Raw genomic sequence first — 46,499 nt, forward strand, 5'->3', positions numbered from 1 at the left:
GGGTGGGACCGAGCGTGGGCGAGGTGCCCCCCTGCGGCACGGGCGAACACCTCGATACGAGCGGGAGACACGCGCGCGGGGAGCCAATGTGCGCCCGCGAGGGGCCAACTCGGCGACGGGAGGGGCCAACATGCCCGCGGGAGGGGCAAAAACGCCGCGTGGACGCGGCCAGGCCGGTTAGCTCCACTCCTTGAGCACGTCGTCCGCGAGCCACCGCACCACGTGCTCCGGGTAGGGCGGCGTCAGGCCGAGGATCACGTGCGGGAAGCCGGCGTCGAGGGCTTCGGCGATCGCGTCCCGCGTGGAGCCGGGCCGGTCATAGGAGACCGGCAGGAAGATCGAGCGGGTGATCTCCGCCGGGTCGCGGCCGATCTCCGCGCAGAACCCGTCCAGCATCGCGCTCCGGCTGATCGCGTCCGCGATGTCGCCGCCAGGGATGTTCCACACGTCGGCGTGCTCGGCGACCACGCGCAGCGTCGCCTTCGCGCGGCCGCCGATCACCACCGGCGGATACGGCCGCTGCACCGGCTTCGGATTCCCGAACGCCCCGGCCAGCTTCACGAATTCGCCGTCGAAGTCGAACGGCTCGTCCTCCGTCCACAAGCGACGGATGACCGTCAGCGCCTCGGCCAGGCTCGCGACGGCATCTCCCGCGCCGTCGTAACGCAAACCGTGCGCGTCGTACTCGCGCCGGGCCATCGGCAGGCTCGGCCGCGAACCCGCGCCGATGCCGAACTCCAGCCGTCCGCCCGAAACCACGTCGACGGTCGCCGCGATCTTGGCGAGCATCGCGGGCGGCCGGAAGCGGTTGCTGGTCACCAGCAGGCCGAGCCGCAGCCGCCCGGTCTGGGCCGCGAGCGCCGAAAGCAGTGTCCAGCCCTCGAAAATCGGCCCGTCCAGGCTGCCGGCGATGGGCAGCAGGTGGTCGAACAGCCAGGCGTGCCCGATCTGCGGGATCTGGTCGGCTTCCCGCCACACTCGCAGGACCTCGTCGTAGCCGGCCTGCATCGGCGCCGTCATGATCCCGAACGACGGTTTCCCGTTCATACCAACGGATCCTCTCTCTAGCGGCGACGCAGGGACGCGTCGAGCAGCGCGGGCGGGGTGTCGATCTTCTCCTCCGGGGCGAGGTCCAGGCCGGGGGCGACGATCTCGTCGACGGCGTCCAGCACGTCGGAGGACAGCACGGTGTCCGCTGCCGCCAGCTGCGAGTGCAGGTGGTCCAGCGTGCGGGGGCCGATGAGCGCGCTCGTGACGGCCGGGTGCGCGGTGACGAACCCGAGCGCGAGCTGGATCATCGTCAGCCCGGCGTCGTCGGCGACCTTGGCCAGCAGCTCGACGGCGTCCATCCGCGCGCGGTTGGCCGGGAACGACAGGTCGAAGCGCTGGGGGAGCAGCGTGGAACGGTGCGTGGAGATCTCGCGGTCCGCGCGCACGGCGCCGGACAGCCAGCCCGAAGCCAGCGGGCTCCACGCCAGCACGCCGAGCCCGTACTCCGCGGTCACCGGCAGCACGTCCTTCTCGATCCCGCGCTGCAGGATCGAGTAGCTGGGCTGCTCGGTGACGTACCGGCTCAGCCCGTGTTCGCGCGCGGCCCACTGGCCTTGCACGATCCGGTAGGCGGGGAAGGTGGACGAGCCGAAGTAGCGGATCTTCCCGGCGCGCTGGAGATCGGTCAGCGCGGACAGGGTCTCCTCGTCGCTGGTCGCCGGGTCCCACCGGTGGATCTGGTAGAGGTCGACGTGGTCGGCGCCGAGGCGGCGCAGGCTGTTGTCCAGTTCGGTGACCAGCCAGCGGCGCGAGGCGCCCTGGCGGTTGCCGCCTTCGCCCATCGGCAGGCCGGCCTTCGTGGCCAGCACGACTTCGTCCCTGCGGCCGGCGATTGCCTTGCCCACCAGGGTTTCCGACTCGCCGGCGCTGTAGAAGTCGGCGGTGTCGATCAGGTTGACGCCGGCTCCGAGCGCGGCGTCCACGATGGCGGTGGCGTCGTCCTGCGTGGTGCGGCCGTTCGCGCCGAAGTTCATCGCGCCGAGCGCGAGGGTGCTCACCTGGACGCCGGTGCGCCCGAGGGTGCGGTACTGCATGAGGGGTCTCCTCCGGACGGGATGAAAGGATCACGGGCGGTGGTGCCCGGCAGGGTGGCCTGGCATCATGGGTAACCGGAACCGTGCTCCACCTAATATACGGAGCAGTGTTCCGCTTGGCAAGTGCTAGGAGGACGGCGCATGGCGGACGGGAAAGAGGAACGCGCCCCGCGCAAGCGGGCCGACGCGCGGCGCAACGAGCAGAACCTGCTCGACGCGGCCGCCGCCGTGTTCGTCGAGTCCGGCGTGGACGCGCCGGTCCGCGAGATCGCCAAGAAGGCCGGCGTCGGGATGGGCACGATCTACCGCCATTTCCCGACCCGCTCGGACCTCGTGATCGCGGTGTTCCGGCATCAGGTCGACGCCTGCGCGGAGGCGGGCCCGGTGCTGCTGGCGGAATGCGCCACGCCGTACGAGGCGCTGGTGCGCTGGGTCGACAAGTTCGTCGACTTCCTGATCACCAAGCACGGGCTGGCCGGGGCGATGCAGTCGGGCGACGCCCGGTTCGGGCCGCTGCACGCCTACTTCCTGGAGAACCTCGAACCGGTGTGCGCGAAACTGCTCGAAGCCGCCGCGGACGCCGGTGAGGTGCCGCGGGACCTGGCGCCTTTCGCGCTCCTGTACGCCATCGGGAACCTGTGCGCCGGGGACGGCAACGACCCGCGCTACGACACCCGCCGTCTCGTCGGGTTCTTCGTCGCCGGCCTCCGCGAGCGCTGACTCAGGTCCAGGGCTTGCCCGCGAGCAGGGCGAGATGCAGTGACACCAGCGTGTCTTCGAGGTCCGGCAACGCCGGGTGTCCATTGTGGACGGCCGCGCGGACCAGTTCGGTGGTGGCGCCGACGGCGGCGTGGAACGCCTCCGGCGGCACGGCGGGCACGCTCGGGTCGAGACGCCGGGCGCGCCGGTGCCAGCTCTCGTTCAGCAGCGCGTACGCGTGCTGCGCTTCGACCGAACGGCCGATCGCCATCGGGCCCGCCCCGGGCAGTTCGAGGTAGAACACGCGCGCGAACTCGGGCTCGTCGGTGAGGAACTCCAGGAACGCCCGGCAGGACACGCGCAGCACTTCCTCGGGCGGCGTTTCCGGGGGCAGCGCGTGGGTTCTCGCCCGGATGTGGCCGATCAGCAGCTGCCGTCCGTGCAGCGCGGCCTCCAGCAGGCAGCCGGCCTTGTCCGTGAAATGCGCGTAGAACGCGGCCCTGGACACCTTCGCCCGGCTGACCACTTCCGCGATCGTCAGGTTGGGGTAGCCGTTCTCCGCGGCCGCGGAGATGATCGCGCGGATGAGCCGCTCGCGCTGGGCGGCGCGCACCGCGTCGGCGGGCAGGCTCGCCCGTCCCCGCGGCAGGCCCGGACTGCGCTCGTGCGTCCGTGCCAGTGATCCCTCTTGCTTCATCAGGCCCCTCGCTTCTAAAGTACCCGTTCGTACCTCTGAAGACCGGCAAGTGACGGGACAAACGGACAGGCCGAGCGTAACCGCAGTTCGCGCGGGCGACGGCCCGGCCGTGGACGCACCCGGGGTTCTCGACGAAGCGAGCCGAAGGAGGCGGTCGTCATGGCCGCAGGCGTCACGGACACCGAAATCCGGCCGGAAGGCGGCGGGGGTCTTTCCCGCCTGCTCTGGCACCGGCAGCTCGATCACTATCCCGGCACCGCGCGGCGCTTCACGTGCCTCGCGATCGCGGTGCTGGCGACGATCGTGCTCTACTACGAGCTCTACGTCCCGGGCGCGGTGTCTCCCGCGATCATGGCGCATTTCGGGATGTCCTTCTCCACCTACGTCTACATCACCGCGCTGGGCAACTTGATCGGCGCGTTCGCGTCACTCGTGGCCGGGCTCGCCGACCGGTGGGGCCGCGCGAACCTCGTCGTCTACGGGCTCGCGGTCACCGGGCTGCTGGTGCTGTTCGGGCTGCCCAACGCGCCCAACGGCGCGGTCTTCGCGGTGCTGTTCGTGTTCGTGGCGTTCGTCGAAGGCATCATCCTCGTCGCCACGCCCGCGCTCGTGCGCGACTTTTCCCCGCAGCTGGGCCGCGCCTCGGCGATGGGGTTCTGGACGCTCGGCCCGGTCGTCGGCAGCCTCGTGCTCGCCGAGGTCTCCAGCCACACCGTCGACGCGCTTCCCGCGTGGCAGAGCCAGTTCGTCATCTGCGGGATCGTCGGGCTGGTCATGTTCGTGATCGCGCTGTTCGGGCTGAAGGAGCTCTCGCCGCGGCTGCGCGACCAGCTCATGGTCAGCATGCGCGACCGCGCTCTGGTCGAGTCCCGCGCCAGGGGCATCGACGTCGAGGAGGGCCTGCGGCACCCGTGGCGGCAGATGCTGCACCTGGACATCATCGGCTCGGCGTTCGCCATCGCGGTGTTCCTGATCATCTACTACACCGCGGTCGGGTTCTTCACCGTCTACTTCACGACGATCTTCGGCTTCTCGCTCGCCGACGCGAACGGGCTCGGGAACTGGTTCTGGGCCTTCGACGCGGTCGCGCTGATCGCCGTCGGCATCGCGTCCGACGCGCTGCGGGTGCGGAAACCGTTCATGGTCGTCGGCGGGGCAGGCGCGATCGTGATGACGCTGATCTTCGCGTCGCGCACGTCCCATCCGGATACCGGGTACTACACCTTCGTCTGGATCATCAGCCTGCTCGCGGTGTTCATGGGCATCGCGTACGCGCCGTGGATGGCGAGCTTCACCGAGACCGTCGAGCGGCGCAACCCCGCGCTCACCGCGACCGGGCTCGCCGTGTGGGGCTGGATCGTGCGGATCGTGGTGGCGGTTTCGGTTGCCGTGCTGCCGTTCGTGGTCAGCTCGATGTCGCCGCTGGTGGAGCACGGCACGAAAGTCTCGGAGCTGAGCGCCGAGTACGCCCCGCAGCTGCGTACGCTCGCCGCCGTCGACCCCGCGACGCAGGCCGCGCTGAGCGCGAACCCGGCCGACCCGGTCGCGGGAGCGCGCGCCGTCGGCGAGATCGCGGCGGCGGAGAAGATCACCCCGGCCGAGGCGACCGCCCGGCTGCGGGCCGTGGCCGCGATCCCGGCGGAGGATCTGGCCTACCTCTCCGAACACGGGCAGTCCGTCAAGGACGCCGCCGCGGCGACGCCGGGCCAGTGGCAGAACTGGTGGTGGGTCTGCGTGGGCGGTGAGGTCGTGTTCCTGCCCCTGATCCTCGTGATGGCAGGCCGGTGGAGCCCGCGCCGCGCCAAGGAGGACCTCGAACGGCACGAAGCCCAGGTGCAGCGCGAACTCGAAGCGCTGCGAGAAGGAGGAAAGTGAGTTTCAACCTTGCCACTATGCTGACCGAATCCCGGTCGGGCAGCCCGGACAAACCGTTGTGTCACTTCGGCGATCTCACGTTCAGCTACGCGCAGGTCGACGAAATCTCGGGGCGGGTGGCGGCGAGCTTACGCGGGCTCGGCCTGGCGCGCGGCGACAAGGTCGCCGTGCACCTGCCGAACCTGCCGCAGTTCCTGTTCAGCTACTTCGGGATCCTCAAGGCCGGACTGGTGATGGTGCCGCTGAACCCGTTGCTGCGGGCCGCGGAGATCGCCTACCACCTCGAGGACTCCGGCGCGAAGGTGCTGGTGACTTATCAGTCCTTCGCCGCCGAGGCGGTGAAGGCGGCGTCCGAAGTGGACGGTGTGACGACGTTCGTGGTGACGCTGCCGGGTTCGGATCAGCCGCTCGACGGCACCCGCCATTACGACGAGCTGTACGCGGCGGAGAACACCGGGGACGTCGAGCCCGCCAACGCCGACGACACGGCGGTGCTGATCTACACCAGCGGCACGACGGGGCACCCGAAGGGCGCCGAACTCACGCATTTCCAGCTGTACATGAACTGCACGGTCAGCGGTGAGCTGTTCGGGTTCCAAGACGATGACATCGGGGTGGCGGTGCTGCCGCTCTTCCACGTCTTCGGCCTGTCCAGCGTGCTGAACGTCTGCGTGCGCTTCGGCGGGACGATCGTGCTCATTCCCCGGTTCGAGGCCGGGACGGTGCTGGACGCGATCGAACGCCACCGCTGCACGGTTTTCGCCGGGGTACCGACGATGTACTACGCGCTGGCGCACGAGGATCTGACCGGGCGCGACGTGTCCAGCCTGCGTGTCGGTTCGTCCGGCGGGGCGGCGATCCCGGGCGAGACCATCCGGCTGTTCGAGGAGAAGTTCGCCGGCGTCGTGATCCTGGAAGGCTACGGGCTTTCCGAGACCGCGAGCACCACCACCTTCAACATCAGCGCCGAGCAGCGGAAGGTCCTCTCCATCGGCAAGCCCATCTGGGGCGTGCAGGTGCGTGTCGTCGACGAGGACGGCACCCCGCTGCCGCCGGGGCCGGACAACGTCGGCGAGATCGTGATCCGCGGGCACAACGTGATGAAGGGCTACCACAACCGTCCCCAGGAGACGGCCGAGGCGTTCCGGGGCGGCTGGTTCCACACCGGGGACCTCGCCTACGCCGACGAGGACGGCTACCTGTTCGTCGTGGACCGCAAGAAGGACCTGATCATCCGCGGTGGGTACAACGTCTACCCGCGCGAGATCGAGGAGGTGCTCTACACGCACCCGGCGATCGGCGAGGCGGCGGTGATCGGGCGTGCCGACGACAAGCTCGGCGAGGAGGTGGTCGCGATCGTCAGTCCCGCCTCGGACGCCCCGGTGGACACCGCCGCGGTGATCGAGTACTGCCGTGAGCGGCTCGCGTCCTACAAGTACCCGAGGGAGGTGCGTGTCGTCGCGGAGCTTCCCAAGGGCCCGACCGGGAAGATCCTCAAGAAGGAGCTTCGCTGAGTCCTTGGTACGCAAGGGAAAGCGGGGCCGTCCTGCCGGGCGGCCCCACCGTCCACTGTGCTCAGCTGGCCAGGAAGGTCCGGACCGCGTTGAGCACGCTCGTGTCGGTCAGGTACCCGATGTGGGTCTGGCACACCACGTAGTTGTTGGCCGCGCCGTTGAGCGTCGTGCTGGTGTAGGGGATGATCACGCCGTCGCAGGGGGAGTACCAGGTCGCGTACTTCGTCGCCCCGGGCGTCTCGTCGCCGGACGTGACCGTGGTGATGAAGGACGAACCGGGGTACATCTCCTGGCAGGACGTGTAGATCAGGCAAGCCGAGGCGTAGGTCGTGCCGTGGTTGGCGCCCGCGATCGAGGCCAGGTGCCCGACGTTGGCCGTGCCGCCCAGCTCGTGCAGGTACCAGTCGCTGACCAGCCCGCCCATCGAATGGTTCACGATGTCCACTTTGGACGCGCCGGTCTTCTGCTTGACCTGGTTGATGTAGCTCGCCAGGCCCTGCGCGCTGGTCTTGTTGGACTGGGACCAGTTGTACTCGTAGGCGTAGAGTTCGTTGCTGCTGTAGCCGTTCGCGAGGAACAGGGACTCCGCGGTGGCCCAGTTGGACGCGCTGCCGGTGTACCCGTGCACGAACACGACCGGGTTGTGCGTGGCGGCATGGGCCGGCGCGGCGCCGAGGCCGAGGACGAGCAGCGGGAGCGCGAGCAGCGCGCCGATGAAGCGACGCATGGAACCTCCTCGTTGAGGGACAGGGGTTTTCCAGTGTCGCGGCGGGAAGTCACGGGGACATCGGTGAAATGGCCAGTCGGGCACCGGTGCCCCTTCCGTGCGGAGAGCGGAATCGGCACCATGAAAGCATGTTCGGCGAAAAGGTGCTGGGCCGCGACCGGGAGCTGACGCGGCTGCGGGAGGCACTGGAGCTGGCGCGCGGCGGCCAGGGCACGGCGATCGCGATCGTCGGCGGCACCGGGCTGGGCAAGACCACCCTGCTGTCCGCGCTCGTGCCCGGCGACCTTCCGGTGTGGCGGACCTGTGGTGAGACAACGGAAACCTCGCTCCCGCTGGCCGGGCTGCACCGTCTGAACCGGACCCTGACCCCGGCGCTGCCCGGGGGCCGGTTCGCCCGGTGCGTCGCGGTGCACGAGAAGATCGCCGCCGCCGGGCCGTTGCTGTGCCTGATCGACAACGCCGATCTGCTCGACGAAGCCTCACGCGAAGTGCTGACGTTCGCCGCGCGCCGGCTTTCCGGGCTGCCGGTGCTGATGGTGTTCACCGCCCGCGAAAGCCTCGGCGGGATCACCGAAATCCGGCTCGGGCCGCTGGAACCCGAGACCAGCGCCCGGTTGCTGCCGAACGAACCGGAGCTCGTGGAGCTGGCTTCGGGTAACCCGCTCGCGCTCGCCGAGTTCGGCCGCCGCGCCACGCTGCCGCGGCACAGCAGGCTGCGCGTGGCGATCCGCGCCCAGCTGCGTGATCTTCCCGATGCCGCAAGGACATTCGTGCTGATGGCGGCGCTGGACGACCGGCTGGAGGTCGACACGCTGGTGCGCGCGGCGGCCGAGGCGGATCTGGACCTGCGCGCGGTGGAGGCGGCCAGGGAAGCGGGCCTGCTGACCGTGGACGGGGACGCGGTCACGCTGGCCGACGAGCTCGTCCGGTATCTGGTGCGCGCGGAAATGGCGCTGGTGGACCGAAGAGCGACGCACCGGCTCCTCGCGAGCGTGCTCGATCCCGAGCGGCACAAGCTGCGGCGCATCTGGCACCGGCTGGCGCTCGCGGGCGGCACGGAAACGGCGGAGCTGACGGAAGCCGCGGCCTCGGCCGCCGAGGCGGGGGAGCATCTGGCTGCCGCGGACGCGTACGAGCGCGCGGCAGAGCTGACGCCGCAGCGAAGCCTGAAGGCGCGGCACCTGCTCGCCGCGGCCGACGACTGCATCCTCGCGGGACGGCCGCACCGGGCACGGGTGTTGCTGCGCCGGAGCCGTCCGCTGCTCGACACCGCCGAGCTGCGGGGCCGCACGGATCTGTTGCACGGGCAGATCGAGCTGCACACCGGAATGCCCGCGGTGGCGGCACAAACCTTGGTCACGGCGGCGGACCTGCTCGCCTGCCCCGACCGCGAGGCCGCCGTCCGCGCGCTGATGCTGGCGGGCGAAGCGAGTTGCGTGGCCGGGGATTCGGAGCGGTACTTCGCGATCGCCGCGCACGCGGCGGGGATGCGTCAGCCCGACGACCCGCCCGCGATCCGTTTGGTGCTGGACCATTTCGCCGGGATGTCCGCGTCGTTCGCCGGCTCGCATTCACGGGCGGCGGGGCCGTTGCGCCGCGTCGTGGGCCTGGCCGAGGTGGTGGGGGACCCGGCCGCGAAGATCTGGGCGAGCCAAGCCGCGTACACCCTCGGGGACGCCGCGAAGGCGCATGAACTCGCCGTCGCCGCCGTGACCGGCGGGCACGCCGCGCTCGTGCCGTGGGCGCTGGTGTACGTCTCGATCACGGAACTGTTGCAGGACAGGCTTTCCTCGGCGCTGGCCAGTTCCGAGGAAGGCGTGCGGCTCGCGAAGTCGCAGGGACAGCCCAATGCCGCGATCGACCACCTGACCTTGCTGGCGCTGGAAGCCGCGCTGCGCGGCGACGGCGAGACGACGCGATTGCGGCTCGACGCGGCCGCACGCGATGTGGCGCAACGGGGTTTGGGCAGGCCGGGCGCGTGCAGCTCGTGGGCGTCGGCGTGCGTGGACCTGGCGGACGACCGGCCGGAGGACGCGCTCGACCGGTTCCGGCTGATGGCGGCGGGAGCCGGGCCGGTGCATCCCGGCATCCGGGCGATGGCCACCCCGCATTTCGTCGAGGCCGCCGCGCGCTGTGGCCAGCGGGCGAAGGCGCGCGCGGCGCTGAAACCGTTCGAGGACTGGGCGCGTAGCACGGGAAGCGCGGCGCGGCTGGCGTTGGCGCACCGCTGCCACGCGCTCCTGGCAGGCGACGATCCCGAGGCGGACGAGCACTTCCGGGCCGCGATCGAGTTGCACCGCACCAGTCACACGGCGTTGGAGCTGGCGAAAACCGAGCTGTTCTACGGGTACCGCCTGCGCCGCAACCGGAAGAACCGCGCGGCGCGGGAACTTCTGCGTGACGCGTGGAAGATCTTCCGGCACTACGACGCCCCGCGCTGGGCGGACCGCGCGCAGGCGGAACTGCGGGCGGCGGGGGAGTCGGTGCCCCAGCCGGACCAGGACGCGCAGGCGAGCCCGGCCGAGCTGACGCCGCAGCAGCTGCAGATCGCGCGCCTCGTCGCGGAAGGCGCGACGAACCGGGAGGTGGCGGCGCAGCTGTATCTGAGCCCCCGCACGGTGGACCACCACCTGCGGAACATCTTCGCGCGGCTCGGGGTTCGGTCGCGGGTGGAGTTGACGGGGATGCTCAAGTAACCCCTTGAGCGACAAGGAAAAGCCCGCCCCCGCACGGGGGACGGGCCGGTCGCACCTCCTTTACCGGGTCACGAGGTCTTCGGGGTCAGGGTGACGTCGATCGTGTTGCCGTCGCCGGTGGCGAGCGCGCTGATCAGGTCGTTCAGCGCCCCGCAGCCCTTGAGCTTCGCGATCGAGTACGTGCCGGTGAGCGCGCCGCCCGCGAGCGGGTCGAATCCCGCGCCGGACTTCAGCGCGATGTCCGAGGGGCTGGAGGTCTGGCAGTTCGGCGTCTTGCTGATCGGGAAGCCGAACACCTTCACCACGGGCAGCTTGATCGTGGTCTTGCTGTCCGAGCTGAGCACACCGCCCGCGAGCGTTCCGGTGGTCTGCCCCTCCTGCGCGAACCGGGCGTTGGCGGTGATCGGGATGAACTTGAACAGCGAGGCCTTGATCGTCGCCGGGTCGAGCGTCAGGTCCGCGGTGAACGCGCCGGTGGCGAGGTCGAGGTTCGCGTCGATGCCGCCGGTGAGCGGGACCGTCGCGCCCAGGCTCTTCAGTTTCGTCGAGCCCTTCAGCGCGTAGCCGTAGGCGATCCCGCCGCCACCGGGCTCCGAGGTGGTGGGCTCGGTCGTCGTGGGCTCGGTGGTCGTCGGCTCCGTCGTGGTGGGTTCGGTCGTGGTCGGCTCGGTGGTCGTCGGTTCCGTGGTGGTCGGTTCCGTCGTCGTGGTGCCGCCCTGGATGTCGATCGTGGCGAGCGTGTTGTTCTGGCCGGCGACCTGGGTGCACGCCGAGTCGAAGGTGCCGAGCCCGGTGTCGGTGCCGTCGGCCTTCTTCGGGTGCAGGGTCAGGTTGATGTCCCCGACCGTGATGGTCGCCGTGCCGGCCTGGGTGAAGGTCAGCGAAGGCGCGGAACCGGTGGCCGTCACGTCGAAGGTGCCCGAGGCGGGAACCGGGGTGACCGGGATCGTCGCGGGCACGGTCACGGGGATGGTGGCTTCCGGCGCGGTCACGGTGGAACCGGCCTGAGCGCTGCCTTCCACGGTCGCGGCACCGACGAGGGCGAGGCCCTGGGTCGCGGTGGCCGGCACCGTCGAGACAGTGGTGACGTCGAACGCCGGGGTCGGTTCACCGACGGTCGCCGTCGCCGGGACGTCCGCGCTGATCTTGACCGACAGCTGCTGCGTCCCGATCAACGGAAACGGGCAGCTGTAGTTCAGCGTCAGCGAAACCGGGGCGGCGGAACCCGTGCCCGCGCCCAGCAGGACGGCGGTGACCGCGGTTCCGGCCACCACAAGGCCGGAAGTGGCCGCGGCGGCCCATTTCTTCGTTCTTCTTCGATTGCTCACACTGCTCCTCCGGGGTATCTGCGGTGATACTCGGACCAATTGAGGAATGGGTGCTCCGGCTGAGCTACCGGTGAGTAAGCTAAGCCCGGGAAAAGCGATTCGCAAGGCGCGGGAAAAAGCGCGGAACGAAGTTGTCACCGCGCCCAGCGCCCGCCCGGCCGGGACTGGCATCCGGCCGCTAACCCGGCGGGCCCGGCGGCCGCGGGCACTCACCGGCGCGGCGAGAAGCTCACCGGTTCCCGGCCCCGGCCCGGGAAAAACCGCCCGATTCGTTGACCATCCGCCAGAAGTCTCCGTAGGTTCGGCAGAATGCCTGACTGCGTGACCTTCGAGGAGGACCTCGGCCACCCCAGGACCGACGTCTGGAAGATGATCGCCGCGCCTGAGCTGTACCCGCGGTTCTTCCGCGGCGTCGGGGCCTGCGACCGGCTCAGCGGCTCCGGCCGCGGGGCCCGGTACCGCCTGCGTGCCAACATCTGCGGCGAGGCCGTCGAGCACGAGCTCCGTGTCCTGCTCAGCCGCCGCGACGAGCAGTTCGTGCTGGACAGCGACCCGGACACGGCGGGCTGCATCTCGGTGCAACTCGTCGACGCGGGCCCGGGCCGCACCACCGTGAAATGCATCTTCTTCCGCCCCGCCGGCGGTTCCCGGCTGACCGCGAACGAGTTCCGGCACTGGGTGCGCGACGGACTGGCCAGGATGGGCCGTTATCTCGCGGGCGATCCGGAGCCGCTGCCCGCCGCCCGCCCGGCCGGTGCCCTGCAGGTGGCGAACACCTTGGTACAGGCCGGGATCCTGCTCCCGTCGAGGCCGGACAAGGTGATCCGCCAGATGCGCGCGCTCGCGCGCTGGGGCGCGACGCTCGCCGGGGGCTACACGGCCGCGGCCGCCCGGGAACCCAAGGGCGTCGCGGTGATCGACGAGGACGGCGAGGAGCGCACGTTCGCGGAGCTGTCCCGGCGGGCGGACAGGCTCGCGTCGGTATTGGAAAAGATGGGGGTGGGCGACGAGCGCAAAGTGGCGCTGCTGGCCCGCAACCACGCCGCGTTCGTGCACGTCCTGCTGGCCTGCGGGAAACTCGGCGTGGACGTGCTGCTGCTGAACACCGGCCTCGCCGAGCCGCAGGTCACCGATGCCGTGCGGCGTCAGGGCGTGCGGGTGCTGATCGCCGACGACGAGTTCACGCCACTGCTGGTCAACCTGCCCGAATCCGCCGCCTGGCTCAGTTCCGGCACGCTCGACGCGCTCATCGACCAGGCTGAGGACGCGACCTTCGAGCCGCCCGAGAAGCCGGGCAGGCTGGTGGTGCTCACTTCGGGTACCACGGGCACGCCGAAGGGCGCGCGCCGCCCGACGCCCAAGGGGCTCGGCGCCGCCGTGGCGCTGCTGTCGCGGATCCCGCTGCGCGTCGGGGAGCGGATGCTGATCTCGACGCCGCTGTTCCACACCTGGGGGCTTTCCGCGCTGCAGGTCGGCATGCCGCTGCGGGCCTGCCTCGTGCTGCAGCGCCGGTTCGACGCCGAGGAATGCCTGCGCGCGATCGAAGAACACCGGGTGACCACGATGTTCGCGGTGCCGGTGATGCTGCAGCGGATGCTCGCGCTGCCACCGGAGGTGCGCGAGGAGTACGACACCTCGAGCCTGCGGATCGTGGTCAGCAGCGGCTCGGCCCTGCCCGCGGCGCTGGTCACCGGGTTCATGGACGCGTTCGGCGACGTGCTCTACAACTTCTATGGCTCCACCGAGGTTTCGGCCGCCGCCGTCGCGACCCCGGAAGACCTGCGCACCGCGCCGGCGACGGCAGGGTACCCGCCGCTGGGCTCCCGCCTCGCGGTGCTCGGCCCGAGCGGGGAACCGTTGCCACCAGGGGAAATCGGCTGGATCTACGTCGGCAACGACCTGCTCTTCGACGGCTACACCGACGGTTCGCGCCGCGAGATCCGGCACGGGCTGATGGACACCGGCGATCGCGGTTACCTCGACGCGGACGGGCGGCTGTTCGTCTCCGGCCGCAACGACGACATGATCGTCTCCGGCGGCGAGAACGTGTTCCCGCGCCCGGTGGAGGAGGCGCTGGCGACCCTCCCCGGGGTGCTCGACGCGGCGGTGATCGGTGTGCCCGACGACGAGTACGGGCAGCGCCTTGTCGCGTTCGTCGTCGCGCATCCGGCGGCCCGCCTCGACGAGGACGTGGTGCGCGACTACCTCCGTCATCGCGTCGCGCGCTTCGCGATGCCGCGTGAGGTGATCTTCATCGACGAGCTGCCGCGCACGCAGACCGGGAAGGTGCTCAAGCGCGTGCTGTTCGAGGACGGCTGGCTGGCGGGCAACAGCCGCTTCGGGTAGGCCCCTGGCCCGCGGCGGAGGGTGCGGACCGCGCCCTCCTGGCAAACCCGCCCGCGGCTGACAGAAAACGCTTACCCGGCCGCTGACGAAACTGTCAAAAACACCGGCGACCACGATTCCCGTGACAACACCGGAAACGCCGGCACGCAGTTTCGTGACAAGAATCCCGGCTATTTCCGGAACTGCCGGAACGATCATTGTGGGCGGGAACTACGCGCCGGTAACGTCGCCCGGGTCCAGCATTTTCTCGTTCCCGGGATTCCGTTGATGCGTTTCGTTTCCGCGCCCCGCGCCGTCGTCGCCGTGGCGGGCCTGGCCGCCGTGGCGGCGGCCCTGCTGCCCGCGGTGCCCGCTGCCGCCGGGCCCGCGTCGAGGGCGGGCACCAGCGCGTGCGGGAGCACCTCGGTGCCGGCGTCGTTCAGCGCCACTTTCCCCGACTCGGTCGCCGCTGGTACCCAGGTGGTGGCCTCGGGCCCCGCGGTGACGCTCGTGATCCCCGCCGACGCGGTGACGGCGCTCCGAACGGCGGGCGGCACCACGGTCGACGCCTCCGCCGCGGTGAGCCTCACCGTGTCGCGGAACGGGGCCGGTACGGCGCTCCAGGTGTCCGGACTGTCCACAACGGACATCGCGCTGCCGGAGTCCGGGGACCTGCGGATCACCCTCACCGGCGCGGTGCCCGCGTTCGCGGTGAGCGCGCAGGCCACCGTCGCGCTGGCCTCGCTTACGCCGAAGATCGTGGTACACCAAGGGGAAACGACCCAGGACCTGGGCTGCGCGGCCGATCCCGCCGCAGCCGGGGACCTCGCCACGATCGCCGTGACGAGTACCGCCACCGCCGCGCCCGCCATCCCGGCAATCCAGGCCGCCGCCGAGGACGCGGCACCGCTGCTGACCGCGCATTTCCGGGTGGACACCACCTCGCGGATCGCCAAACTCGGCTCGGATCTGGTGGCGGGCAACGGAACCTTCGACGCCGGGCTCTACACCGGCCAGGTCGCCAACACCGTCGACATCCTCGGCGACCTCTCCCTGCCGCGCGCTTCGGGCTACTTCATCGCGTTCCGCTTCATGCCGGTCACCAGCGACATCGAGCTGCCCCAGGCGGAGCGGGCTGCGGGCAGCGCGGACATCACCAACGGCGTGTTCACGCCCACGATCGACGTCACCGCGAAGGTGGACCTGGTGCTCACGAACGTCAAGGAGGACGGCGTGCCCCTCGAAGTCGGCAGCCACTGCCGGACCGGCTCGCCGCTGGTCTTCCGGCTGCGGGGCCGGTCCGATCTCACCCCCGGCGCCCGGAGCACGATCCAGACCACCTTCGACATCCCGCCGTTCACCGGCTGCGGGGTGAAGGAGGACCTCGATCCCCTGCTGACGGGCCTGATTTCCGGACCGGGCAACACGCTCACGACCGTGCTCACCTCGACGGGGATCGGCTGATGGCGACCCCGGTCACCGCCGCCCGCGGCGCCGTCGGGCAGTTCGGCCAGCTGTTCGCGCTGGGCGCCGACGTGCTCGTCGCGATGTTCCGCCGTCCCTTCGCGCTGCGCGAGTTCGTGCAGCAGTTCTGGTTCGTGGCCAGTGTTTCCCTCCTCCCGGCGGCGCTGGTGTCGATCCCCTTCGGCGCGGTGATCACGTTGCAGCTGGGGTCGTTGACCACGCAGCTCGGCGCGGAGGCGTTCGACGGCGCGGCCAGCGTGCTCGCGGTGATCCAGCAGGCGAGCCCGATCGTCACCACGCTCGTCGTCGCGGGCGCGGGCGGTTCGGCGATCTGCGCGGAACTGGGCTCGCGCACCATCCGCGAGGAGATCGACGCGATGGAGGTCATGGGCGTCTCACCGGTGCAACGGCTGGTCGTGCCGAGGGTGCTCGCGGCGACCGCGGTCGCGGTGCTGCTCAACGGGATGGTCAGTTTCGTCGGGGTGGCCGGGGGCTACGTGTTCAACGTGCTCGTGCAGGGCGGCACCCCGGGCGCGTTCCTGTCGAGTTTCTCCGCGCTGGCGCAGCTTCCGGACCTGTGGGTGGGGGAGATCAAGGCGGTCGCGTTCGGCTTCCTCGCCGGGCTCGTCGCCGCCTACCGCGGACTGAACCCCAAGGGCGGCGCCAAAGGCGTCGGGGACGTGGTGAACCAGTCCGTGGTGATCACGTTCCTGCTGCTGTTCTTCGTGAACTTCGTGATCAGCGTGCTCTACCTGCGGCTCGTGCCGGCGAAGGGAGCCTGACGTGACGACTCTCGGCGGAAAGCACCGGCTGCTCGACCCGCAGCGCCCGATGAACGCCTTGGCGCGCCTGGGCGATCAGCTCATCTTCTCCCTGCGCGCGCTCGCGTGGGTGCCGAGGACGCTGACGCACTACTTCCGGGAAGTGGTCCGGCTCCTGGCCGAGGTCGCGTTCGGCAGCGGGGCGCTCGCGGTGATCGGCGGGACGATCGGCGTGATGGTGGGCATGTGCGTGTTCACCGGGACCGTGGTGGGGCTGCAGGGTTTCTCGGCGCTGAACCAGATCGGCACGTCCGCTTTCGCCGGGTTCCTCTCCGCCTTCTTCAACACCCGCGAGATCGCGCCGCTGGTGGCCGCGCTCGCGCTCTCGTCCACCGTCGGCTCCGGGTTCACCGCGCAGCTCGGCGCGATGCGGATCGCCGAGGAGATCGACGCGCTCGAGGTGATGGCGATCCGCAGTATGCCCTACCTCGTCACCACCCGGATCATCGCCGGGTTCGTCGCCATCATTCCCTTGTACATCATCGGGTTGCTCACCTCGTACCTCGCCGCGCGCACCACCACGGTGTTCGTCTACGGCCAGTCCGCGGGCACCTACGACCACTACTTCAGCCTGTTCCTGCCGCCGGGCGACGTGCTGTGGTCGTTCGCGAAGGTGCTCGTGTTCAGCATCGCGATCATCCTGACGCACTGCTTCTACGGCTACCGCTGCGGCGGCGGCCCGGCCGGGGTCGGCGTCGCGGTGGGGCGTTCGGTGCGCACCTCGATCGTCGTGGTGAGCATCCTCGACCTGTTCCTGAGCTTGGCGATCTGGGGCTCGACCATCACCGTGACGGTGGCCGGATGACCAGTGGGCGCGCCAACTTCGCGTACCAGGCGCTGGGCCTGGTGTTCCTCGCCGTGCTCGCCGGGATGGGCTGGCTCGCGGTGAAGATCTACGACAAGTCGTTCTCGGACTACGTTCCCGTGACGCTGCGGGCCGACCGCGCCGGCACGCAGCTGAAGGAGAACGCCGACGTGAAGGTGCGCGGGATCGTCGTCGGCTCGGTCCGCGGGGTCACGATCCGGCCGGGTGGCGTCGACGTGGACCTCGCGCTGGATCCGGGCAAGGTGGCCCGGATCCCGCGCGACGTGTCGGCCCGGCTGTTGCCCAAGACGCTGTTCGGGCAGCGCTACGTCGCCCTGGTGCTGCCCGGACAGCCCGCCACGTCGGCGAAACTGACCGCCGGGGACGTGATCCAGGAGGACCACAGCGAGTCCGCGATCGAGCTCGAACAGGCGCTGCGCGACCTGCTGCCGGTGCTGCAGGCCGTGCAGCCGCAGAAGCTTGCGAGCACGCTCGGCGCGGTTTCCCAGGCGCTGGAAGGAAGAGGCGGCACGCTCGGGCAGACCCTGGTGACGCTCAAGGACTATCTGGGCAGGCTGAATCCGGAGCTGCCGCAGCTGCAGTCGGTCATCACGAAGTTCGCCGACACCGTGAGCACCTACCAGACCGCGGCCCCGGACCTCGTCGACGCGCTCGGCGATCTGCGCTCGACAGCCACCACGCTGAGCCGGCAGCGCACCGACCTGCAGGCGTTGTTCGCGGACGTCACCGACGCGTCGGACGACACGCGCAAGTTCCTTGATACCAACAGTTCCACGGTCATCGGGCTGACCGCGACGAGCGAACCGGTGCTGCGGCTGCTGGAAAAGTACGCCCCGGAGTTCCCCTGCCTCACCGACGCGGCCGTGCAGCTGACGCCGAAGCTGGACAAGGCCCTCGGCGTCGGCACGGACGAGCCCGGGCTGCACGTGGAGCTGAAAGTGCGGCCCGCGCCCGCGAACCGCCAGGCGGTCACCACGACCGGCGGCCCGAAGTGCTACTCCAGCGGCTCGCCCGCACCCATGAACACCCCGGCCGAACAACAGCTGATCGACGAGCTGCTGGCCATGGCCGAAGGCACGACTCCGGACGAGATCCCGGGCTGGAGCGGCCTGCTGATGGGCCCGCTGCTGCGCGGCGCGGAGGTGACGCTGAAATGAGGGGACTCGCCTCGCCACTGGTGAAAGGGCTGCTGTTCCTGGTGATCACCGTGCTGGCCACCGGGTTGCTCGCCGCCACCATCGCGAACCAGAGCGGGGGCGCCGCGGTCAGCTACCGCGCGCGGTTCACCGACGTCACCTCGCTCAACACCGGGGACGACATCCGGATGGCGGGGGTACGGATCGGCCAGGTCGAGGCGATCAAGCTCGTCGACCGGCGTTTCGCCGAAGTCACGTTTTCCGTCGAGGCCGGCCGGAAACTGGCCGGCACGGTGGAGGCGTCGGTCAAGTACCGCAACCTCATCGGCCAGCGCTACATCGCGCTCGACCAGGGCACCGGGGACCTCCGCGTGCCCCTGTCCGCGGGCGGGCTGATCCCGGTCGAGCGCACCCGGCCCGCGCTCGATCTCACCGCGGTGTTCAACGGGTTCAAGCCCCTGTTCCAGGCGCTCTCGCCGGACGACGTCAACCAGCTCGCCCAGGAGATAGTCCAAGTGCTGCAAGGAGAAGGCGGCACGGTTTCGGACCTGCTCAAGCACACCGCGTCGCTGACGTCAAGCCTCGCCGACCAGGACCAGGTGATCGGCCAGGTGATCACGAATCTCAACGCCGTGCTCGACCGCGTCAACGCGCACGACGCGCAGCTGCGGCAGGTCCTCGACGCGACCCAGCAGCTGGTGTCCGGTCTCGCCGCGAACGCGAAACCGATCGGCGCGGCGATCGAGGGCATCGGCGAGCTGGCCGCCAGCACCGCCGGGTTGCTGCAGGACGGGCGCCAGCCGTTGCACGACGACGTGGACGCGCTCGGCCGGCTCTCGAAGACGTTGGGGGACAACACTCCCGAGTTCGAGAAGTTCCTGGACAACCTGCCGCGAAAGTACGAAGCGCTCGGCCGCACCGCCTCCTACGGCGCCTGGCTGAACTTCTACCTGTGCGAAGTCAGCTCCGACGCGACCCCCGCGCCCGGGGGAGGCGCGGTCGGCGTGCCCGTCACGGAGGCGAGGTGCCGCTCGTGAAGTCCTTCCGCTCGCGCAACCCCGTTCGCGTCGGTGTGGCGGGTGGCGTGCTGCTGCTCGTGCTCGGCCTGCTCACGCTGTTCTGGGAGGACCTGCCTGGGATCGGCGGCGGGCACACCTACACCGCGGAGTTCGGGGAAGCCGCCGGGCTGAAGTCCGGTGACGAGGTCCGGATCGCCGGCACGAAGGTCGGCGAGGTGACGTCGGTGTGGCTGGACGGCGACCACGTGAAGGTCGGGTTCAAGGTGTCCGGCGCGTGGGTGGGTGACCAGAGCGTGGTCGCGATCCGGATCAAAACGCTGCTGGGCGCCAAGAACCTGGCCGTCGACCCGCGCGGCGACCACGACCAGGACCCGGGGAAGCCCATCCCGCGCGGCCGCACCGTGACCCCGTACGACGTCACCGACGCGTTCGGCGACCTCGCGACCACGGCGGGCCGGCTCGACACCGACCAGCTCGCGGACAGTTTCCGCACCCTGTCCCAGACGTTCTCCGCCGCCACCCCGGACGACGTCAGGTCCGCTTTGGACGGTCTCTCCTCGTTGTCGCGCACCATTTCCTCTCGGGACACCGAGCTGAAGCAGCTGCTGGCGAACACCGCGGCGCTCAGCGGCACCGTCGCGCAGCGAACCGATCAGCTGGCCAGGCTGATCGCCGACGGGAACGTGCTGCTGGCCGAGTTCCAGCGCCGCCGCGACTCGATCACCTCGCTGCTGCGGGGAACCCAGGACCTGGCGCGGCAGGTGCGTGGCCTGATCCAGGACAACGAGGCGCAGCTCGGCCCCGCGCTCGCCCAGCTCGACCGCGTCACCGATGTGCTGCAACAGAACCAGGGCAACCTCGACCGCAGCCTCAGCCTGGCGGGTTCGTTCTACCGGCTCGTCGGCGACGCCATCGGCAACGGGGACTGGATAGACACCTATATCTGCGGTCTCGTCAGCGGCGGCGGGAGCTGCCGGCCGCCGAAGCCGGGAGGGGGCGGCTGATGGCCATCCGACGCTGGGCGCGGGTCACCGCCGGGATCGTGATTCTCGCGACGATGGCCGCCGCGATCGTGGTCCTGGTCCGCGACAACACCCGCGGCCGGACGCTCACCGCCTACTTCAGCGCGGCGGTAGGCATCTACGCGGGCTCCGAGGTGCGCATCCTCGGCGTCCCGGTCGGCACCGTGGATTCCGTCGTCCCGCAAGGAAAACAGGTCCGGGTCGGAATGACCGTCGACGGCGACGTCGCGGTCCCCGCGAACGCCACCGCGGCCGTGGTCACCCCGAGCCTGGTGAGCGACCGTTACGTGCAGCTGTCCCCGGTGTACAAGAGCGGGGCGCGGCTCGCCGACGGCGCGGTGATCCCGGCGGACCGCACCGCGGTGCCGGTCGAGATCGACCAGCTTTTCGAGAGCCTCGACAGGCTCACCACCGCGCTCGGGCCCGACGGGTCCAATAAGGACGGTGCGCTCAGCGACCTGCTCAGCAGCGCGTCACGGGACCTCGACGGCAACGGTGCCCAGCTCGGCGACATGATCCGCCAGCTGGGCCAGGCCGCGACGACCCTCTCGGAATCGCGGGACGACGTGTTCGCCACCGTGGACAACCTGCAGAAGTTCACCGCCATGCTGGCCGGCAGCGACGAGCAGGTCGGCCGCTTCGCCGACCTGCTCTCCCAGGTTTCCGGGTACCTGGCCGGGGAACGGGACGCCTTCAGCGGCGCGCTCGACCAGCTGGCCGGGGCGCTGGGGGACATCCAGCGGTTCATCCAGGACAACCGCGGCCGCGTCAAGTCCAATGTGGACAAGCTGGCCGGCACGACGCAGCTGCTGGTGAACCAGCGGAACTCGCTGTCCGAGGCGCTCACCGCGGCACCCCAGGCGCTGGACAACCTGCTCGCGGCGTACGACCCGGGCAGCGCCACCGTGTACACGCGGGCCGATCTCAACGAGTACAGCATGGGCGACCCCGCGCTGCCGCTGGGGAGTGGGAACTGATGGCGCGCAAGGCGATCCTGCCCGGGGTGGTGCTCGTGCTGGCCACCGTCACCGGCTGTTCCTTCGGCGGCCTCTACGACACGCCCCTGCCCGGCGGCGCCGACCTCGGCGACCACCCATACCACGTCACGGTCGCCTTCGCCGACGTGCTGGACCTCGTGCCGCAGTCGGCGGTGCAGGTGGACGACGTGCCGGTCGGGCGGGTGGAGCGGATCGGTCTGTCCGCAGACGGGCGCACCGCGGAGGTCACCCTCGCCATGAACGGCACCGTGCACCTGCCCGCGAACGCGACGGCGGCACTGCGCCAGTCGAGCCTGCTGGGGGAGAAGTTCGTCGAACTCGCACGCCCCACCGACGAGCAGCCCGAGGGCACCCTGGCCGACGGGGCGAACATCCCGGTCACCCGCACCAACCGCAACCCGCAGATCGAGGAGGTGCTGGGCGCGCTGTCGATGCTGCTCAACGGCGGTGGCGTGGGCCAGCTGCAGCAGATCACGCAGGAGCTGAACAAGGCGCTCTCCGGGCGTGAGCCCGATGTGCGGGAACTGCTCACCAACCTCGACACGTTCGTTACCGGGCTCGACGCCCGCCGCGGCGACCTCGACCGCGCGCTGTCCAATGTGGACCAGCTGGCCGGTTCGCTGGCCGGGCGCGCGGACGAGATCAGCGGGGTGCTCACCGACCTCGGCCCCGGCATCGACGCGCTCGCCCAGCAACGCGACCAGCTGGTGACCATGCTCGGCTCGCTGCACGACCTGTCCGGCGTCGCGGTCGACACGATCGAGCGCGGCAAGGACGACCTGCTGGCCGATCTGCGCGCGCTGGAACCGACGCTGCGGCAGCTCAACCAGGCGGGGCAACAGCTTCCGCAGGCGATGGAGCTGCTGCTGACGTTCCCGTTTCCGGATTCGGCCCTGAACGCGGTCAAGGGCGATTACCTCAACCTCTTCCTCGACTACCACGCCCGGACCGGGCCGCCGCTGCCGCTGGGAGGCGACTAGATGCTGACGCGCAGGATCCGGCTGCAGGTGATCGTGTTCGTGCTGCTCGCGCTCGCCGGGGTCGCCTACGTCGGTGCCCGCTACGTCGGCCTCGACCGGCTCCTCGGCGGCGGCGGGTACGTGGTGAAGGCCGAATTCGCCGAAGGGGGCGGGGTTTTCACCAACGGCGAGGTGACCTACAACGGCGTGCCGATCGGCCGGGTCGGCGAGCTGCGGCTCACCGCCACGGGCATCGAGGCGGAGCTGCGGATCGACTCCGGGACCCCGCCCGTGCCCTCGGACGTCGAGGCCGTGGTGACCAACCGGTCGGCGGTGGGGGAGCAGTACGTCGACCTCCGCCCGAAACGCGGTGGCGCGCCTTATCTTTCCGGCGGCGCGACGATCCCGCAGGCCGACACCGCGTTGCCGCTGCCCAATTCGCGGCTGGTGGTGGACCTGGACAAACTGGTTTCCTCGGTGCCGCGGGACGAGCTGCGCACCGTCGTCGACGAGGTGTACCTGGCCACCGAGAACACCGGGCCCAGCCTGCAGGCCCTGCTGGACTCCGGGTCCGCGTTCGTCCAGGACGCCTCGGCGCATCTGCCGCAGACGCTCGACCTGATCGAGGACGCGAACACCGTGCTGTCCACCCAGATCGCCAGCTCCGACGCCATCAAGTCGTTCGGTACCAACGCGAAACAGGTGGCCGCCACCCTGCGCGACGCCAACGGTGACGTGCGCACCGTGCTGACCCAGGCGCCCGCCGCGGCCCAGCAGGTCAGCGCGCTGCTGCAGGAGACCGGGCCGGGGCTGACGACGTTGCTGGCGAACCTGCTGACCACGTCCCAGGTGCTGCTGACCCACGAGGGCGGGGTCGAGCGCCTGCTCGAAGCGGCGCCGCAGGCGGTCGACGTCGGCGGCAAGGTGCTCACCGGGGACGGCGCGAGTTTCGGCCTGGTGACCACGTTCTTCTCCCCGCTGCCGTGCACCGCGGGCTACGGGGGCACCCAGTACCGCGACGGCCTGGACACGTCTCCGGCGCCGTTGAACACCGCCGCCGGCTGCCGGCGCTGAAGGGAGAAACCCGATGAGACAACGCTTTCTCGCCGGTGCGCTGGCGCTGGCGTTCCTGGTCGCGGGCTGTGGCGGCCAGGCGAAGAATGCCCAGGAGGAGAACGGCCCGGCGATCACGTGGTCGGATCACGTGTGCGAGGTGGTCCGCGCGGGCGGGGTGAGCCTCTCGCAGCTGCCCGCCGTCGACCCGTCGGCCCCCGCGAAGGCGAAGGACAGCCTGGTCGTCTACCTCGGTTCGCTGTCGGACGCGCTGACCCGGCTTTCCGCCGGGATCACGAAGGAAGGCGCGCCGCCGGTGAACGACGGACAGGCCACTTTGGACCGCGCGATGACCACCCTGAACGCCACGAAGTCCAGTGTGGACACCGCGAAAACGAAACTGGCCACGGCGGCGGTCACCGACCAGGCCACCTTCGAAGCCGCCGTGAGCGACGCCAGCACCGCCTTCGCGAAGCTGGGCAGCACGGAGGGCCCGACGAAGGACCTCAAGGACAACCCGGAACTCGCCAAGGCCTTCGGCAAAGCCCCCAACTGCCGGAACCTCGACGGCGCCTGACCCCTCACCCCGGCGCCCCGCGCGGCGGCGCGCTCGGCGCGCGCGTGTTGGCCCTCCCCGCTGGCGTGTTGGCCGCCCGCGTTGATGTGTTGGCCGCTTGCGTTGGCAAGTTTGCCCGCCCCGCGCGTGTTTGCCGCGCACGGCGACGAGTTGGCCCCCCGCGTTGGCGTGGTGGCCCTCGGCGGTGGCCAACTCGCGTGCGGGAGCAGCCAACATGCCCGCGGGAGCAGCCAACATGCCCGCGGGAGCAGCCAACACGCCAGCGGGAGGGGCCAACACGCGGGATCAGGGGTTGAGCAGCTGTTGCGCGCGTAGGGCGATCTCGAGGTTCGACCGGCTCTCCGGGTCGTTGAGGCGGTCGCCGAAGAGTTGCTCCAGCTGGCGCATCCGGTACCGCACCGTCTGCGGGTGCACGCCGAGGCGTTCGGCCATGTCCGGGGCCGTGCCGCTGGACTGCAGCCACGCCAGCAGCGTCAGGCTCAGGCGCGTGCGCTGCTTCTCGGTCAGCCCGCGCAGCGGGGCGAGGCAGCGGCGGATCAGTTCCCGGATCAGGAACTCGTCCGAGAGCAGCCACAACGTGGCGAGGTGGTCGGTCGCGCTGGTGACCGGGCCGGCGTCGATGACCGAACGGGTGGCCAATTCGATCGTGCGGCGCGCCCAGCGCAGCGACAGCGCGGCGTCGTTGAGCGGGACCGTGGGGCCGATCGCCGCGCGCCAGCCGAGCAGCGCGCTCTCCAGCTCCGCAGGCGGCAGCAGTTCGGGGGCGGCGAGCAGGCAGGGTTGCGGGCCTTCGAGGTCCACCAGGATTTCGTGGTCGAGCGTAGGGGGCTCCAGCTGATGCTGGTCCGGGCGCGGCTCCAGCGCCACGGCGACGACCCGCTCGGGCAGCTTCCACCCCGCGGTCACGGCGAGCGCCGCGATCGCCTTGGGGGAGGCGGGCGGATCCACCAGGATCAGCTCCAGGAGCTGGCGTCTCTGCCTCGCCCTGGTACCGGCCGCGCGGGCCTGCGCCGCCGCGTACCCCTGCAGCGACAGCGCGGAAATCTCGTCCACGTAAGAAAAAATCGCCTCCGCGCCGACGCACAGGAACTCCGTCGACAGGCCCAGCGACTGCGCCACCGTGGCGATGTAGCGCCATGCCACGCGCCCGCCCACGCGGTACGCGGTCTGCAGCTGGTTCAGCGTGCGGCCCTCGCTGAACTCCACCTTGCCGAGGTGGTGGAACAGCGTGATCCAGCTTTCCTGCGGCGCCGCCGGGTTGCCGAGGTTGTCGAGCGCGTGCAGCACGGCCTCCTGCACGCCCTGCACGATCGTCTTCCCGAACGGCCCTTCCAAGGGCCGCGCGTATTCCGGCACCGCGAGCTGGATTTCGCGCAGGATCTCCCGCGCCATCGCGTCCGCGTGCGGGCGGAACGCGCGGGCCAGCTCACGCGGCAGCGAGGCCCACAACCTGCTCGCGCGGCCGATCCCGGTCGCTACCTCCACGGCGGGGTCCCGGCGTGGCCGCGCGGGGAAACCCGCCGGACGCGGCTCACCGCGCGGGGACCTTCCCGGGGCGTTCTTCCGCACGCCCGGCTGCTGCCGGGTACCGGCATCGGTGGTCATGGCTAACCTCGGATCGCAACGAAAACTGGCGTCGCCGCCGTCGCGGCAGATCGGGTTTTCCGTTCTGGGGCACGATATTCGGTACATCCCGGGAGGAACAACATGTCACCGGCTCCCCGGCTTGGCAAGGATCCGTTCCGGGGCGGAGTAACGGGCCCGGGCGAACGGCCCAGGCAGGTGCACGAAGGTGACACCGCCCGGCGACGGGACCTGCCCGCGGCTGACAAAAATCACGGATCGCCCGCCCGCCCCAGGAGTTCGACCCGCAACGCCAGCCGCATCCCGAAACGGGCGTCCCCGTCGTCGAGCCTGCCGCCGAACAGCTCACGCAATTGGTGCAACCGGGCGCGCACGGTCTGCGGGTGCACCTGCAGCCGCTTGGCGATTTCCGGTGCCCCGCCCCGGGTTTCCAGCCACGCCAGCAAGGTTTCGCCCAGTCTCCGGCGCTGTTTGTCGCTGAGCGAGTCCAGCGGCTCCAGCGCGCGCCTGCTCAACTCCGCCGCCAGGAACTCCTCACCACCGAGCCACAACCGCGCCAGGTGGTCCACGCACCAGACGATCGGCGCCTCCGGGGTGCCGGCGCCGAGCCGGCGCAGCGCGCGGCGCGCCAGCCGATGGGCGGCCGCGGCGTCGGCGAGCGGCACGGTGGGGGAAACCGCCGCGCGCCAGCCGTTCCAGCGTCCGGTCAACGGCATCAGCTGGCCCTTGGGGTGGGTGGTCAGCAGGCAGGGCTCGCTGCTCTCCAAATCGACGAGCACGTCGTCCTCCAGCAGCTCCACCGGGAACTCGCCGGCGCCACTGGTGCGCTCCAGCGCGACCACCGCCGTCTCGGCCGGGAGCGCCCAGCTCGCGCCACGCGCCATGCCGTCCAGCGTCGCGGCGCTCGTGCGGCGGCCGGACAGCAGCAGCTCCAGCAGCTGCTTGCGGCGGCGCTCGATGGTGCCGCTGGCGAGGGTCTGGGTCTCGCTGTAGCCCTCCAGCGCGGTGGCGGAAAGCGCTTCCACGTACGCGAAGATGATCTCCGCCGCGTGCGCCAGCACCTGCGGCGACGCCCCGGCCCGGCGGATCACCGGCGCCACGTACTGCCACGCCACCCGCGCCCCGATGCGCGCCGCGGCCTGGAGTGAGTCGAGGCTGCGGCCCTCGATGAACTCCAGTCTGCCGCGGTTGCGGAACAGCTCGACCCAGTCGTTGTGCGGCATATCGGGGTTGCCGATGCTGTCGATCACGTGCAGCACGGCCTGTTCGATGCTCTCGGCGAGCGCCTTGCCGAACTTCCCGGTGAGCGGCCGCGCGTACGCGGGCACCGAGCGCTGCACCTCGTGCACGATCGCCGCGGCTATCCGGCCCGCGTGCGGCCGGAGCTGCACGGCGAGCCAGCGGGGTCCCGAGGCGAGCAGTTCGGCGTTGCGGTTCTCCAGCAGAGCGCGGCCCACCTTTCACGACGTCGGGAGTGATCATCGATGTTACGGTGCGCGGCCGGGCGTGCACAGGAAATCCCGGAAACCCCCGCGGGCGCCGGTTTCTTGTCACGCCGCGACGAAGAACCGGTCGCCGAGCTGTACTTCCCGTCGAAACGACACGAGGCCGCGGCGATCCGCCGCGGCCTCGTCCACAGTGGACTCCGGTCAGCCTGCCAGGTCCAGCAACGACTCCAGCGAGTCCGGCTCGCGCAGCCGGGTCAGCGCTTCGGCCTCCAGCTGCTTCACCTGCGCGCGCCGCAGGCCGACGTGGTCGGCCGTCTGCTGCACGCTGCGCTCACGCCCGTCCACAAGCCCGTACCGCAGCGTGATCACCTTCTTCGCCAGCGGCGGCAGGGTGTCCAGCGTCTCGCCGAGGCCGGCCGTCGCGGCCGCCCGGCCGATCACGTCGCCGACCGGGTCCGCCGGGCCGCCGCCGACCAGGTCGCCCAGCGCCGTCTCGCCGTCGTCGCCGACCGGGGAGTCGAGGCTGACCGTGTCCCGGCCGATGCGCTGCAGCTCCAGCACGCGCTCGACCGACATCGCGGCCGCCTCGGCGAGCTCGGCCGCCGTCGGGTCGTGCGCCTGGTTCAGCCGCAGCGTGCGGTCCACCCGGTCCAGCTTGGCCAGCTGGTCGTAGGTGTGCTCGGGCAGCCGGATGGTGCGGGCCGCGATCGCGGTGCCGCGCTGCATCGCCTGCCGGATCCACCACATCGCGTAGGTGGAGAACTTGTAGCCCTTGGCGTAGTCGAACTTCTCCACGGCACGGATGAGGCCGAGGTTGCCCTCCTGGACCAGGTCCAGCAGCGGCAGCGCGCGGTGCCTGCGCTTGGTCGCCGCGGCGACCACGAGCCGCAGGTTGGCGCGGATCATGTGCTCTTTGGCCTTCGCCCCGTCCTCGGCCACGGCCGCCAGGTCCCGGCGGTCCACCCGAAGCTCCTGCTCCCCGGCATCGGCCCGCCGCAGCAGCTCGGCCGCGTACACCCCGGCCTCGATGCGCTTGGCGAGCTCTACTTCCTCGGTCGCGGTCAGCAGCGGAGTCGCGCCGATCGCGTCCAGGTAGAGGCGGACCGAGTCCGGCTCCTCGGTGAACCGTTCGGTGGTGGTCATGTCGGTATCGCCCCCTTTCGCGGAGATCCGTACGAGTTCAACGACCGGGCAGGCGTCGGAATTCCGCTACTCGAGACCGTCCCGTTCCGCCCACTCCAGCAGGGTGTCCAGCGAAAACGCGGTGTCGTCGATCCCGGCGTGGAGGTCGCCGAGTTCGGCGAAGCGGGCCGGGACGGTGGCGATCGTGCATTCGCGGGGTTCGACGTCGGCCACCTCGTCCCACGTGATCGGCGTCGACACGGTGCCCTCGGGCACCCCGCGCACCGAGTAGGCGCTCGCGATCGTGTGGTCGCGCGCGTTCTGGTTGTAGTCCACGAACAGCAGCTCGGGGTCACGGTCTTTGCGCCACCAGGTGGTGGTCACGTCGTCGGGCGCGCGCCGTTCCACTTCGCGGGCGAAAGCCAGCGCCGCGCGGCGGACTTCGGTGAACCCCCAGCGCGGCTCTATGCGCACGTAGATGTGCAGGCCGTTACCGCCGGAAGTCTTGGGCCAGCCCGTGATGCCCAGGTCGTCGAGCACCTCGTGCGCGACCTCGGCCACCCGGCGCACCCGGCTGAACGGGCACCGGGGCATCGGGTCGAGGTCGATGCGCCACTCGTCGGGCTTCTCGGTGTCGGCGCGGCGGGAGTTCCACGGGTGGAACTCCACGGTGGACATCTGCACCGCCCAGAGCACGCTCGCCGGCTCCGTCACGCACAGCTCGTAGGCGTGCCGGTTGTAGCGCGGGAACTCCACGCGCACCGTCTCCAGCCACGGCGGCGCCCCGTGCGGGATGCGTTTCTGGTGCACCTTTTCGCCGCTCACGCCGGTCGGGTAGCGGTGCAGCATGCAGGGCCGCTCCCGCAGCGCGCGCACGATGCCCTCGCTCACGGACAGGTAGTAGTTCGCCAGGTCGAGCTTGGTTTCACCGCGCGCCGGGAAGTACACCCGGTCCGGATGGGAGATCCGCACCGTCCGGTCGCCGACCTCCAGCTCCACCGCGGAATCCTTCGCCATGTCCCCGAAACTAGCCCGGAACCCGGTTTCCGGCTCGGGGACGAGGGCGCCGCTAGCGTTCGACGGCGGCGTCGAGCATCGGCCGCAGCTCGGTGACCACCGATTCGAGCGGGGCGGTGTCGCGGTGCGCGCGGGCGAGCACGATCGCGCCCTCCAGCGCGCTGATCATCAGCACGGCCAGCGATTCGCTCCGCGCGGCCGGGACTCCCATCTCCCGCAGCGCTTCCGCGGTCGGACGCTGCCAGCCGGTGAACGCCTCGCTCGCCGCGTCCCGCATCCCGTCGCTGACCGCGGCGGTATCCACGGCGACGGCCACCAGCGGGCACCCCATGCTGAACTCGTCCGCGACCAGTTCGTCCCGCCACTGCGCGACCATCGCCGCGAACAGCCGGCCCGGCGTCGGCTCGGCCATCTTCCGGGCGGCGCGGCGCACCCGGCGCGCGGCGTACCCGCCCGCCCAGGCGACGGCCTCGCTCACGAGTTGTTCCTTGCCACCGGGGAAATAGTGCTGCAGCGACCCGCGCGGCGCCTCGGCGTGCGCGACCACGTCGCGCAGCCCGGTGCCGCTGACGCCCTGGGTCCGGATCAGCTGCGCGGCGCTGAACACCATCCGTTCGCGCGGCGATCTGGGCATGGCTCCGCCTCCCTCATGACGGTTGTCATGGTAGCGGGCAGCCGCAGCAGGTAGTCGTCCTGGCCGCGCTCGGCGCCCGGCACGGCCCGGAAACCCTGTGCCCGCAACAGGCTCTTGGCCGGGAGGTTGTCGGCGAGCACGGACGCGTGCACCGTCCAGCCGGGCCAGCGTCCGCTCCGCCAGAGCCCTTCGGCGAGCGCCGTGCCGATGCCCTGGCGCTGCCACGGATCGGCCACCAGCAGGCCCAGGTCGGCTTCTCCCGGGGTCCGGCGCGCGAGGTTCGCGAGCCCGGCGGGGACGCCGCCCGCGAGCGCGAGCACGGCCGCCCCTTCCGGCGGGCCGGCCAGCAGGTACCGCTGGTAGCGGTCGAGCACGTCGAGCGGGTCGGGAGTGCCGCCGAGGAAGAACCTCCGGCCCAGACTGGCGCCGGAACAGGCGAGCACGACCCTGGCGAGCAGCGCCCGGTCGGCGGTCGTGCCCGCCAGCTCCCGGAACTCCATGACGAGTGTCATAACACGGTTCTACCGCGCCACGGGGGTCCTCCGCACTATGACAGCTGTCATGAACCGGTTCAGCGCGTCATTCCCGGCCCCGCACGATGGTCGGCTCGAACTCCGCCTCGTCCCACCGGGGCTCTTCGGGGTCCTCGGGCCACGGTTCTTCGAGCGGGCCGGGGTTTCTGGGTTCCACGATGTCCATGATCATTTCCTTACCGCGCGGAGGCACGACGAAACGGGATTGCCTCGTGGCGCGCCGGAAAACACCCCGGACCGGGGGATGCCGCGGGAGGGTGAACCGGTGCGTGACCGGCCTAGTCCACGGGACAGGGAGTCGTGAAACTAGGCCGGTTCCCACAGCGCTTTGCTTGCACCGGTGGAGGCCTTCGGAACCGCGACCGTCTGGGAACCGGAGGGCCGGGCCACGTCCCAGACCCGGGTGCGGGCCGTGGCTTGCCTCAAAGGGTGGCGTGGCCGGGGCGTGCCCAGTAGGGCCGAAAGCCCCTGAATCTCCGCGGCGCCCGGAATTGTCGGTGGGCGATGCGAACATGTGTTCGTGAGCCTCGAAGGACCGATCCTGCACGCCGACCTCGACGCGTTCTACGCGTCGGTGGAGCAGCGTGACGATCCCGCGCTGCGTGGGCGCCCGGTGATCGTCGGCGGCGGGGTGGTGCTGGCGGCCAGCTACGAGGCGAAAGCCTGCGGGGTGCGCACCGCGATGGGAGGCGGCCTGGCGCGGCGGATGTGCCCGCAGGCCATCGTCGTGCCGCCGCGCATGGCCGCGTACAGCGAGGCGAGCCGCGCGGTGTTCGGCGTGTTCGAGCGGACCACGCCGCTCGTGGAGGGCATCTCGATCGACGAGGCGTTCCTCGACGTCGGGGGCCTGGCGCGGATTTCCGGGACACCGGCGCGGATCGCGGCCGTGCTGCGGCGTGAGGTGGCCGAGCAGGTCGGGCTGCCGATCACGGTGGGCGTGGCGCGGACGAAGTTCCTGGCGAAGGTGGCCAGCGGGGTCGCGAAGCCGGACGGGCTGCTGGTCGTGCCGCATGACGGGGAGCTGGCGTTCCTGCATCCGCTGCCGGTGGAGCGGTTGTGGGGCGTGGGCGAGGTGACGTCGGGCAAACTCCGGCGGCGCGGGGTGCGCACGGTCGGGGAGGTCGCCGCGCTGGGGGAGGCCACGCTGGTGTCGATCCTCGGGCGCGGCGCGGGCAGGCACCTGCATGCCTTGGCGCACAACCATGATCCGCGCCCGGTGCAGCCCGGCAAACGGCGGCGGTCGATGGGCGCGCAGCGGGCGCTCGGGCGTGGCCGGCGTAGTCCCGCGGAGCTGGACGAGATCCTGGCCGGGCTGGTGGACAAGCTGGCCCGCCGGCTGCGGTCGGCGGGCCGGGTCTGCCGCACGGTCACGATCCGCCTGCGCTTCGCCGATTTCACCCGCGCCACGCGCTCGCACACGCTCCGCGGCGCCACCGACAGCACGGAAGCGATCCTCGCCGCGGCACGGGAACTGCTGCGCGCGGCCGGGCCGCTGATCGAGGACTCGGGGCTGACCCTGCTCGGCGTCGCACTGTCCAATCTGGACTCGCACGGGGCGGTCCAGCTGGCGCTGCCCTTCGACGGCCCGGACACCACGGTGCTGGACGAAACCCTGGACTCGGTGCGCGACAGGTTCGGCGCCAAGGCGGTCACCCGCGCGATGCTGCTGCACCAGGAGGACAGGCCGAGCCTGCCCCTGCTGCCGGACTGAGCCCAGTGTCAGCGGCGCGGGCGAACTGCCGGGCGCGGCGCGGGTCCCGGTTTGCGCCTGGGGTTCGCGGCGTAGTGCTCGGCCATGGACTTGATCCAGTGGTCGGCGCGGCGAACCGGCGGGCATCGATCATCTCCGGCAGCGAGGCGACGTCGCTCGACTCGGGGGTAGGAGAGCGCCTCCGCCGCGTCCCAGCCCGTCACCGCGTGACCGGCCGCGGCCCGGGGCCTTGCCCGGTCGCCGAACGGCCCTCAAGCGGCCGGTGCTCGGACCCCAGGACTATCCCCGGATTCCACGCGAAGACGGTGGAAAAAAGTCACCCCTGGCGCGCCCCCAACCGGTAGCGAGCCTGCCGGAAAGCCCGGCTTACCTCAAATGCACCAGCACTTTCCCGTCGTTGCCGGGCGCCAGCTCCACGCGCTTGTACAGCTTCTTCAGGTGGGGCTGCTTCAGCGTGGCGAGCACCCGGTCCCTGAGCTTTCCGGAACCCTTCCCCGGAATGATCTCCAGCAACGGCACCTTCTGGCCCGCCGCGCGGAACAGGCCGTTGCGCACCGCGGTGTCGATGTCCCGGTCACTGCGGTAGACCGGGTGCAGATCCACGGTCAGCTTCTCCGGCAACGACGCTCCTCGGTAGGGAAACCCAGGCGGTCAGCCTACCGGCACCGCCACCCGCGCCCGCCGGAAGGACACCGCCCAAACCCCCAGCCCCACCAAGGGAAGCGCGGCCCCGAAGAGCGTCGCGCCCGGCCAGCCCGCCGCGTCGTACAGCGTGCCGGCGATGGCGGACGCCAGGGCCCCGCCGACGAAGATCGTGGTCATGAAGACCGTGTTGATCCGCGCCCGCGCATCCGCCCGCAGGCCGTAGATCTCCCGCTGGCTGAACACCTGGTGCCCCTGCACGGCCAGGTCCAGCACCACCCCCGCGACGGCGAGCACCACCAGGCTGCGCGACCCGAGGTCGGCCACCACCAGCGCCACCGTCGCCAGCGCGAGCGCCACGCCGCTGCCGATCGCGCCATGGCCGCGGTCGCCGAGCCGCCCGGCCAGCGGGGCGGCCGCCGCGCCACCGGCGCCGACGAGCGCGAACACGCCGATCCCGGTCTGCGAAAGCCCGTGCTCCTTCGTCAGCTCGAACGCGATCGACGTCCAGAACGCGGAAAACGCCCCGAACATCAACGCCTGGCACACCGCCCGCCGCCGCAGCGCCGGTTCCTCCCGGACGAGCGTGAGGATCGAGCGCATCAGCTGCGGGTAGCCGGCCGTGTGCGTCGGCGCGAGGCTCGGCAGCAGCCGCCGGACGGCGACGGCCACCAGCACCATCAGCACGGCCGAAACGAGGTAGATCGTCCGCCAGCCCCAGGCACCCGCGACGAAGCTGGACACCGTCCGCGCGAGCAGGATGCCCAGCAGCAGCCCGGTCATCACGGTGCCGACGAACCGGCCCCGCTGCTCCTCCGGCGCCAGATGCGCGGCGAACGGGATCAGGATCTGGGCGACGACCGACGTCAGTCCGATGAGGACGGACGCGGCGAGGAAAAGCCCGAAGCCAGGGGAGATCCCGGCCACCACGAGCGCCAGCGCGGTGAACACCAGCGTGCGCGACGAGAGCTTCCGGTTCTCCAGCAGATCACCCAGCGGCATCAGCAGCGCCAGCCCCGCCGCGTACCCCAGCTGCGTCAGCGTGACCACCAGCGCCGCGCTGCCGCGGCTGACGGAGAACGCCGACGAGATCTCGTCCAGCAGTGGCTGCGGGTAGTACAGGTTCGCCACCGTCGCCCCGCAGGCGAACGCCAGGACCACCATCACCAGCCGCAGACCGCGCGCGTGCGCCATGCCCCTCCCCGGTTGTCGCCGACAACCGGAACCGACGCGGCGCACCCCCTCCCGCATTCCCGCGGGTGGCGGCACTCACAGCGAAGATCAGTGATCTGGGGTGACTATGCCGTATTCGTGAATTTTGCGGTAGATGGTCGCGCGCGAGATGCCCAGCAGCTTGGCGGCGCGCAGCTTGTTGCCGTCGGCGTCTTCGAGACTGCGCACGATCGCGTCCCGCTCCACGGTCTCGAACCGGTTCAGCGGGCGGCGGGTGAACGTGTGGTACTCGGCGGGCAGGTCCACCGGCAGCACGGTGCCGGTGCGCCGCCGCTTGCTCACCTGCTTGAGCACCCGGTACAGCTGCGCCACGTTGCCCGGCCAGCTCGCCCGCATCAGCAGGTGCAGCGCGGCGGGGGAGCAGGTCAGCCCGGTGGAGAGCCTGCTGAGGAACAACGGCACCAGATCGGCGAGGTCTTCGGCGTGCCCGCGCAGCGGGGGCACGACGACGGTGCGCGGGAAGAAGGCCAGCAGCCCGGCCAGTTCCGGGTCGGCGTCGGAGCGCAGGGTGAGCGCGACCCACGGCGCGTGGGCGTCGTCCCGCACCTCTTCGAGCGCGGCGGCCAGATCCCGCACGCCCTCCGGCGGCAGCCGGTCGACGTGCCGGATCACCAGCGAATCCGGGGGATCCTCGATCAGTTCGCGCCGCAGGTCCCGCATCTCCTCGGCGCGCGCCGCGTCGAGCACGTGCAGCCGCCCCGCCGGATGACGCCGCTGGTGCACCCCGCGCGCCAGCGTGTACTTGCCCGTGCCCGGCTCGCCCGCCAGCACCACCCATTCCCGCCGCGCGAAACTGCGGTCGAGGTCGTGCCCGCAGCGCAGCCACGGCGGCGCCGAGCCGACGACGCCGGGCAGGAACATCGGCAGCATCGGCAGTGAGGTTTCGCCGGTCTCCGCTTCGGGTTCGAGAAGTTTCACCGAAAGCACGCCGCCCGCGACGTTGCCCTCGCGGTGCCCGTTGACCCGCCGGCAGTACAGCTTTCCCTTGCTGCCACTGGAGAGCGTGATCGTCGCCGTGGCACGGCGGGCGGCCGCCAGCTCCTCGCGGGCCCGGCCGAGCAGCACCGTCTGGTCGGCGGGGTCGAGCAGCTGCCGCGCGCAGTCGTTCATCATCACGATGTCGTCGTTGAACGCCATCACGATCCCGGTGGTGCGGCGGCAGGCCTGCAGATAAGCCTGGAACAGCACCAGTTCGCGCAGGTTGCTGTGCGTCAGCAGGGCCTGGCGGATCTGCTCGGCCGTCGTCCGCGCGAGCGCCACGAGCAGCCCGCCCGCGTCCTTGCGCCAGCACGTGAGGTCCACCGCGCCGATGGTCTTGCCGGAGATCGGGTGCTGGATCGGGACGCCCGCGCAGGCCAGGTTCTCCAGGTGCTCGGCGTAGTGCTCGTGCCCGAACACGTAGGTGGGGCGGCCGTCCTCCAGCGCGGTGCCGATGCCGTTGGTGCCGACGAACCGCTCGCCGTAGCTGTAGCCGGGCACCAGTTCGACGCGCTCCAGATGCCGGTGCAGGTCGCTGTCGCCGGTGCGCTGGCTGAGCACCACGCCGGTCGGGTCGGTGATGATCAGGCTGATCGGCTGGCCCTCGAGCTGGTCGCCGAGCCGCTCCAGCACCGGGGCCGCGCCGCGCAGCATCGGGGTGTCGAGGTTCTGCTCGCCGGAGTAGGGCAGATCGATGTGGTCCGCGGGCACCTCGAACTCGCGGGAACGCCACCACGACGCCAGGATCGCGTCGCGGACCTGGTCCGGCTCGACGGTCTCCGCGGTCAGGAATCGTTCGCGCGTGCGGGCGAGCCCCTCGTCGTCCGGAAGGATCATGCGCCGTGGTGCGATCTCCATCAGAACGGCCTCCAGCTCGCCACGTCCTTGTGCCGCCGGTCACAGCCTAGGCCAGTCGGCCCAGCGATCGTGTCTCAAATTGAGACACGCCCCGCGCCGCGGCGGCGGTCTGATGGGGACATGGCCGAGAACGAGACGTACAACCCGTGGACCGTGGTCAACGTGGTGTTCCGGCACCTGGCCGAGCAGGGGCTGCATCCGGAGTTCGGCGACGGCGGCCATCCGGGTGAGCCCGCCGCGGCGTTGCTGCGGGCGCTCGGCATCACGCCGGCGCCCGAGGGCGATTCCCGGCTGTGGCAGGAGAACCAGGACAAGCTCGCCGAACTGCGCCGCACGATGCTCGGGGACGAATGAGCCGAACCCCGTGTCTCATATTGAGACCCGCGTCGCCCCTGCCGGGGCATGTAATTCCGGGGTAGGACGAGCGCCCCACGCACGGACGAACGCGCCACCCCGGCACTGGACGACACAGTAGGAGCCGATATGAGCCGCCAGAGTGTGGCGAAAGCCCACCAGAAGATTCAGGAACTCTCCTGGGAGCCGGCGTATCACGAGCCGGTCTCCCAGTACGGGACGGACTACACGTTCCAGAAGGCCAAGAAGAAGGACCCGCTCAAGCAGGTGCTGCGGTCGTACTTCCCGATGCAGGAGGAAAAGGACCACCGGGTGTACGGCGCCGAGGACGGCGCCATCCGCGGCAACATGTTCCGCCAGGTCCAGGAACGCTGGCTGGAGTGGCAGAAGCTGTTCCTCTCGATCATCCCGCTGCCGGAGATCTCCGCGGCGCGGGCGATGCCGCTGCTGTTCCGCACGGTGCCCAACCCGGAGCTGCACAACGGCCAGGCGATCCAGATGATCGACGAGGTCCGCCACTCCACGATCCAGCAGAACCTCAAGCGCCTGTACATGAACAACTACATCGACCCCGCCGGGTTCAACTCGAGCCTGCGCAACTTCCAGAACGACTACTGCGGCACGATCGGCCGCCAGTTCGCGGAGGGGTTCATCACCGGGGACGCGATCACCGCGGCGAGCATCTACCTGACCATCGTCGCGGAAACCGCGTTCACCAACACCTTGTTCGTCGCGATGCCCGCGGAGGCCGCCGCCAACGGCGACTACCTGCTGCCGACGGTGTTCCACTCGGTGCAGTCGGACGAGTCGCGGCACATCTCCAACGGTTACGCCACGCTGCTGATGGCGCTGTCCGACGAGAGCAACCACCAGCTGCTGGCCCGCGACCTGCGGTACGCGTGGTGGAACAACCACGCGGTCGTCGACGCCGCGATCGGCACCTTCATCGAGTACGGCACGAAGGACCGCCGCAAGGACCGTGAGTCCTACGCGGAGATGTGGCGCCGGTGGATCTACGACGACTACTACCGCAGTTACCTCGTGCCACTGGAGAAGTACGGCCTGGAGATCCCGCACGACCTGATCGAGGAGGCGTGGAACCGGATCTGGAACAAGGGCTACGTGCACGAGGTCGCGCAGTTCTTCGCCACCGGATGGCTCGCCAACTACTGGCGGATCGACCCGATGACCGACGAGGACTTCGAGTGGTTCGAGTTCAAGTACCCGGGCTGGTACGACAAGTACGGCAAGTGGTGGGAGAACTACAACCGGCTTTCGAAGCCGAACGGGCATCACCCGATCGTCGCCGAGAACGTGGACTACGTGTACCCCCACCGCTGCTGGACGTGCATGGTGCCGTGCCTCATCCGCGAGGACATGGTGGTGGACAAGGTGGACGGGCAGTGGCGCACCTACTGCTCGGAGACCTGCCGCTGGACCGACGCGGAGGCGTTCCGCCCGGTCTACCAGGGCCGGAGCACCCCGAACATGGGCCAGCTGATCGGGGCCCGGGAGTGGGAGACCCTGTACCACGGCTGGAACTGGGCCGATGTGGTGGCGGACATGGGCTTCGTCCGCGACGACGGCAAGACCATGGTCGCCCAGCCGCATCTGGACCTCGACCCCAAGCACATGTGGACGCTGGACCACCTCCGCCGGATGCCCGAGGTGCAGAGCCCGAACGTGCTGCTGAACCAGATGAGCGACGAGGAGCGCGCCGCCTTCGTCGCCGACTACAACCGGCAGGGCCCCGCGGGCCGTCCCGCGCCCGCGACCAGCTGACCGGTGTGCCGGGAGGGCTCCAGCAGCCGGGGCCCTCCCCGTGCCGGCCCGGACCGACTGCGACGAGGGAGCTTCATGGGAGACAAGCACTTGGTCCGGTTCGAACCGGTCGGCATCGAGATCGACGCCGACGAGGACCAGACGATCCTGCGGGCCGCGGCCGAGCAGGGCGTGATGCTCATGCACGGCTGCAAGGAGGGCCAATGCGCCTCCTGCAAGTCGTTCATCCTCGAAGGCGACGACGTCGAGCACGACCGGTACTCCACGTTCGCGCTGCCCGACTTCGAGAAGGAGGAGGGGTACACGCTGCTGTGCCGGGCGCACGCGTACGAGGACCTCACCATCGAACTGCTCAACTACGACGAGGAGATGATCCACTCCGGGCTGCCGATCCAGCAGGCGGTGGCCGAGGTCGTGGCCAACGAGCCCGTCACGCACGACATCCGGCGCCTCGTCGTGCGCCTCGTGGAGCCGGCGTCGCTGAAGTTCTTTCCCGGGCAGTACCTGGACTTCGCGGTGCCGGGCTCGGGGGACTCGCGGTCGTTCTCGATGGCGAACACCTCCAGCCGGGACGACGGGAAACTCGAGTTCGTCATCAAGATCTATCCCGGCGGGCTGTTCTCCGAGTTCCTCGACACCCGCGTCCGGATCGGCGACCGCCTCGACGTGACCGGGCCGTTCGGAGTGTTCACGCTGCGGGACGCCCCGGACAAGGACCTGTTGTTCGTCGGCGGCGGGGCCGGGATGGCGCCGATACTGGCGCTGCTGCGCTCGATGGCCGAACGCGGGATCGAGCGCAAGGCCACCTACTACTACGGCGCACGGAAACTTCGCGACCTCTGCTTCGAGGAAGAACTCCGTGCGCTGGAAGGGAAACTGGCCCACTTCCGGTACGTACCGGCACTGTCCGAACCGGACGGTGAGGACTGGGACGGGGAGACCGGGCTGATCACCGACGTGCTGCGGCGGTGCGAGCCCGAGCTGGCCGGGGCCGACGCGTACGTGTGCGGGCCGCCGCCGATGGTGGAGGCGGCCCTGGAACTGCTGCCCGCCTTGGGCGTGGCGGAGAAGCGCATTTTCTACGACAAGTTCACGACAACGGGCGAAGGGCAGAACTCATGACCGCCACCCAAGAACGCAGTGTGCCCAAGCCGGTGTTCACCGACGCCGAGGCGGGCGCCAAGGTGTTCCCCGATTCGCAGCTGCGCCGGTTCAACTACTTCAACCCGGCCAAACGCAAGCAGAGCCACTACGAGGACGTCACCGTCGAGGTGCAGCCCGATCCGCGGCACTACCTTTCGCAGGGCTGGCTCTACGGCTTCGCCGACGGCCGGGGCGGCTATCCGCTGGAGTGGACGAAGCTCAAGGCCTGGGGCAGCGACCGCCCCGTCCCCGAACGCAGCCCCGGTTCAGGCGGCAAGGGCTACGACTGGCCGGCGCTGGGCTGGCACGAGTTCCGTGACCCCAACGAGGAATGGGAGCTGACGCTCTACCGCTACAACGCCAACGTGGTGCGCCAGCTCAACCAGAACATCGACGCGGCACGGCAGTCGAAGGCGTTCTCGCAGTGGAACCGCAACTGGGTGCAGTTCGTCGCCCAGCACGTGGGGGCGTGGATGCACGTGGACCACGGACTCGGCCTCTACCTGTACGCCAACGCGAACCGCCGCGCGCCGACGAACATGCACAACAACGCGATCTCGGTGAACAGCATGCACCGGATCCGCGCGGCGCAGGACCTCGCGCTGTACAACCTGACCCTCACCGAGGAGATCGAGGGCTTCGACGGCACCGCGCACCTGCGGACGTGGAACGAGGACCCGGCGTGGCAGGGCGTGCGGGAGACCGCCGAGCAGCTCACCGCGATCGACGACTGGTGCGAGGCGATCTTCGCGGCCAACGTGGTGTTCGAGCCCCTGGTGGGCGAGCTGTTCCGCAGCAACCTGGTGCAGCAGGCGGCGCCGGCCAACGGCGACTTCGTCACCCCGACCCTCATCGGCGCCGAGGAGTTCGACTTCTCCGAGCGGGACCTGCGCTACACGCGCGCGATGTTCGAACTGCTGGTGCACGACAAGGAGTTCGCCGGCCACAACCGGCAGCTGCTGCAGCAGTGGCTCTCCGACTGGGTGCCGCGCTGCATCGCCGCCGCGCGCACGCTGCAGCCGCTGTGGTCGCAGCCGGACGCCAAGCCCCCGCGCTTCGAAGACGGTCTCGACCGCGCGAAGAGCCGCTTCAGCGGCATCCTGTCCGATCTGGGTCTGGAAACACCGAAGGAGCTGGCGCAGTGACCACGTTCAAAACGGCGGAAAGCCCCTACAAGTCCGACAACACCGCCTCGAACATGTGCGGGTTCACCCTGATGAACAACCAGGTGGGCGTGATCGTGGCCGAGGTGGTCGGGAAGCTCGACAACGTCGACGTCACCCCGCTGCCCTCGATGATCCGCGTCGACGGCAAGGGCCGCTTCGACCTGATCTACGCCGACGTGGACGAGGCCGCCGGTGAGGAGGAGGGCTGGTTCAACGCGGCGGAGTTCGAGGAGAGCATGTCCACCCACTACGGGCGCATGGTGCACCTCGACGACCGCACGATCATGTTCGCCAACCCCGAGGACGCCGCGGAGTACCTGGACTTCGACCTCAAGCCGATCCGCTGAGAGAACAGGGGATGTGACGTGCGTGGCGGTGCGGGTGGCGGAACCTGAGGCGGCCTCTCAACCCGCGGCGGCGCGAGTTGCCGGCCCACAGCAAGCGGCTCCGCCGCTTCACAAGATCACCGAAGGGACTGGAGAATGTACGAAAAGGACGGTGAGCGCTACTTCGTCGTCGACGGGCACACGCATTTCTGGGACGCGAGCCCGGACAACTGGGTGCCGGGGCAGGAGGAGTACGCGAAGGGCTGGATCGAGTGCTTCCACGCCTACCAGGGCCTCGGCCCGGCCGAGACGCACTGGCCGATCGACCGGTTCCAGAAGTACTCCGAGGAACTGATGATGCACGACCTGTTCGAGGTCGGCCACGTGGACAAGGCGATCTTCCAGCCGACGAACCTGCGCCAGTGGTACACCAACGGGTTCAACACCACCGAGTCCGACGGCGCGATGGCCGAGCGGCACCCGGGGAAGTTCCTCGTCAACACCACGTTCGACCCCCGCGAGGGCGACGCCGGGATGCGCGCCTTCGAGGAGCGGGTGAAGCGGTACAACTGCAAGGGAGTCAAGCTCTACACGGCCGAATGGCGCGGGGACTCGCGCGGCTGGAGCCTCAAGTCACCGGAAGCCTCGCGGTACCTGGAGAAGTGCGAGCAACTGGGCGTCAAGAACATCCACATCCACAAGGGCCCGACGATCTGGCCACTGGACAAGGACGCCTTCGATGTGTCCGATGTGGACTATGTGGCGACCAACTTCCAGGGCCTGAACTTCATCGTCGAGCACGTGGGCCTGCCGCGGATCGAGGACTTCTGCTTCATGGCCACCCAGGAGCGCAACGTCTACGCGGGCCTGGCGGTCGTGGTGGGCGGGCTGATGCACGCCCGGCCGAAGTTCTTCGCGAAGGTGATGGGCGAGCTGATGTTCTGGCTCGGCGAGGACAAGCTCCTCTTCGGCGCGGACTACGCGATCTGGGAACCCAAGTGGCAGGTGGAAGGGTTCGTCGACTGGAACATGCCCGGCGACGACGAGCTGTCGGACTTCCCGCCGCTGACGGTCGCCCAGAAGAAGAAGATCCTCGGCCTGAACGCGGCCCGGCTCTACGACATCGAAGTGCCGGCCGAACTGCGGCTGGAGGCACCGGGATCCGCCGAGCCGGTCGGCGCGGCGGGATCGTGACCACGGTGGAAGCCGGCCGGACGGCGGCGGCCGTCTGGTCGGCTCTCGGCACGGTGCGGGACCCGGAGCTCGACGAACCGTTGACGGACCTGGGTTTCGTGTCGCGGGCGGAGGTGGACGAGGCCGGCAGAGCCGTGGTGCGGCTGCGGCTGCCGACCTACTTCTGCGCGCCGAACTTCGCGTTCCTGATGGTGGCGGACGCCTACGACGCGGTATCGGCGGTACCCGGCGTGGCCGAAGCCGAAGTGGAGCTGGAGGACCACTTCGCCGCCGGGGCGATCAACCGGGGCGTGGCCGCGCGCGCCGGTTTCGTCGCGTCTTTCGAGGGTGAAGCGGTGGACGAGCTGGACACCCTGCGCACGGACTTCGTGCGCAAGGCGGTACTCGCGGGCACGGACAGGGTTTGCCGCGGGCTGCTCGCCGCCGGGACACCGCGGGAGAGGCTGGGCTCGCTGACGCTCGGCGACGTCCCCGCCGGGGCGGAGCTGGAGCGCCTGCGGGCCCGCCGCCGCGAAATCGGGCTGCCGGCGGGGGATCGCGATCCGCTGCTCGTCGACGCCGTCACGGGCGCGCCCGTCCCGTCCGGCGCGCTCGACCGCCACCTGCGTTTCGCGCGGCTGACCCGGACCAGCCAGGAGGCGAACTCCGGGGTCTGCCGCGGCATGCTGCTCGCGCGTTACCCGACAAAGGAGGGCACGGGATGAAGGCCGTCCGGCTGCACGAATACCACCGCCAACCCACCGTCGAAGAGGTGCCGGAGCCCAGCGCGAAGGAGCCCTTCGACGTGGTCGTCAAGATCGGCGGCGCCGGGGTGTGCCGCACCGATCTGCACATCATCGAACAGCAGTGGGCGGAGAAGTCCGGGGTCACGCTGCCTTACACCATCGGGCACGAGAACGCGGGCTGGGTGCACGAAGTCGGCTCCGCGGTGTCCAATGTGGAGCCCGGCGACACGGTGATCCTGCACCCGACGCCGACCTGCGGGCTCTGCCACGCGTGCCGCGCGGGCGACGACATGCACTGCACGAACAACGCCTTCCCCGGCATCGACTGCGACGGCGGCATGGCCGAGTACCTGCTCACCTCGGCGCGCGCGTGCATCAAGCTCGACCCGGCCACGCAGCCCGCCGACGTGGCGGCGCTCGCGGACGCCGGGATCACCGCGTACCACGCCGTGCGCAAGGCGGTTCCGTTGCTGTACCCGGGAACCGTGTGCGTGGTCAACGGCGCGGGCGGGCTCGGGCACATCGGCATCCAGTCGCTACGCGCGCTGACCGCGACGAAGGTCGTCGTCGTGGACCGGAACGCCGAGGCCCTGAAACTGGCCGAACAGCTGGGCGCGGACGAAACCGTGCTGGCGGACGGGAAACACGTCGAGGCCGTCCTCGACCTGACCGGCGGCAACGGGGCCGAGGTCGTCCTCGACTTCGTGGCCGAACAGGGCGCGCAGCAGGACGCGTTCGCGATGACCCGCCGGGGCGGCTCGCATTTCGTGATCGGCTACGGCGGAAACATCGACATCCCCACGATCGACATCATCTCCACCGAACGCAACGTGGTGGGGAACCTGGTCGGCACCTACAACGATCTCGTGGAGCTGATGGTGCTCGCCGAATCGGGCAGAGTCACCCTGCACACCCGGAAGTACCCGCTGGACGCCGCGCTCGACGCGCTGGCCGATCTCGACGCCGGCCGGGTCCGCGGCCGCGCGATCCTCACGCCGTAGGGAGCACTCACGATGGCCAAGGAACTGCGTTTCGGCGCCGACGCCCGCGAACTGCTGCTGTCCGGGGTGGACAAACTCGCCGAAGCCGTGAAGTCGACGCTGGGCCCCAAGGGGCGCAACGTGATCATCGAGAAGATCACCGGTTCGCCGGTGGTGACCAACGACGGCGTCACCATCGCGCGCGAGATCCACCTGAAGGACCAGTTCGAGAACATGGGCGCGCAGCTGGTCAAGGAGGCCGCGATCAAGACCAACGACGTGGTGGGCGACGGCACCACCACGGCGACGGTGCTGGCGCAGGCCATCGTGCGGGAAGGGATGCGGGCGATCGGCCGGGGCGGCAACCCGGTGCTGGTGAAACGCGGTATCGACCACGCCGTCGCGCGGCTGGTCGAGCACCTGGAGAAGGCGGCGCACCCGGTGGTCACCGAGCAGGACTACGCCCGGGTCGCCGCCATCTCCGCCAACGACGACGACGCGGTCGGCGCGGTGATCGCCAAGGCACTGCACACGGTGGGCGACGGCGGCGTGGTGACCGTGGAGGAGTCGCCGCGGATCGGGATGTCGGTGGATTTCGTCGAGGGCTTCGAGTTCGACAACGGGTACCTTTCGCCTTATCTGGTCACGGATCCGGGCAGGCTGGAGGCGGTGCTGGACGATCCGTACATCCTGATGTGCGCGGAGAAGGTGACCAGTGTCCAGCAGCTGATGCCGGTGCTGGACAAGATCATGCGCGCGCCGCGGCCGCTGGTGCTGATCGCCGAGACGGTCGAGGGTTCGGCGCTGAGCATGCTGGTGCACAACCAGGTCAACGGGACGTTCCAGTCGGTGGCCGTGCGGGCGCCCGGGTTCGGGGACCGGCGGTTGCACAAACTGGAGGATCTCGCCGCTGTCGTCGGCGGCAAGGTGCTGTCCCGGCACGCGTCGTTCACGCTGGAGACGATGACGCTGGAGCACCTGGGACGCGCGCGGCAGGTGCGCGTGGACGAGAACAAGACCACGATCGTCGGCGGTTCCGGCCCGGCGTCGGCGGTGGAGTTCCGGGTCAACCAGCTGCGCGCGGAGTTGGAGCGCGCGCAGTTCGGCATCGACGAGGACGTGCTGACCGAGCGGATCGGCGCGCTGACCGGGAAAGTCGCGATGATCAAGGTCGGCGCGCCCACGCCGGCGGAGCTGAAGGAGCTCCAGCACCGGGTCGAGGACGCCCTGTCGGCCACCCGCGCGGCGATGGCGGAGGGCATCGTCGCCGGTGGGGGCGCGGCACTGCTGCACGCGGAGAAAGTGTTGTCGGGACTGGGTTTGGAAGGCGACTACGCGACAGGCGCGGACATCGTGCGGCGCACGCTCGCGGAGCCCGCGCGCCTCATCGCCCAGAACGCGGGCTACCCGGCGGAGGAGGTCGTGGAGCGCACGCGCGGACTGGACGACGACGAGGGGTTCGACGCGCTGCTGGACCGGTACGGGAACATGATCGAGATGGGCATCATCGACCCGCTGCGGGTGTGCCGTTCGGCGCTGCAGAACGGGGCATCCGTCGCGGGGCTGTTGCTGACCACGAACTCCCTGATCGCCGAGGAACAGACCCCGTGGGGCGGAAGCCCCGCGTTGATGACCGAATACGGCCCGCTGGACGAAGGACTGCACCAGCCCTCGCCGGACGCCAGTACGCCCCAGTCGCTGGGGCTCGGTCCTTCGGTGGGGTGACGCCTTTGGTGTTGGTTGCGTTGGGGGCGCGGGGTGCGTTGGGGCAGCGGGTTGCGTTGCGGCAGCAACGGACGCGCGTGGCCGCGCTGTGTGCACCCCTCCACCGCCCCGATCTGTGAGTGTTCGCGATCTTGTCGCTGCGTCAAGGCGGGAAAGAGTACCTTGACCCAGCGCCAAGATCGCAAGAGCAGGCTGGGGATCGGGGCGGTGGAGGGGTGTGGTCGGTGGGTGTTCCCCGGCTTGTGTCGCCGGGTGTCGGTGTTTATGTCGGTGTTTATGCAGCCTAAAGTGTGAAAACAAACGTTCGATACCGCGGTATGATCGTGTTGTGATCACCACTCCCGTTCTCGTGTCCCGTTCCGTGTCGGCGTTGTCCGGTGTGGAGCTGCTGGATGCGTTGCGGGAGAACGAGATCCGGCGCCGTCAGGCGTATGGCGAGTCGTTGGGGTTGATCGCGGAGATTGATGCGCGTGGTCTGGCTGGACCTCTGGGGTATCGGGATACTGCGGCGCTGGTGCGGGAAATGTTCGCCCTCAATCCGGCCGATGCGCGCCGCATGGTCACTCATGCCCGTGCGTTGAATGCCGGGGTGTCGCCCTCGGGTGCGCGGATCGAGGCCGCGTTGCCCCGGGTCGCCGACGCGTTGGCTGAGGGGGCGATCGGGCCGGAGCAGGTGGAGACCATCCATGCCGCCGTCCACGCACTTCCTGCGACCGCGTCGACCGACGACCGTGCCGTGGCCGAGAAGATCCTGTGCGAGGCCGCCAGTGTGAGTGAACCCCGCATCGTCGCCCGCCTCGGCCGCGAAATCGCCCAACGCCTCGACCCCGACGGGCACCAACCCGACGATCAAGACCCGGCCCGCCCGCAACGGCGCCTCGATATCACCGAACGCCACAACGGTGGTATCACCGGCAGCTTTGACCTCGACACCGAAACCGGCGCCCTCCTGACCACCCTGCTCTCACCCCTGACCACACCCCGCGCCAGCGACGACGGCCCCGACCTACGCACCCCGTCCGAACGTCGCGGGGATGCGTTCGCCGACATCCTGCGCCTGGCCGCGCACAGCCCCGACATCCCCACCGAAGCCGGAGAACCCGCCACCCTCCTGGTCAGCGTCACCCTCGACCAACTCACCACCGGCCTCGGCCACGGCCTGCTCGACGGCTACGAAACCCTCTCCGCCGCCCACATCCGCCGCATGGCCTGCGACGCGAAGATCGTGCCCGTCGTCCTCGGCGCGCACAGTGAAACCCTCGACATCGGCCGCGCCACCCGCATCGTCCCCCGCCGCATCCGCCGCGCCCTCATCCGCCGCGACAAAGGCTGCACCTTCCCCTCCTGCGCCCGCAAAGCCAAATGGACCCAAGCCCACCACATCATCCCCTGGGCACAGGGCGGGCCCACGTCACTGGCGAACCTCACCTTGCTGTGCAGCCACCATCACCATGTCCTGCACCGCACCCCATGGCGCATCCGCATGATCCACGGACACCCGTGGTACCTCCCACCCACCCACAT

General features: G+C 70.2%; 40 protein-coding genes. 26 read left to right on the forward strand and 14 right to left on the reverse strand.

Translation table 11 applies throughout. From position 1 onward, the window contains the following. Positions 1-177: 177 nt before the first annotated feature. The gene (locus FPZ12_RS34210; RefSeq protein WP_144760701.1) at positions 178-1,047 is read right to left on the reverse strand and encodes an LLM class flavin-dependent oxidoreductase; all 870 of its coding nucleotides are present in this window, start codon (positions 1,045-1,047) and stop codon (positions 178-180) included. Positions 1,048-1,064: 17 nt separating this feature from the next. After that, positions 1,065-2,084: an aldo/keto reductase gene (locus FPZ12_RS34215; protein WP_144760704.1), complete on the reverse strand. Its 1,020-nt coding sequence runs from the start codon at positions 2,082-2,084 to the stop codon at positions 1,065-1,067. Between the two features lie 141 nt (positions 2,085-2,225). Between FPZ12_RS34215 and FPZ12_RS34220 the strand changes: the two genes are divergently transcribed. Then, positions 2,226-2,804, forward strand: coding sequence for a TetR/AcrR family transcriptional regulator (locus tag FPZ12_RS34220; RefSeq protein ID WP_144760707.1), 579 nt, complete (start codon positions 2,226-2,228; stop codon positions 2,802-2,804). A 1-nt stretch (position 2,805) separates the two neighbouring features. Here the strand turns inward: FPZ12_RS34220 and FPZ12_RS34225 are convergent, their stop codons facing one another. Further along, positions 2,806-3,480: a TetR/AcrR family transcriptional regulator gene (locus FPZ12_RS34225; protein ID WP_144760710.1), complete on the reverse strand. Its 675-nt coding sequence runs from the start codon at positions 3,478-3,480 to the stop codon at positions 2,806-2,808. Between the two features lie 159 nt (positions 3,481-3,639). Between FPZ12_RS34225 and FPZ12_RS34230 the strand changes: the two genes are divergently transcribed. Both FPZ12_RS34230 and FPZ12_RS34235 read left to right on the forward strand, forming a co-directional pair. Next, the gene (locus tag FPZ12_RS34230) at positions 3,640-5,355 is read left to right on the forward strand and encodes an MFS transporter (protein ID WP_144760713.1); all 1,716 of its coding nucleotides are present in this window, start codon (positions 3,640-3,642) and stop codon (positions 5,353-5,355) included. Then, positions 5,352-6,869, forward strand: coding sequence for a long-chain-fatty-acid--CoA ligase (locus FPZ12_RS34235; protein ID WP_144760716.1), 1,518 nt, complete (start codon positions 5,352-5,354; stop codon positions 6,867-6,869). The genes FPZ12_RS34230 and FPZ12_RS34235 overlap by 4 nt, the downstream gene beginning before the upstream one ends. Before the next feature lie 61 nt (positions 6,870-6,930). Here the strand turns inward: FPZ12_RS34235 and FPZ12_RS34240 are convergent, their stop codons facing one another. Then, on the reverse strand, positions 6,931-7,596 hold the full coding sequence (locus tag FPZ12_RS34240) for an esterase/lipase family protein (RefSeq protein ID WP_144760719.1): 666 nt from the start codon (positions 7,594-7,596) through the stop codon (positions 6,931-6,933). Positions 7,597-7,724: 128 nt separating this feature from the next. On the opposite strand from FPZ12_RS34240, the gene FPZ12_RS34245 reads away from it, so the two are divergent. Beyond that, complete coding sequence (locus tag FPZ12_RS34245; RefSeq protein ID WP_144760722.1) at positions 7,725-10,292, forward strand: helix-turn-helix transcriptional regulator; 2,568 nt, start codon at positions 7,725-7,727, stop codon at positions 10,290-10,292. Between the two features lie 68 nt (positions 10,293-10,360). Here the strand turns inward: FPZ12_RS34245 and FPZ12_RS34250 are convergent, their stop codons facing one another. Beyond that, a complete protein-coding gene (locus FPZ12_RS34250; RefSeq protein WP_150980615.1) occupies positions 10,361-11,620 on the reverse strand; it encodes a DUF6801 domain-containing protein in 1,260 nt (419 codons plus the stop codon). 309 nt (positions 11,621-11,929) lie between these two features. Here FPZ12_RS34250 and FPZ12_RS34255 point away from each other — a divergent pair, with 309 nt between their 5' ends. The 11 genes from FPZ12_RS34255 (at position 11,930) to FPZ12_RS34305 (ending at position 23,820) form a co-directional block, all read left to right on the forward strand. After that, a complete protein-coding gene (locus FPZ12_RS34255) occupies positions 11,930-13,966 on the forward strand; it encodes an AMP-binding protein (protein WP_144753455.1) in 2,037 nt (678 codons plus the stop codon). Positions 13,967-14,233: 267 nt separating this feature from the next. Next, entirely contained in the window at positions 14,234-15,409 is a 1,176-nt protein-coding gene (locus tag FPZ12_RS34260; protein ID WP_144753452.1) for a DUF6801 domain-containing protein, read from the forward strand. After that, the gene (locus tag FPZ12_RS34265; RefSeq protein WP_144753449.1) at positions 15,409-16,191 is read left to right on the forward strand and encodes an MlaE family ABC transporter permease; all 783 of its coding nucleotides are present in this window, start codon (positions 15,409-15,411) and stop codon (positions 16,189-16,191) included. Before FPZ12_RS34260 ends, FPZ12_RS34265 begins: the two co-directional genes overlap by 1 nt. A 49-nt stretch (positions 16,192-16,240) precedes the next feature. After that, entirely contained in the window at positions 16,241-17,035 is a 795-nt protein-coding gene (locus FPZ12_RS34270) for an MlaE family ABC transporter permease (protein ID WP_144753467.1), read from the forward strand. Further along, the gene (locus tag FPZ12_RS34275; protein ID WP_144753446.1) at positions 17,032-18,213 is read left to right on the forward strand and encodes an MCE family protein; all 1,182 of its coding nucleotides are present in this window, start codon (positions 17,032-17,034) and stop codon (positions 18,211-18,213) included. The genes FPZ12_RS34270 and FPZ12_RS34275 overlap by 4 nt, the downstream gene beginning before the upstream one ends. Continuing rightward, positions 18,210-19,229 (forward strand): MCE family protein, encoded by a 1,020-nt coding sequence (locus FPZ12_RS34280; protein WP_144753443.1) that lies wholly within the window; start codon positions 18,210-18,212, stop codon positions 19,227-19,229. The genes FPZ12_RS34275 and FPZ12_RS34280 overlap by 4 nt, the downstream gene beginning before the upstream one ends. After that, a complete protein-coding gene (locus tag FPZ12_RS34285; RefSeq protein WP_144753441.1) occupies positions 19,217-20,215 on the forward strand; it encodes an MCE family protein in 999 nt (332 codons plus the stop codon). Before FPZ12_RS34280 ends, FPZ12_RS34285 begins: the two co-directional genes overlap by 13 nt. After that, complete coding sequence (locus FPZ12_RS34290) at positions 20,215-21,210, forward strand: MCE family protein (protein ID WP_144753437.1); 996 nt, start codon at positions 20,215-20,217, stop codon at positions 21,208-21,210. The genes FPZ12_RS34285 and FPZ12_RS34290 overlap by 1 nt, the downstream gene beginning before the upstream one ends. Continuing rightward, positions 21,210-22,211: an MCE family protein gene (locus FPZ12_RS34295; RefSeq protein WP_144753433.1), complete on the forward strand. Its 1,002-nt coding sequence runs from the start codon at positions 21,210-21,212 to the stop codon at positions 22,209-22,211. Before FPZ12_RS34290 ends, FPZ12_RS34295 begins: the two co-directional genes overlap by 1 nt. Next, positions 22,212-23,264, forward strand: coding sequence for an MCE family protein (locus FPZ12_RS34300; RefSeq protein WP_144753430.1), 1,053 nt, complete (start codon positions 22,212-22,214; stop codon positions 23,262-23,264). A gap of 13 nt (positions 23,265-23,277) precedes the next feature. Then, positions 23,278-23,820 carry a hypothetical protein gene (locus FPZ12_RS34305; RefSeq protein ID WP_144753427.1) on the forward strand — a complete coding sequence of 181 codons (543 nt, stop codon included), beginning with the start codon at positions 23,278-23,280 and terminating at the stop codon, positions 23,818-23,820. A gap of 285 nt (positions 23,821-24,105) precedes the next feature. Here FPZ12_RS34305 and FPZ12_RS34310 read toward each other — a convergent pair whose 3' ends face one another. The 6 genes from FPZ12_RS34310 to FPZ12_RS34335 all read right to left on the reverse strand — a co-directional run bounded on the left by FPZ12_RS34310 (position 24,106) and on the right by FPZ12_RS34335 (position 30,137). Next, complete coding sequence (locus FPZ12_RS34310; RefSeq protein ID WP_144753424.1) at positions 24,106-25,425, reverse strand: PucR family transcriptional regulator; 1,320 nt, start codon at positions 25,423-25,425, stop codon at positions 24,106-24,108. 230 nt (positions 25,426-25,655) lie between these two features. Then, entirely contained in the window at positions 25,656-26,861 is a 1,206-nt protein-coding gene (locus FPZ12_RS34315) for a PucR-like N-terminal domain-containing protein (RefSeq protein ID WP_243770185.1), read from the reverse strand. Positions 26,862-27,053: 192 nt separating this feature from the next. Continuing rightward, the gene (locus FPZ12_RS34320; RefSeq protein WP_144753421.1) at positions 27,054-27,995 is read right to left on the reverse strand and encodes a sigma-70 family RNA polymerase sigma factor; all 942 of its coding nucleotides are present in this window, start codon (positions 27,993-27,995) and stop codon (positions 27,054-27,056) included. 66 nt (positions 27,996-28,061) lie between these two features. Next, complete coding sequence (ligD, locus tag FPZ12_RS34325) at positions 28,062-28,991, reverse strand: non-homologous end-joining DNA ligase (RefSeq protein ID WP_144753418.1); 930 nt, start codon at positions 28,989-28,991, stop codon at positions 28,062-28,064. A 52-nt stretch (positions 28,992-29,043) separates the two neighbouring features. Beyond that, on the reverse strand, positions 29,044-29,625 hold the full coding sequence (locus FPZ12_RS34330) for a TetR/AcrR family transcriptional regulator (protein ID WP_144753415.1): 582 nt from the start codon (positions 29,623-29,625) through the stop codon (positions 29,044-29,046). Continuing rightward, positions 29,577-30,137 carry a GNAT family N-acetyltransferase gene (locus FPZ12_RS34335; RefSeq protein ID WP_243770186.1) on the reverse strand — a complete coding sequence of 187 codons (561 nt, stop codon included), beginning with the start codon at positions 30,135-30,137 and terminating at the stop codon, positions 29,577-29,579. Before FPZ12_RS34335 ends, FPZ12_RS34330 begins: the two co-directional genes overlap by 49 nt. 541 nt (positions 30,138-30,678) lie before the next feature. On the opposite strand from FPZ12_RS34335, the gene dinB reads away from it, so the two are divergent. Beyond that, a complete protein-coding gene (dinB, locus tag FPZ12_RS34340; protein ID WP_208026119.1) occupies positions 30,679-31,869 on the forward strand; it encodes a DNA polymerase IV in 1,191 nt (396 codons plus the stop codon). 366 nt (positions 31,870-32,235) lie between these two features. Here the strand turns inward: dinB and FPZ12_RS34345 are convergent, their stop codons facing one another. The 3 genes from FPZ12_RS34345 to FPZ12_RS34355 all read right to left on the reverse strand — a co-directional run bounded on the left by FPZ12_RS34345 (position 32,236) and on the right by FPZ12_RS34355 (position 35,580). Next, entirely contained in the window at positions 32,236-32,490 is a 255-nt protein-coding gene (locus tag FPZ12_RS34345) for a Smr/MutS family protein (protein ID WP_144753408.1), read from the reverse strand. Positions 32,491-32,520: 30 nt separating this feature from the next. After that, a complete protein-coding gene (locus tag FPZ12_RS34350; protein WP_144753405.1) occupies positions 32,521-33,705 on the reverse strand; it encodes an MFS transporter in 1,185 nt (394 codons plus the stop codon). Between the two features lie 87 nt (positions 33,706-33,792). Next, positions 33,793-35,580 carry a sigma-54-dependent Fis family transcriptional regulator gene (locus FPZ12_RS34355; RefSeq protein WP_243770187.1) on the reverse strand — a complete coding sequence of 596 codons (1,788 nt, stop codon included), beginning with the start codon at positions 35,578-35,580 and terminating at the stop codon, positions 33,793-33,795. Between the two features lie 120 nt (positions 35,581-35,700). Here FPZ12_RS34355 and FPZ12_RS34360 point away from each other — a divergent pair, with 120 nt between their 5' ends. The 10 genes from FPZ12_RS34360 to FPZ12_RS34405 form a co-directional block, all read left to right on the forward strand. Next, positions 35,701-35,934, forward strand: a complete 234-nt coding sequence (locus FPZ12_RS34360; protein WP_144753402.1) for a hypothetical protein — start codon at positions 35,701-35,703, stop codon at positions 35,932-35,934. Between the two features lie 129 nt (positions 35,935-36,063). Beyond that, complete coding sequence (locus FPZ12_RS34365) at positions 36,064-37,716, forward strand: ferritin family protein (RefSeq protein ID WP_144753400.1); 1,653 nt, start codon at positions 36,064-36,066, stop codon at positions 37,714-37,716. A 75-nt stretch (positions 37,717-37,791) separates the two neighbouring features. Next, positions 37,792-38,838, forward strand: coding sequence for an FAD-binding oxidoreductase (locus tag FPZ12_RS34370; RefSeq protein WP_144753396.1), 1,047 nt, complete (start codon positions 37,792-37,794; stop codon positions 38,836-38,838). Beyond that, positions 38,835-40,004 (forward strand): ferritin family protein, encoded by a 1,170-nt coding sequence (locus FPZ12_RS34375; RefSeq protein ID WP_144753393.1) that lies wholly within the window; start codon positions 38,835-38,837, stop codon positions 40,002-40,004. The genes FPZ12_RS34370 and FPZ12_RS34375 overlap by 4 nt, the downstream gene beginning before the upstream one ends. Then, positions 40,001-40,372, forward strand: coding sequence for a propane 2-monooxygenase effector subunit MimD (gene mimD, locus FPZ12_RS34380; protein ID WP_144753390.1), 372 nt, complete (start codon positions 40,001-40,003; stop codon positions 40,370-40,372). The genes FPZ12_RS34375 and mimD overlap by 4 nt, the downstream gene beginning before the upstream one ends. 135 nt (positions 40,373-40,507) lie before the next feature. Next, positions 40,508-41,545: an amidohydrolase family protein gene (locus FPZ12_RS34385; RefSeq protein WP_144753387.1), complete on the forward strand. Its 1,038-nt coding sequence runs from the start codon at positions 40,508-40,510 to the stop codon at positions 41,543-41,545. Beyond that, positions 41,542-42,249, forward strand: a complete 708-nt coding sequence (locus FPZ12_RS34390; RefSeq protein ID WP_144753384.1) for a metal-sulfur cluster assembly factor — start codon at positions 41,542-41,544, stop codon at positions 42,247-42,249. The genes FPZ12_RS34385 and FPZ12_RS34390 overlap by 4 nt, the downstream gene beginning before the upstream one ends. Continuing rightward, complete coding sequence (locus tag FPZ12_RS34395; RefSeq protein WP_144753381.1) at positions 42,246-43,271, forward strand: NAD(P)-dependent alcohol dehydrogenase; 1,026 nt, start codon at positions 42,246-42,248, stop codon at positions 43,269-43,271. Before FPZ12_RS34390 ends, FPZ12_RS34395 begins: the two co-directional genes overlap by 4 nt. A 12-nt stretch (positions 43,272-43,283) precedes the next feature. Beyond that, entirely contained in the window at positions 43,284-44,975 is a 1,692-nt protein-coding gene (groL, locus tag FPZ12_RS34400; protein WP_150980617.1) for a chaperonin GroEL, read from the forward strand. Positions 44,976-45,303: 328 nt separating this feature from the next. After that, positions 45,304-46,499: HNH endonuclease signature motif containing protein (locus tag FPZ12_RS34405; RefSeq protein WP_150980620.1), on the forward strand; the 1,196-nt coding region annotated here is incomplete at its 3' end.

This window comes from Amycolatopsis acidicola, assembly GCF_007713735.2.
GTDB classification, from domain to species: Bacteria; Actinomycetota; Actinomycetes; order Mycobacteriales; family Pseudonocardiaceae; genus Amycolatopsis_E; species Amycolatopsis_E acidicola.

What these genes read in the sequence shown, in the direction of transcription:
- FPZ12_RS34365 (WP_144753400.1), top strand. Translation starts at nt 36,064, where the DNA reads ATGAGCCGCCAGAGTGTGGCGAAAGCCCACCAGAAGATTCAGGAACTC.
- FPZ12_RS34270 (WP_144753467.1), top strand. Translation starts at nt 16,241, where the DNA reads ATGAACGCCTTGGCGCGCCTGGGCGATCAGCTCATCTTCTCCCTGCGC.
- FPZ12_RS34230 (WP_144760713.1), top strand. Translation starts at nt 3,640, where the DNA reads ATGGCCGCAGGCGTCACGGACACCGAAATCCGGCCGGAAGGCGGCGGG.
- FPZ12_RS34215 (WP_144760704.1), bottom strand. Translation starts at nt 2,084, where the DNA reads ATGCAGTACCGCACCCTCGGGCGCACCGGCGTCCAGGTGAGCACCCTC.
- FPZ12_RS34355 (WP_243770187.1), bottom strand. Translation starts at nt 35,580, where the DNA reads ATGGAGATCGCACCACGGCGCATGATCCTTCCGGACGACGAGGGGCTC.
- FPZ12_RS34255 (WP_144753455.1), top strand. Translation starts at nt 11,930, where the DNA reads ATGCCTGACTGCGTGACCTTCGAGGAGGACCTCGGCCACCCCAGGACC.
- FPZ12_RS34385 (WP_144753387.1), top strand. Translation starts at nt 40,508, where the DNA reads ATGTACGAAAAGGACGGTGAGCGCTACTTCGTCGTCGACGGGCACACG.
- FPZ12_RS34290 (WP_144753437.1), top strand. Translation starts at nt 20,215, where the DNA reads ATGGCCATCCGACGCTGGGCGCGGGTCACCGCCGGGATCGTGATTCTC.
- FPZ12_RS34320 (WP_144753421.1), bottom strand. Translation starts at nt 27,995, where the DNA reads ATGACCACCACCGAACGGTTCACCGAGGAGCCGGACTCGGTCCGCCTC.
- FPZ12_RS34360 (WP_144753402.1), top strand. Translation starts at nt 35,701, where the DNA reads ATGGCCGAGAACGAGACGTACAACCCGTGGACCGTGGTCAACGTGGTG.
- FPZ12_RS34305 (WP_144753427.1), top strand. Translation starts at nt 23,278, where the DNA reads ATGAGACAACGCTTTCTCGCCGGTGCGCTGGCGCTGGCGTTCCTGGTC.
- FPZ12_RS34265 (WP_144753449.1), top strand. Translation starts at nt 15,409, where the DNA reads ATGGCGACCCCGGTCACCGCCGCCCGCGGCGCCGTCGGGCAGTTCGGC.
- FPZ12_RS34310 (WP_144753424.1), bottom strand. Translation starts at nt 25,425, where the DNA reads ATGACCACCGATGCCGGTACCCGGCAGCAGCCGGGCGTGCGGAAGAAC.
- FPZ12_RS34280 (WP_144753443.1), top strand. Translation starts at nt 18,210, where the DNA reads ATGAGGGGACTCGCCTCGCCACTGGTGAAAGGGCTGCTGTTCCTGGTG.
- ligD (WP_144753418.1), bottom strand. Translation starts at nt 28,991, where the DNA reads ATGGCGAAGGATTCCGCGGTGGAGCTGGAGGTCGGCGACCGGACGGTG.
- groL (WP_150980617.1), top strand. Translation starts at nt 43,284, where the DNA reads ATGGCCAAGGAACTGCGTTTCGGCGCCGACGCCCGCGAACTGCTGCTG.
- FPZ12_RS34350 (WP_144753405.1), bottom strand. Translation starts at nt 33,705, where the DNA reads ATGGCGCACGCGCGCGGTCTGCGGCTGGTGATGGTGGTCCTGGCGTTC.
- FPZ12_RS34395 (WP_144753381.1), top strand. Translation starts at nt 42,246, where the DNA reads ATGAAGGCCGTCCGGCTGCACGAATACCACCGCCAACCCACCGTCGAA.
- FPZ12_RS34370 (WP_144753396.1), top strand. Translation starts at nt 37,792, where the DNA reads ATGGGAGACAAGCACTTGGTCCGGTTCGAACCGGTCGGCATCGAGATC.
- FPZ12_RS34330 (WP_144753415.1), bottom strand. Translation starts at nt 29,625, where the DNA reads ATGCCCAGATCGCCGCGCGAACGGATGGTGTTCAGCGCCGCGCAGCTG.
- FPZ12_RS34275 (WP_144753446.1), top strand. Translation starts at nt 17,032, where the DNA reads ATGACCAGTGGGCGCGCCAACTTCGCGTACCAGGCGCTGGGCCTGGTG.
- FPZ12_RS34240 (WP_144760719.1), bottom strand. Translation starts at nt 7,596, where the DNA reads ATGCGTCGCTTCATCGGCGCGCTGCTCGCGCTCCCGCTGCTCGTCCTC.
- FPZ12_RS34295 (WP_144753433.1), top strand. Translation starts at nt 21,210, where the DNA reads ATGGCGCGCAAGGCGATCCTGCCCGGGGTGGTGCTCGTGCTGGCCACC.
- FPZ12_RS34245 (WP_144760722.1), top strand. Translation starts at nt 7,725, where the DNA reads ATGTTCGGCGAAAAGGTGCTGGGCCGCGACCGGGAGCTGACGCGGCTG.
- FPZ12_RS34260 (WP_144753452.1), top strand. Translation starts at nt 14,234, where the DNA reads ATGCGTTTCGTTTCCGCGCCCCGCGCCGTCGTCGCCGTGGCGGGCCTG.
- FPZ12_RS34375 (WP_144753393.1), top strand. Translation starts at nt 38,835, where the DNA reads ATGACCGCCACCCAAGAACGCAGTGTGCCCAAGCCGGTGTTCACCGAC.
- FPZ12_RS34220 (WP_144760707.1), top strand. Translation starts at nt 2,226, where the DNA reads ATGGCGGACGGGAAAGAGGAACGCGCCCCGCGCAAGCGGGCCGACGCG.
- FPZ12_RS34210 (WP_144760701.1), bottom strand. Translation starts at nt 1,047, where the DNA reads ATGAACGGGAAACCGTCGTTCGGGATCATGACGGCGCCGATGCAGGCC.
- FPZ12_RS34335 (WP_243770186.1), bottom strand. Translation starts at nt 30,137, where the DNA reads ATGACACTCGTCATGGAGTTCCGGGAGCTGGCGGGCACGACCGCCGAC.
- FPZ12_RS34225 (WP_144760710.1), bottom strand. Translation starts at nt 3,480, where the DNA reads ATGAAGCAAGAGGGATCACTGGCACGGACGCACGAGCGCAGTCCGGGC.
- FPZ12_RS34300 (WP_144753430.1), top strand. Translation starts at nt 22,212, where the DNA reads ATGCTGACGCGCAGGATCCGGCTGCAGGTGATCGTGTTCGTGCTGCTC.